We start from the raw sequence: 55,348 nt of genomic DNA, 5'->3' as shown, positions 1-55,348 counted from the left end.
ACACAACCTCCATTCCCTATGTGGTGACAATCGATGGGCAATCTTCGCAACTCAAAAAGGGTGCGATCTGGCGTGTTAACGGCCCGGCGGGTGAATCAAGCCGTCGGTTGAATGTCACGATCGGTGACACGGCAGACAAGCTGGCAGGTTTCTACAAGGACGTGATTACGGTTCATATCGCGTCTGATCTTTAGGTGTGTGTAGGAGGAGTGAAGTCATGCGTTTTTATCCTGGTACGTTTCTTGGCTGCGCCGCTATAATCGCTGCCGGCTATAATCTGCCGATCTATTACAAGGCCAATCCGAACCTCGTCCTGAGCGCGGCGAGCGTTTCAGAACTGCACGCTTTCGAGGGAGCGAAAATTCTGGAGAACAAGGTTTCAGTCAACCCGCGTGCGGAAAACGTCTCCTTCGTCACCCTTCAGTTGAGGCAGGCACAGGCTTCCTTTGAAGACGGCCTTCTCGCTAACACGGAGATTGGCTACAATCTGCACCTGACGACCAAGTCGCGCTGCTTCGAACTCGAACCCGGATGCCTTGAGATAACCGAGAAAAAAGTGCTGAAGGCCGTGTCCGTTGGCGTCGCTCTCTAGCTTAAATGGGGCAGGTATGAAGAGACGAAGCTGGTCGCAAGGCAACACCGCCGCCTGTCTGGAACATTTCGTCGCCTGTATCGATGAGGGATCGATGCAGGCGGCCGGAGTGAAACTCGGCCTGTCTACGCCCACGATTTCGAAGTCCATACTTCGGCTCGAACATCGTCTTCAGGCCCGCCTTCTGCATCGAACGACACGCCATACAAGTCCGACACTCGCCGGTCTCGAGTTTTACGAGCGAGCGCAGCGGATCGTTCAGGAGGTAAAGGAAGCGGAAGCCATAATGGCGTGGGCCGGGGCGACCGTGAAATGCGCTATTCGCATCGTGGGGTCCGAAGAACTCGCTGCCCGTGTCGTCGGTCCGTTGTTCGTTTCCTTGCGCCGCCAGCATCCGCGCATTGATCTGCATATCGAAGCCGATGATTTCGAGCAACCGCCTCAAACGTGCGCCGCCACCGAAGTCTGGCTGTGGACGGGCCGTTCTCGTGAGGACGGCCAGACAAGAAAGCTTGCGGCCACGCCGCAAGTCTTCCTGGCCTCGACGCGTTACCTGGGAGCGAACGGCTGTCCCGTCGAAATTGCGGATCTTCGCCAACATTTGCTTATAGTTGGAAAGGATCCCATCTGGACCGTGACGGGGTCGGCTGGAACAGAGGAGTATCACCCGGTCGCCAGCCTGAAGACGAATTCGACCCAGGTCGCCCAGCAGGCAATTCTCGCTGACATCGGTATCGGACTTGTCGATCCCCTCGGCCTGGAAGAGGAACTCGGCTCAGGAAAGGTGCAGCGCGTTCTGGCTGATTATCAGACGCCCCCGGATCATGGGCTATGGGCAAGATTCTCGGACGCGTGCCATCCTGCAGTGCGCATCGTTCTTGAACATTTGCAGGACATGCTGAATGAAACAACCCGCACCGGGCAAGGTACGAAATGTGCCGCTTGCGATGCGGGTGATCGACATTCAACTCACTCCCGTAGCGCTTTTGGGCCTGTATTGCATGCGGCGGAAGTGGGAGGCCACTGATGCTTGACCCGCGCCGCGCTTCGCGGGAAAAGCGAGATAAACCCGTCCAGCGGAGGAACCGGCATGAGCGCGTCTGCCTACGATCCGAACAACGTCTTCGCGAAAATTCTTCGCCGCGAACTGCCCTGCCATCTCGTCTATGAAGACGCCGACAGCTTCGCGTTTCTCGACATTATGCCGCGCGTTGACGGGCACACGCTCATCATCCCGAAAGCGCCGGTGCGCAACATCATCGATGCTTCGCCCGCGGTGCTCGCGCCGGTCATCGCCACGGCGCAGCGCATCGCCGTCGCGGCCAAGAGAGCGTTCGACGCGGACGGGGTGTCGCTCTGGCAATTTTCGGAACCGGCAGGCGGCCAGGTGGTGTTCCACCTCCACTTCCACATTCTGCCGCGCAAGACAGGCGACGAGCTTCGCCCGGTCGGCATCATGGCTGATAACGACCTGCTCTCAAGGCACGCTGAGAAACTGAAAGCCGCTCTCGCCTGACGATCTGCTGGTGCATGCAGTTTTAGCGGAGACGGTCAAACAGATCCCGGCGGAACGAAGCCCTCGTGATCGTGTCTCGCGAGGGTGCCGCGAGGGACTGCAAATGTCTGGACGGGACGTTTGTGGCGCTTTTTGATAGCGCCCAAAGTCGTTAGAGTGTTTCTCGAAAACGACCGAAGCGGGAAGGGGGGCGAGGTTCTGAGAAATCCGGAAGGCTCCAGGGCTTGCGGCACTCGGCTTCCTTCGGACGATTTGTCGAATTGAAAAGTCTCCGTTCGCCGTTCATTGGCGTTTTCGCGTGATTTGCCCGATTGCGCGTGCCTCCCATGATACCTTCGCGACCAAAGAAAGATTTCGAAAGGTCGCGTCATGAACATCTTCGAAGCCATCACCGCCGCTCTCAATCAGGCTGGCCAGCAGGGACAACAGCCCCCGGTACAACGTCCGTCCGCGCCGCAGGCAAATCAGGCGGGTTCGGGCCCGGCCATTCCGACGTCCTTGCAGGACATTCTTAACCAGGCGGGCTTCGGCAATCTCACCGTGATCGTCGACAAGCTCAGCAAGGGCGGCCTTGAGGAGCATGTGAAGTCATGGCTCGGTCAGGGCGAAAATCTCCCGGTCGAGAAGGAAGACCTGCGTCACGCTCTCGGCGATCAGGATTTGCAGCGCTTCGCCCAGAAGATCGGCATTCCGCCTGAAAAGATCCTGGACATCTTGCAGAAGTATCTCCCGGAGACCGTGGACAAGGCAAGCCCGAGCGGCCAGATCGTTCACCCTTACGGGCAGACGCACTGACAACGTTCCGAGCGAACGCCCCCATGCAGAGCGGGTTACGCACTTCTTGAGAGGAAGATGAAAGAAGCCTGCCCCCGGCTGGGGCAGGCTTTTTGGCATTCCCTGAAAAGCTGCCGAGTGCCGCTCCGAGAGCATGCGCAAAGAAGATGGAGTCGAAGCCGTGGCGTCTCAGGAATTGAACGTGCGCAGGATGGACGAAAGCGGTATCGCCCTCGCTCTCGAATGGGCGGACGCCGAAGGGTGGAATCCCGGCCGTCACGATGCGTCGTGTTTTTATGCCGCCGATCCTCGCGGCTTTTTCCTTGGGGAATTGGACGGCGAACCGGTCGGTTGCATCTCCGCGGTGGCGTATGACGGCACCTTCGGCTTTCTCGGCCTTTATATCGTCAAGCCGCCCTATCGGGGCCGAGGTTTCGGTTTGAAGCTCTGGCATACGGCGATGGACTACATGGGCGCGCGCAACGTCGGTCTCGACGGCGTCGTTGCGCAACAGGACAATTACAGGAAGTCCGGCTTCAAGCTCGCCTACCGCAACATGCGGTATCAGGGCACGGGAGGCGGCACCGAACCTGCCGGTCTGGTCCAGCTGTCCTCCATCGGGTTCGACGAAATTTGCCGCTATGACGCAACCGTGTTTCCCGCTCCGCGCGCCCGCCTCCTGCGCCGGTGGATCGATCAGCCGCAAGCGGTCGCGCTCGGCGTTCTGAGCGGGAATCGTCTCGCCGGTTATGGCGTCGCGCGCGCGAGCCGCTCGGGCTTCAGGATCGGGCCGCTGTTCGCCGACGCCGCGCATGTGGCGGGCGCGCTATTCGAAGGGCTGTCGTCGAAACTTCGAGGCGAGCCGATCTTCCTCGATACGACCGAGGCCAATCCGCGTAGCGCCGAGCTTGCGCAGCGCTACGGCATGGAGCCGATGTTCGAAACGGCGCGCATGTATACCGGCGGCATCCCGAATGTCCAAAGCGAGCGCTGCTTCGGCCTCACCAGCCTGGAGATCGGTTGATTTCCCGCTAAGGTGTCTTATCGCAATACCGGCGTCCGCCTTGCGGATCAGGCTCTAAAGAAAGCTGTGCGGATCGACATCGATGTGTAGCGTGACGCCACCGCGCGGCGCGTCCGCGTTGCTGAGCCACGCCCGCAAATAGGCCTGAAGATCGGCCTCGCGCGCGGCCTTCACGAGGAGCCGCTGGCGGTGCAGGCCGCGAATGATCGCGAGCGGCGCTTCCACGGGCCCCAGCACCTGAATGCGTGATGCCTCCGGCGCGGCAACCGCGAGCGCGCGCGCGTAGCCCTCCGCGTCGTAGCGCGTCTTGCCGGATACGATCAGCGCGGCGAGCCGTCCGAACGGCGGATAGCCCGCCTCCTCGCGCAAGCCGATTTCTGCCTCATAGAACGCCTCTCGGTCGCCGGAGACGAGCGCGCGCATCACGGGGTGGTCAGGGAAATGCGTCTGGATCAGCCCTCGTCCCGGCGCGCCGAAGCGGCCGGCTCGGCCCGTCACCTGATGCAAGAGCTGGAACGTGCGCTCACCCGCGCGCGGGTCGGCGGTGGCAAGGCTCAGATCGCCGTCCACCACGCCGACGAAGGACAGCTTCGGGAAGTTGTGGCCTTTCGAGACGAGTTGCGTGCCGACGACGATATCGACATCGCCTTCCGTGATGCGGGTCAGGATTTCGCGCAGCGCCGCCGTCGACGGCACGAGATCGCTCGACAGCACCGCGAGCCTCGCCTCGGGCCAGCGGTTCTGCGCCTCCTCCGTCACGCGCTCGATGCCGGGACCGGATGCGGCGAGCGTCCCCTCGCCGTGGCAGGACGGGCAGGACTTCGGAAATGGCAGCGAGAAGCCGCAATGGTGGCAGATCAGCCGCCCGCGCAGGCGATGCTCCACGAGATAGGCCGTGCATTGCGGGCAGGTGAAGCGATGGCCGCACGCGCGGCAGAGCGTCAGCGGCGCATAGCCTCGCCGGTTCAGGAACAGGAGTGCCTGTTCGCCCTTCGCGAGCGCCTCGTTCACCGCGCCGATGAGCGGATCGCTGATCCACGTGCCGCGCTCCGGCGGCGTCGCGCGCAAGTCCACCGCCTCGACATCTGGCAGGGCATTGCCCGAGAAACGGCCCGGCAGAATGGCGTGCCGGTAGCGGCCGCGCTGGACATTCACGACGCTTTCGACGGACGGCGTCGCCGAGGCGAGCACGATGGGGATTTTGCCGAGCGAGGCGCGCACCACGGCCATGTCGCGGGCCTGATAGGTCACGCGGTCGTCCTGCTTGAAGGACGGGTCGTGCTCTTCGTCCACCACGATGAGGCCGAGATCCGCGAAGGGCAGAAACAGAGCAGAGCGCGCGCCGCACAGCACCCGCACCTCGCCGAGCGCCACCCCGCGCCAGACGCGCGCGCGCTCCTTCGGTGAAACGGCGGAATGCCACTCGCACGGTCGGCAGCCGAAGCGGCGCTCGAAGCGTTCGAGGAACTGGTTCGTCAACGCGATTTCGGGCAGCAGAATGAGCACCTGACGCTCGCCACGCCGCAGCGCTTCCGCCACGGCCTCGAAATAGACTTCCGTCTTGCCGGAGCCGGTCACGCCGTCGAGGAGCGTTGCGGAGAAGCCGCCATCCGCGATGGTTTCCCGCAGCGCGTCCGCCGCAGTGAGCTGCGCATCCGTGAGACTGGCGAAGGCGAAATCCGGCTTCGGAGCGAGGGTGCGCGCGCGTGGAAGCTCGGCGCGGACGAGCGCGCCCGCCCCCGCAAGGCCGTCGATCACCGCAGCGCTGACGCCCGCCGCATCCATGAGCTTCTTCTTCGGCCATACCGCGCCATCGGCCACGGCGGCCATGACGCGCTGGCGGGCTTCCGTCATCCGCGACGGCACGCCGCTGCTAGCGCGAAAGCCGAAGCGGGGTTCCTCCGCCTCGAAGACGAGCCTGGCGCTCATCATCATTTGCAGCACCATGCCCCTCGGTGCGAGCGTGTATTGCGCGACCCAGTCCGCGAAGGCGAGATTGAGCGGCGGCAGCGGCGGCACCTCGTCGAGGCGCGCGAGCACGGGCTTGAGCTTCCTGGGATCGACCGGACGGGCGGTCGCCTCGCGCCACACGACGCCGATGCGCTTCATGGGGCCTAGGGGGACCACCACGAAATCGCCGGGCGCCAGCGTTTCACCGTCCGGCACTTCATAAGTGTAAGGCTCGTCGAGCGCGAGCGGTAGCAGCACCGGCACCGTCGCACGCGCCTTAGCTCCGCGAGCGGGGGGCTCGGACAAATCCGCATCGAAAAGGGGCAGGTCTGAAGGCGCCATCGCGCGCGAGCTTCGCCGATGCGCGGGCTGATTTCAACCTTCGCTGCGGTCAAGATCGCAAGCGCATATGCCGCCGCAAGCTTCGGGAAATATTCTCGGGTTGAAAAGTCGTTCAACAGAAATATTTCGCCACTTGCCTTGTTTCGGACACCGGACGCGGCTATATAAACATCATCGATCTTGATTGCTGAGCTTGTTTCCCGCGCCTGAGCGCGTCCTGACGATCTTTCTGCCAAAATCGATCCTGAACAATCGCTGGTCCACGCAGGAACAGCGAGGAAAAACTTATGACCGATTGAAAGGAAATCGTCATGAATACTGGCACAGTGAAATTTTTTAACGTGAACAAGGGCTATGGCTTCATCCAACCCGACAGCGGTTCGGCTGACGTCTTCGTTCACATCTCCGCAGTTGAGCGCGCCGGCATGCGCACGATTACCGAAGGCCAGAAGCTTTCGTTCGAAATCGTGCGTGACAATCGCTCGGGCAAAAGCTCCGCGGAAAATCTTCAGGCCGCGTAATGCGCGCCGACAGTTTTCCTTTGGGAAAGCATCAGAAATAGCGGAAGGCTGGGCTCTCGCCCGGCCTTTTGCACACTTAAGGAAAGAAAAACCCATGATTACGAAAGACACATTGTTCGCTTCGCCGCGCAAGCCGCAGTCAAAGGCAGACATGACCGACACCGCCGCTCGCGCCATCATCGATTCCGAAAGTGCGCTCCGCGTCGCCAAGATCGAGAAGCTTCGTCAGGCGCGGCTCGAAATGGAAGCGCAGCAGCCGGTCGTTGCGAAAAAGGCTCGGGCAGCGAAAGCGGCGACCCGGCAAATCCGGTTCTGACCTGCCGCCCGGCGGCTTTCGCCCATCGCTTTTCATCTCAAGATATAACGCAAATCCGGCATCCACTTTTGCGGGGCATCCTCTAGCGCCGGTGGCTCGACAGAAGCAGGCTCGTTTCGGAACTCGATATTCCCTTCAACTCGCGGATGCGGCGCAGCACGCGGTCGAAGGCTTCGAGATCGGGCGTTCGCAACTCCACAACGAAATCCCAGCGCCCGTTGGTCGTGTGTATCGCGACCGCTTCGGGAAAGCCGCGCAGCGCCTTATAGATGGGCTCGGTTCGCTCGCCCTCCACCTGTATCATCATGATGGCGCAGACAGCGTCGGGCTCCGCTTCGCGGCGCAACGTCACCGTGAAACCGGTGATCACTCCGTCATGCACGAGACGGTCGATTCGGTTCTGAACCGTGGCGCGGCTCAGGCCGAGTATTGCCGCGAGCGTCGCCACGGGCATCCGCGCGTTCTCACGCAGCAGAGCAATCAGTCGTCGGTTGGTCTCGTCGAGAGGCATGATTTGGCACTTTGCTAAGCCGCGCCCGCATTTTGTCAGCTTTTTGCAACGTTTCGCGCAACTTGCATCCTTTAGACTGATGAGGTCAACGCCGATAATTTGCATGGAAATTGCATGCGAATCGTCGCGAGAGGCAGGATGCCAAAAACGCCAACCTTTTTAATGACCGACGACAGCCACTTCGAGGTGTCGTACAAGATCAATCCCTGGATGACGCCAGAGGAATGGCGCAGGGACGAGGTCAGAAATCGGGCAGAAGCGCGGCACGCTGCCGCATCTTTGGCCGAAGCGTTAAGGCAGGCGGGCGCGCGAGTTCTTCATATCGACGGCGCGCCGGGCCTGCCGGACATGGTCTTCCCGGCGAATGCCGCCGTCGTCCTCGACCGCCGCGTAATGGCCGCCCGCTTCCGCTACCCCGAGCGGCAGGGTGAGGAGCGGCACTTCCTCGAAGCATTCGCGCGACTGAAAGACGAAGGCACCTTCGATGACGTCGGCCAGATGCCGAAGGGTTATTGGCAGGAAGGCGCTGGCGACGCGATTTTCGACGCAAATCGGCAGTTTTTCTGGACCGGTTTCGGTCCGCGTTCCTCTTTTGATGCGGCGGATGTGCTTCGCGATTTCTTCGATGTTCCGGTCAAGCCGCTCGAACTCGTCTCCGGCCGCTTTTACCATCTCGACACTTGTTTCGTGCCTTTGAGCGGCGGAGAGGTTCTATATTACCCGCAAGCGTTCTCGAAGGCTTCGCTGTCGGTCATCCGCGATCACGTGGCCGCCGACAAGCGCATCGAGGCGAGCGACGAGGACGCGGCGCGTTTCGCCGTCAACGCCGTCAATATCGGGCGCGACATCGTCATGGCGGAGCCGACGCAGCGCCTCGCCGACGAGCTGCGCGAGCGCGGCTATGCCGTGACCTCGCTCCATCTGCGCCCCTTCATCATGTCCGGCGGCGGCGCTTACTGCATGACGCTCCGGCTCGATCTCAAATCCGATTCGGCAACCAAAAGAGGTGAAACCCATGACGTTTGACACCGCATTCGCTCCGGCGCGCAGCTTCTCCTCGGCCCATGATTTCATCGCGACCGAAAACGAATTCGGCGCGACCAATTACAAGCCGCTCGACGTCGTGTTGAGCCGGGGCGAAGGCGTCTGGGTCTGGGATGTCGATGGCAACCGATATCTCGATTGTCTTGCCGGTTATTCCGCAGTCAATCAGGGGCATTGCCATCCGAAAATCCGCGAGGCGCTGGTCGAGCAGGCGGGCAAGCTCACGCTCACGTCGCGCGCCTTCCGCAACGATCAGCTCGCGCCGTTCTTCGAAGAGCTTTGCAAGCTGACGCGGTCGCATCGGGTGCTGCCGATGAACACCGGCGCGGAAGCCGTCGAGACGGCCATCAAGATCGTCCGCAAGTGGGGCTACACGGTCAAGGGCGTGCCGCAGGACAAGGCCGAGATCATCGTCTTCGACAAGAACTTCCACGGCCGCACGACGACCGTCGTCAGCTTCTCGACCGATCCGACGGCGCGCGAAGGATTCGGCCCGTTCACGCCGGGGTTCAAAATCATTCCCTTCGGCGATATCGCGGCGCTTGAAAACGCCGTCACGCCGAACACCGTGGCCGTGCTGATGGAGCCGATTCAGGGCGAGGCCGGCGTGATCATCCCGCCGCCCGGCTACGTGAAGGCCGCGCGCGAACTTTGCACACGCGAAAAGATCGTCTTCATCCTCGACGAGATTCAGACGGGTCTCGGGCGCACGGGCAAGCTGCTCGCGGAAGAGCATGAGGGCGTCGAAAGCGACATGACGCTGCTCGGCAAGGGCCTTTCCGGCGGATTCTATCCCGTATCGGCGGTGCTCTCCACCTCGCGGATCATGGGCGTACTGAAGCCCGGCGAGCATGGCAGCACCTTCGGCGGCAACCCGCTTGCCTGCGCGGTGGCCCGCGCGGCGCTGAAAGTCGTGACCGACGAAGGCATGGTCGAGAATTCAGCCGCGATGGGCGCCTATTTCCGCGAGGGACTGAAGGCGATCAACAGCCACGTGGTGAAAGAAGTGCGCGGACGCGGCCTGATGATGGCCATCGAGTTGCACCCGGACGCCGGCGGCGCGCGCCGCTATTGCGCGGCGCTCAAGCATCGCGGCATCCTCTGCAAGGACACGAAAGAACACACGATTCGCGTTTCGCCGCCGCTCATCATCAAGCGCGAAGAGGTCGATCAGGCGCTTGTGAAGTTCGCCGCCGTTCTGGCGTGACCATGTCTTCGCGGCTCGTGCCGTGTGATGTCGATCAAGTGGCCGGGTTCTCCGGCCACTTGTTTTTTTGACGTTCAACAAGGTGTGATTTCGTCTGAGGATTTTCGATCACAACTTCACAGCGATCCGTCGGTTGCATCGAAAGTAGCGTAGCAAATCGTCCACGACTTCGCGCTATAGTCTTGAAAAGACACGCTCCCGCGAAGGAACGTGCGCCTCAAGGAAGAACAACAAGGGAGGCATCCATGACGAGAGACGATACCATCTTGCGCGAGCGGCTGGCTCGCGCGGAGGAGGAAATTTCCAACCTCCAGAACGCCGCGGCAAAGGCTGCCGACCGACTGGCGAAGCTTTACGAAGAATTTCAGATCCGCGAAAGCTATCACGACTGGCAGTATGTGCTGAGCGCCAAGGTTGGCCAGGTCCGCACCATGCGGCAGATCGCGAAAGATCTTTCGCGCGTGACCGAGAGCAAGGCCATCGCCGTCGGGCGTGCACAAGGCTGAACTGGCGGACTGGCTGGCTCGCTCTGTCACTCGCTCCTTGGTGGCGCAACCTTGGCCGCTTATTGCCGGCCTTCCTGAAGCGATGCGGCTCTGGAGCACGCGCCTTAGCTGGCTGTCATTCTGCGGTGACGTCGGTTTCGGGGCGGTCTGTGCCCGGCTCGAATTCGCGATGCCATCGGCCGGACGCATCCTCGAACTCGATATCCTGCGACGTGCCTGAAACGCGCTGTTCGCCTGCCGCCAGTTCGGCCGCAGCCAAGGCGGCCTGTTTCGTGGGAAATGGCTCGGAAAAAACGCCTTCCGCCTTGTAGGCCCAGCCGCCGTCGTGCTCCACAATCTCGTAATGGACTTTGGTCATCTGGACCTCGCGTTTCCACATGTGCTCGCGACAAGAACACGCGAGCTTCGATAACGCTCCCTTGACCCTTATACAGGCGGAACCTCTTTTCGCAGTGTGTGCGCATCCTGATTTTGACCGCGATGCTGGACGATCGTAGAAGAACGTTCGGCGGAGGAATCGGAGGGGTGCCCGTGTGGGAAATCGATAGCGCGGAAGCATTGAAGGCGCTGGCAAGCCGTCTCTCGGCCTTCGTCTCGGAGCGCGATATCATCACGCTGTCCGGCGATCTCGGCGCAGGCAAGACCACCTTTGCGCAGGGGCTGCTTGCGGCACTCGGCGTGACCGATGAGGCGACGAGCCCCACTTACCAGATCGTCCACGCCTACGAAACGCCGCGCCGCACCGTCTATCATTGCGACCTGTATCGGCTCAGTCCGGGCGACGAAGAAGAAATCGGCTTTGCGGAGATGTGCCAGACGGCAGCGGTGCTGGTCGAATGGCCCGACATTGTGGCTGGCGCGCTGCCACACGATCGGCTCGACGTTCGCATAGAGGGCGAAGGTACGACACGCCGCGTCACGCTCACAGGTCTCGGCGCGTGGGAAAGGAAGCTCGCGCGCTTCCGCCAGATCGAAGCGTTTCTTGCACGGTGCGGCTGGACGGGCGCGCGCTGCCTCGGTTTGCGCGGCGACGCCTCGGCGCGGCAATTCCTGCGTCTCGCTCGGGCGGGAGAGACCGTGATGCTCATGGATTGGCCACCGAAAAGTGACGGGCCGCCGATCCGTGGCGGCCGCCCTTATTGCGCCATCGCCCATCTCGCGCGTGAGGGCACCCCGTTCATTGCGGTTTCAAATTGGTTGCGGGATCGCGCCGGGCTATCCGCGCCCGCCGTTACGGCTTCGGACACCGACGCCGGACTTTATCTGATCGAAGATCTCGGCGATGCGGTGTTCGGCGATCTGATCACCGAGGGTGAAGCGCTGGAACCCCTTTATGCGCTGGCGGCGGACGGCCTGTGGGCGATCCACGCATCCGGCGTGCCGCGCTCGCTTCCCCTGCCGTGCGGCGGTGTCTATGAGGTTCCCGCCTTCGACCGCGAGGCGATGGACGTCGAACTCGACCTTCTGCTGCAATGGTATTTCCGGCTTGAGCCAACGGCCGCCGACCCGGTCGAGACAGCCCGCTCCTTCGTTGCTGCATGGGCGCCGCATCTCGATTGGCTCGAAAATCAGCCGAAGACCGTCGCGCTGCGCGATTACCACTCACCGAACCTGCTGATCTGTCGCGAGCGCGACGGGCTCAAGCGCCTCGGTGTCATCGATTTCCAGGACGCGGTGTGGGCGCATCCAGCCTACGATCTCGTTTCGTTGTTGCAGGACGCGCGGCTGGACGTGCCGGAAGCCGTCGAACGCACGCTTTATGCGCGCTATTGCGAGAGTGCCTCCGCTGCCGATCCGGCTTTCGATGCCGACGCATTCGCCCGCGCCTACGCCATCCTCGGCGCCGAGCGCAACACGAAGATCCTCGGCATCTTCGTTCGCCTGTCGATGCGCGACGGCAAGCACGCTTATCTCCGCCATCTGCCGCGCATCCGCCGTTATCTCTGGCGGAACCTCGCGTATCCGGCCCTCGGCGACCTCAAGGCGTGGTACGAGGCGCATCTCGGCACGGCTTGATCATCGATCACACAGCCGACGCGACGGATGGCGAAAGAGGGCGCAATTCGACGCCCACCTGTTCGAGCGCGCGGCGAACCGCTTTCGCGACGGCGACCGCGGCGGGTTCGTCGCCATGGATGCACAGCGTATCGACTTCGAGCTTCACCTTGCCGCCGCCCGCCGTGTAGGCCACGCCTTCCGTCGCGAGCCGGAGCGCCTGCAACGCGGCGGCGTCGGCGTTCGCGATGACCGAGCCCGGTTCGTCGCGCGGCACGAGCGAGCCGTCCTCGCGATAGAGCCTGTCGCAGAAGCCTTCCCGCGCGAAAGCAAGGCCCGCGAGATTGGCAGCCCTTTCAAGCTCGGATCCAGGCGGCCCAACAAGGATCAGCCGCTCGTCTACCGTGCGCACGGCCCCGGCGATCGCGCCCGCGCAGGCCGCGTCCTCCGCGGCGATGGTGTAAAGCGCACCATGCGGTTTCACATGGCGTAGCGGTGCCGCAGCATAGGCCGCGAGCGCCTGAAGAGCGCCGATCTGATACGCCACCATATATTCGAGTTCGCGCGCGGCCATCGGGATCGCGCGACGGCCGAAACCCCAAAGGTCGTTGAAGCCGGGGTGCGCGCCGAGCGCCACGCCGCGCGCCGCCGCCTGAACCGCGAGGCCATGCATGATGGTGGGGTCGCCGCCGTGGAAGCCGCAAGCGACGTTCGCGGACGTGACGATGTCGACAAGCTCCTCGTCATGCCCGATGCGATACGCGCCAAAACCTTCGCCCATATCCGCATTGAGATCGATGTGCATCGCACTCTACTCCCGATAGATCATCTTCCGGGTCATCCCGCCGTCGACGATAAGCTCCGAGCCTGTCATGAAGCCGGACTCGCGTGAAAGTAGAAATGCCACCGCAGCCGCGATATCGGCTGGCACGCCGACGCGCCCGGCGGGATGTTGCGCGTGATCTTCCGCCGAAAGCACCGCGCTTTCGTCGACGTTGATCCATCCCGGCGAAATGCAATTCACGCGCACGTCCGGCCCGAGCGTGACCGCCAGCGAATGCGTCAGCGCGACGAGGCCGCCCTTGCTGGCGGAGTAAGCGAAGGTGTCAGGCTCCGACATATGCGCGCGCGTTGATGCGATCAGCACCATGCCGCCTTTCGCGGACCGCAGATGCGCTTCCCCATGCTTCGCGAGCAGGAATGCCGCCGTGAGATTCGTGGCGAGGACGCGGTTCCAGTCTTCGAGCGAGGTTTCGGCGAGCGGGGTACGCTGCATGATCCCCGCGTTCGACACGATGGCGTCGATACCGCCGAAGCGCGTGGCGGCCTCCGAAACGAGCCGGCTTACATCCGCCTCGCTTGATACGTCGCAGGCGACGGCGCAGCCCGCGACCTGTCCGGCGACCTCGGCGGCGCGCCCCTTGTCTTTGTCGGCGCAGACGCAGACATAGCCTTGTGCCGCAAGTTCGCGCGCCACGCCCGCACCGATGCCGTTGCCCGCACCGGTAATCACCGCGACCCTTGCACTTTTCGACATCTGATTTCCTTTCCGTGCATTCGGCTTGTGACAACGCCCTCGGGGGTTTAAACCCCGTTGCCAAAAGAGGTTACGCACATGAACCAGAATTCGAGCGCTGCCGCCCCGTCGTCCAACGAACTCGACATGTCGGCCTACTGGATGCCGTTCACGGCGAACCGCCAGTTCAAGGCCAGCCCCCGCGTGCTCGTCGAGGCGCAAGGTATGCATTATACCGCGATCGATGGCCATAAGGTTCTCGATGGCGTGGCGGGGCTCTGGTGTGTGAACGCGGGCCACGCGCGGCCGCAAATCGCGGAAGCCGTGGAGCGTCAGCTTCTGAAGATGGACTATGCGACCGCGTTCCAGATCGGGCACCCGGGCGCATTTGAACTGGCGGCGCGGCTCGCGCGCATCGCGCCGAAGGGCCTCGACCGGGTCTTCTTCGCGAATTCCGGTTCCGAGGCGGTCGAATCGGCTCTCAAGATCGCGCTTGCCTACCATCATGCGCGAGGGCAGGGCCAGCGCACGCGATTCGTCGGTCGCGAAAAGGGCTATCACGGGGCCAATTTCGGCGGCATGTCGGTCGGCGGACTCGTTAACAACCGCCGCGCCTTCGGAGCGCTCCTTCCCTATGTCGACTATCTGCCGCATACGCTCGACATCAGGCGCAACGCCTTCACAAAGGGCCAGCCGGAGCACGGCGCGGAACTTGCCGAGGCGCTCGAAGGCATCATCGCCCTGCATGGCGCCGACACCATCGCGGGCGTGATCGTGGAGCCCATGTCCGGCTCGGCAGGCGCGATCCTGCCGCCGAAGGGCTATCTCGAACGGCTCCGAGCGATCTGCGACCGACACGGGCTGCTCCTCATCTTCGACGAGGTCATCACGGGCTTCGGGCGCATGGGCGCCGCCTTCGCTTCGCAGGCGTTCGGCGTCGTGCCCGACATTTTCACCGTGGCGAAAGGCATCACCAACGGCGCGATCCCCATGGGCGCCGCCATCGCGAAGCGCGAGATTCACGACGCCATCATGCAGGGGCCGGAACACGTCATCGAGCTGTTCCACGGCTACACCTATTCCGGCCACCCCGTGGCCTGCGCGGCGGGGCTCGCAACGCTCGACATCTATGAAGGCGAAGGGCTTTTCGAGCGCGCTGCCACACTCGCGCCGGTCTGGGAAGAAGCCGTGCATTCGCTCAGGGGCGAGCCGCACGTCGTCGACATCCGCAATCAGGGACTCGTTGCGGGCATCGAGCTTGAGCCGCGCGTCGACGGGGCGGGCAAGCGCGCCTTCGAGGTCTATCAGGACTGTTTCGCGAACGGTGTGCTCGTGCGACAGGGCGGCGAAATCATCGCGCTGTCGCCCCCGCTGATCGTGACCGAGAACCAGATCGGCGAGATCGTGCATGCGCTGCGCAACGCGCTCCGACGCGTCGCCTAGGGTTGGTACTGCCTGATGGATGTATCCGCTTTTGAACTCTGAAGAGACGATTTTACCGATCTGATGGCGATCGATCAGATCGGAACGGGCTCCGGCTCAGCGTTCGCCCTTCAACGCCCACCTTGCGGCGCGAGCGTATCGCGGATGCGCTTGTCGAAGTCCGCCGACGACGGATCGGATGGCAGGCGCGCCGGTGCCGCGCCGGGCTGCTTCGCCGAAGACGAGTTCGGACTGCGGCGGGGGCGCGGCGCGGGCTCCTGCGCCGTCGTCCATGATGACGCCTGGGCGGGCATGGCAGGGGGCTGCGGCAGAGCCATCGGGGCGGGCTGCGACGTTTGAACGGACGGAGACGGCTGCGGCCTGTTCAGGCTTTCAAGCCGTGCAATGTCGTTTTCCATCTTGCGCACCGTCACGGCGCGAACAAACGCCTCGGCCGACAGCGAGCGCCGCGCGGTGCCCAACTCGCGCAGCGGCCCCGCGAGGATGAGCTTGACCGGTGGCCATTTGCGTCGGTCCGAACTGACGCCGACCTGCCACGTTGTGTCCGCTTGCATGGTTGCGAGGTCGAGGTCGGCCTGCATGCGAATGGTGCCGTCGCGAAGATGGCGGAAAGACGCGCGCGGAATTTCCAACGTGCCGTCGCGGATGACGAGCGGAAACCGCAGCTTGCGGAATTTGAAGTCCCCCGATTGCAGCGCGTCCTGTGCCTTGCGTGCGATGACATCTTCCGCGAGGGGCGCGCTGGCCGACTGCAAATCGTCTCCACTTTTCTGAAGCGCCGCCGGGGAAAGCCTCGCGAGTTGGCCTTCCGAAAGCGCAATCGCCCCCTTGCCGCCGAGAACAGCGATAAGCCCGCGCGGACTGAGCCCCTGACCGGACGCCTTGACGATGAGAGAAACGCGGCCCTGCATGAGCGGTGGTGAATTTTGCGCCGGCAGAAGCGAAAGATCCGCATTCGCAAGGGAGATGTTCGCGGTTGCCTTGACGGTGGGGCCTTTCGCGTCGAGCACGAGCGACCCCGACAGCGTGCCGCCGAGCGCCTTGCCTTCGAGTTTGCGAATGTCGAGGCGGCCCTTGTCGAGCACGGCGGAAACTTGCGAATCGGAAAGCGCAAAGCCGTCGCCAATCTTGAGCGTCCGCACGCCAAGCGCGATGCGGGCGGTGGTTTCCTCGAACGCGATCTTGTTGAACGGGCGCTCGCTCCAGAGCGGAGACGCGTCGCTCGGAGCGGTTTCGTTGGCGGGCGGAGCGAGGAACTGACCAAGCAACGACGGGAGCGACAACTGGTCGGCGCTCAGAGAGGCTTCGATGCCCAATTGTTCCGCGAGGATGGCGGCGAGCGTGCCATTGATGGCATTGCGCCCGGACTCGGCCTTGAGCTTCGTCGCTTCGATGCGTTCGGGCGTCGCCGTGACCGTAGCCTCGATACGGATCGGCGCTTTGGTGTCCGCGCCGAGCAGCGCCAGAAGCGGCGCCGACAGAAATTGCTCAGGCGATGGTGCCGTTGCGGAAACCTTGCCTGAGAACGACGGCTTCTGTTCCTTCATCTCGGTGGCGCCGTCGACCTGCGCCTGCAAGGCTTGCGTCTTGAGGGTGCCCGACGTATCGAACCGCTGCGATGTGCCCGAAAGGCGAAGGTTGAGCGTGCCTGGGGAAGGAGTCGAGGACGCGGGGGCGGCTTTCGGGTAAAGAAGCGCAAGGAGCTTGTTGCCATCGGCCGAGGATGCGCCGATCTGTGCCGTGAACGGCGTCGTCCGCCAGTCTGCGAGATTGCCCCTGATCTGCGCGCGGCCATCGACACGGACATCGCCGAGCGAGCCGGAAATCAGCGCCGCGCCGCCTTGTCCTCTCGTCTCCGCTCCGTAGTTGATCGCGAGCAGGGCCGGAGCCATCATCCGGGTCCGCGCGCCAAGTTGATCCGGCGCGACGCCGAGAAGGGCGGCGGCTTGAGCGACAGCTTCCGGCGTGCGCGCTTCGACGCGTCCCTCGAACCTTCCCTGGGCGGCGGTCTTCAGCGCCACGGCGCCTTCGCCCTGCACCGAGAGGCCGTCCAGCGTCTCGGCGCTGAGCTTCGTGATGGTCACAACATCCGGATTGAACCTGATTTGCGCGGCGAGACTCTTCGCGTGAATGAGACTTGTGTGAAGTTCGCCGGCGGAAAGGCTGATCTCGCCGGTCTGGATGTCGGAAACGTCTTCGCCGAAGAACGGCGCCAACTGCGAGAGTGTCCCTTGCCACACCGACTTCAGCGCGTCGGTTGAAAAGGCATCAGCGTCTTTTCCCGCATCCGCCCCGGCGAGGACAAACCGGTCGCCTGACAGCGTGAGCGAAAGCCGACGAACCGGCTGGCTGTCCAGTCTGACGCCACCGGTAAAGGGTGCGCCGTCAATCGTTCCGGAAAGGCTTTCGAGCGCCGCGATGGTCTCGGAGAGTTTGAGCCCTCCCGTGAACGCGATGGATCGCGCGAGCGAATTCTTGCCGTCCGCTTCCGGTGCCATCCAGCGGGTGAGTCGCGGAAGGTGCCGTGCATCGATGGAAAGCTTGCCCGCCAGTTCGGGTTTGCCGCTGTCGCGAGCGAGCGAGCCGGTAAAGCCGAGCGTCGTGTCGCCGGGAAGGGTGGCCGCGACGCTTGAGAACGCCCAGCCGTCGCCGTTGCGCGCGCCTTCGAGCTTCAGATTGTCGATGAAGTCATCCTTCAACTGCACATGCTCTGCCGCGAGATCGATCCGCACAGGCGTTTCTGGATAAAGCCAGAGCAGGCGGTCGGTTGCGGCGCGTGCTTCGTCCCATCGCCTCGCGGCTGTCACAGCCCATCCAGCCGCAGGGTTCGCCTTCGCCAGCAAGGCGTCCGCGTCGAGCGATTTCGCGCGAAGAGAGACTTCGGCCGGGGCGCTTCCGGCGAATGGAATCTTCGCGCGCCCAGCCAGGATCTGAGGGCGGTTCGCGCCGTCGAGGGTCAGCACGAGGTCGGAAAGCGCCGCGCTGGCGAGATCGACTTTTGCCCGCGCGCTCGCCTGCACGTCCAAAGGCGCGCCGAGCACCGCCGTCTTCGGTGCGTTCAGCGTCAGCGCGCCTTCAAAGGTCGGAGCCAAGCCCGGGCGAAGGACGCCGTCCGCATGGAGAACCGTCTTGCTGGCAAGCTCCGTTGCGCTGCCTGCGAGCTTGATGCCTGAGCCCTGCGCGATCTGGGCGATGATTTTCAGGTCGAACCGGCGGTTGTCGAAGGTGGCCTTCACGTTTGTGCGGTAGGGCGCCCCGCGTGAAGCGGCCGTGACCTTTCCATCGATGCCGGAAATCGTCAGCGGCGCGCCATGTCCGGAGACGAAGGTGAAGCGACCGCCCTCCACCTCCAGCGAGCGGACGTCCGCCGCAAACGGGAGCGCGGGTTCTGCCGTGCTCACGCTCGCGCCGCCGCGCGACGCTCCCTGAACGATGACCACGGGTCGAACCAGCTTCAGACGGCTTGCCTCCACGTGCCCGCCGATGAGCCCTTGCAGGGAAAGCGACAGATCGAGCGCTTCCGCGCTCAGAGCGAGCTTGTCGCCCGGAGCGGGATCGGTCGCGATCTTCGAGGCGCGCACATGCGGCTCTGGCAGGAGCGCGATGTCGATATCACCGACGATGCGAATCTTCTGGCCGAAAAGGGTGGATGCCGCCTCTTCGATATCGGGCCGAAATGCGTTCCAGTCCAGAAAGGCGGGCACGGTGAAGGCCGCGCCGATGAGGAGCACCAGAAGCGTCGCGAATGTTGCCAGGAGGCGGCCCAAAACGATTCCTCTTTGATCAGGGGTACGAAGAACGCGTGCCGTGCTTCGAGCATGACGTATCGATCTGAAAGAAGGCTTGCAAGGGGCAGGGGCGAAATCTCACTTTACACAGGCGTCGACCCCGATTCGGATTGTGCCAGATTTTGCCCGCTCCCGCGCGCCCTTCCACATCGGCGTATCGAAGACTTCCACAGTTGCGTTGCGCCGGCAAAGCCTGTCGCCGGTCGGCGTTGAAATCGAGCGGCGTCAAATGGTAAGAGCGCCTCGTCTCGCGGCCTCGTAGCGCTCGGCGATCTTGTTCCAATCGACCACCGACCACCAGGCGCGGAGATAGTCGGCGCGGCGATCGTTGTATTTCAAATAATAGGCGTGCTCCCAGACATCATTGCCGAACAGAACGCGCTCGCCATCCATCAGGGGTGTGTCCTGATTCGGCCTCGTCGCGATGCCGAGCTTGCCATCCCGGTCGACGGTGACGAAAACCCAGCCGGAGCCGGTGAGCCCCGCGCCCGCATTATTGAAGGCGGTCCGCAGATTTTCAAAGCTGCCGAAGTCGCGCGCGATGGCTGCCGCAAGATCGCCGGATGGATCCCCGCCGTCGCCGCCCATGATCTGCCAGAACATGCTGTGATTGGCGTGGCCGCCCGCGTTGGTCCGCACGACCGCCCTTACGGATTCGGGCACCGAGGAAAGCGAGGCCAATATCTCGTGCAGCGGTTTCTTCGTCCACCCACCGCCTTTCGACGCCGCCGCCTTCAGCTTCTGCACGTAAGACGCATGATGTCGGTCGTGATGAAGCCGCATGGTTTCGGAGTCGATGGCTGGCTCGTTCCTGTTATAGGCGTAAGGCAGGGCGGGAAGGGAGTAGGTGCCCCCCGCGCCTTCGCGATGAAAGCCGAGCATGGCCGCGCCCGCCTTCAGCATGTTTCCCGTTATGTCTGATGGCATCGAAATCTCCCTGAATGAGAAAGCCGCAGGATTTTCCGCCCGCGGCTTCGTTTCAGGCTGCTGATGAAAGCCCGCCGCCGCCTCGCTCAGGCGGCGCAATCATGAACACTTCAATGGGCTTTGTGATCCCCGGACGGCCCGCGCTGCACCCTCACGTCGAGGGCCAGCTTCCCGGCCTTCTCGAAAACGAGCGTGAGCGGGAAGGAAGTGCCCTCCTCAAGTCGTTGTTTGAGACCGAAAAGCATGATGTGAAGGCCGCCCGGCTTGAACTCGGCGGAAGTGCCCGGCGCGAGTTTCAACCCGCCCTGCACGGCCCGCATCCTGAAGACGCCGTTTTCTTCGACGTGCTCGTGGATCTCGGCCTTGTCCGCTACCGGCGTCGAGGCGGAGACAATCGTGTCCGCGGTCTCGCCCCGGTTGCTGACCGAAAGGTAGACCGCGCCGGTTTTCGCAGCTTCGGCGGTTGGTCGCGCCCATGGGTGCAGGATCGAGATGTCCTTCTGAAGGTAGGAGTGCGCGGAGGCTGCGGCGATGCCCGAAAGCGCGAGCGCGCCCGCTGCGAGCAGATATCTTTTCATGGTATCAATCCGTTTCGTTCTGTGTGTTTCGAGGAAGAGAAGCCGCGAGCCATCGCCACCGAGCGGCGGGCATCGGGCATTTGCTTACGAAGGGATCGATACGGCCGGGGGCGCGCGTGGCCGGAACGTGGAGAGGACGACTGCGCGAGCCAGATCGTTCGGAACGGGCGTAGTCGTCCGCTCTGCAATCCATCGCGGCTTCGGCGGGTGGAACTGTGGGACTGCCGCCGAGCTGACGCCATTGAACGCGAAGGGGCAGGGATGGTGCGCGCGGTCGGCGGGGGCGTCGTTTCCCGAATCGGGCGCCGTTTGAGCCAGCCCCCGGCAAACGACGAGCGCGAAACCGTTTTCCGACAGGACGGGCATCAACCCGCCCGCGAGCACGATGCGCGTCAGAGCTGCCGCTAACGCGAACCACAGCGCAACCGCGCGGTATTGGCCAAACGGTTTACCCATCACACCGCTGAACCGGTTGATTTGCCCGAACCTTACGCCAAGGGCCCTTTTTTTACCAAGCACACATTTGCGATGGGAGGTAACAGCAGGACTGTAAGGCGGCTGGCGTCCGACCGACGCGATACCGATGCTGCAAGCCGCGCGGCTATTGGGACAGCTCGCGCGAGCGCCGCGCGGCAGCAGCGATGGCTTCGCGCATCAGCGCCTTGAGCCCTTCGTCTTTCGCAAGGACTGCGAGGGCGGCGGCGGTGGTGCCGCCGGGAGAGGTAACGTTCTCGCGCAGTTTCGCGGCTTCGAGCGGCGAGCGATGCATGAGTTCGCCAGCACCTTCCACTGTGGCCCGCGCGAGCTTCATCGCGAGGTCGGGCGGAAGCCCCGCCTCCTCGGCGGCATGCGCCAGACATTCGGCGAGATAGAACACATAGGCCGGCCCCGACCCGGAGACGGCCGTCACGGCGTCGAGTTGCGCCTCGTCGTCCACCCAGACCACCTCGCCGACGGCGTGCAAAAGCTTGTCGCACAACGCGCGCTGGGCATCGGTTACATTGGCGTTTGGGAAAGCCCCGGTCACGCCGCGCCCGATCTCGGCGGGAAGGTTCGGCATCGCGCGCACGATGGCCGTGCCTTCGCGGAACTGGCCCGCGATGCCTGACACTGTCCGGCCCGCCGCGATGGACAGCACCACCGTGTGAGGCCCGGCATGATGGGCGACCTCGGCCAGCACCTCGGGGAGCACCTGCGGCTTCACCGCGAGCACCATGACATCCGGCTCGTCCTCGGGGAGCATCGGGATGCCCTTGTCCTGAAGGAGCGCGGTCATTTGCGCCGAGGGCTGTGGCTCGCGCACGGCGATGGCGGAGGGCGGAAATCCTGCACGAAGCCAGCCGCGAAGAAGCGCGCCGCCCATACGGCCCGCTCCGACGAGAAAGATCGATGAAGTCCGCCCGGTTTCGGTCACGCCTGCCCCTCGGTTTCAAAGATGGTGCTTGCCAATGCGTCTTCGGCGCGCTTTCCCGCCCACACGACGAACTGGAACGCCTGATAATAGCGCTCGCACGTGTCGATTGCAGCCTGCAAAAGCGCTTCGCACTGCTTTGCGGTCGGTTCGGCCCAGTTCAGCATCAAACCCTGCCTGTAGAGCAGAAGGCCCTCGGAAGACCAGATGTCGAAATGTCCGAGCCAAAGCTGCTCATTGATCAGCACCAGAAGCCGATAGATCTCGGATATGCGGTTGCGCGGCACCTTGAAATCGAACGCGCACGCCATGTGCAGGCTTTCAAGGTCGTCCCGCCAGTTGAACGAGATATGATAATCGCACCACTCGCCCGCCACGGATACAGTCAACTCATCTTCGCTCGAACGCTCGAAGGTCCAATCCTGCACGCACGCAATCTGTTCCACGAGGTCCACGGGGTGTGAAAGTCGGTTGTAGTCCTGCCCGGCAGTGGTCATCCCAATTCCCTTCTGAGCTGCGGCGAGAGTGTTCCGGACATGCCCCACTACGACAACCGCCGTATTCGCCCGGTCTCACCGCATATGCTTGTCAGCCTATGGGGTGATCCGCCTGTCACGCGCAATCGCGTCGACACTTTCTCCACGGGGAAAACATCGTGGAGGGGGCGTTAGCTCGATAGTGTTGCCGATGTGTCGACCGCAGGCGAAAAGCGGAGGAGGATAAGCCGCAATGGGCAAGGCCCGAACCGCGCCAGGCGCGCCGGAATGACGCCGCCCGTGACGGGCGATTTTATCCGGAGGCGCGGGCGAAAATTCCTGTTGCGGCCCATGCTAATAGGCGAGCGTCCGAGGCCCCGCTCACGTCACCCCGGGTCGATCACGGAACGCAAGCGAGGGAGCCGCCGCGCCGCCGCCGGTCAGACGGTTCCGCCATGAGTCGGCGCCGTGCCCTGCAGACGGGCAACCGCTGCCTCAAGCTCGTCAACGCGCTTGGCGAGGCGCTCGTTTTCTTCGCGTGCTTTCAACGCGATGGCCTTCACCGCCTCGAACTCTTCGCGCTGCGGAAGGTCCATGCTGCGAAAGAAACGTTCCGCCTGGCTGCGCGCGGCGGTCTCGAATTCCTGCCGCGCGCCCTGAGCCGCGCCGGCCGCGTCCGTCATGAACTTGGCGATATCGTCGAAAAGCCGGCCCGTAGTCTGCGTCATGATCGATCCCCATGGAAATGTGGTTTGGGGCAACCTAATCACTGCGCGGTGCGGCTTCAAGCGCGCGCGGGCTCCATGAACCGATGAACTCGTTCGCGGTCGACCGGTTTTGTTTGATAGTGACACGATAACAAGGGCTTAGGGCGCACGACGCGTGCCCAAGGACCGGGCGCGCGCTCCTTTATGACGCAAGCAAGGCGCGCGCCCAGGTAACGAAACACTCAGGACTCGCGGCAGCGATGCTAAGGCGTCGTGCCTTGAAATCAGAAGCGGCGAGCGCTTTCGGGGTGCCGATAAGCCTGCGTCGACTCGGCCCCGATCCGAACAGGCTTATCTGTCTCTGTCGCGCGCGGTCACGATGCTGGCGGGAGCACGAGGCGCCCGCCAAGGTCGTCTCAGCTGACCACATCCGCGTAGATGCGGTCGACAAATCTGGAGATGTCCGTCGAAGGCTTCAGCACGTTCACGAGTTTCAGTTCTTCGGCGTAAAGCGCCAGCTCCTTCTTGAGTTCGGCGCCGTTCGGGTGATGGCCGTGCGTGTGGTATTTCGCCAGATTCGTCACATCTTCGACCGTGGTCTTGCCGGCAGTATAAGGCACATAGGTCGCGGCGGCCTCTTCCGGATTTTGATGTGCATAGGATGCCCCTTCCACGAGCGCACGAACGATGGCCGCAGCGGTGGATTTGTCCTCGCGCAGCGTTGTGCCACGCACGCCGATGAGGCAGCAGACGCGGCTCGCATATTCGTCGGTGAGGTTCGACGAAATTTCCACGAACTGACCGTCCTTCAGCCAGATATACGGCATCGGGTCGTTTTCGGCGAGCGCGTGCGCCTCCCCTTTCTCCACGGCGGTGCGAAGGAGCGGCAGCGGGAACGGGCGGAAATCGACATCCTTCTCCGGATCGAGCCCGGCTTTCTTGAGCCGCACGGAGAAGAAATTCTTCGACGGTGAATTCATGTCGCTCACGGCCACCGTCTTGCCCTTGAGATCTTCGAGTTTCTTGATGTCGCTCGTCGCGGGCACGAGGAGGCGCAAGCAGCCGCCATGGGTGCTGCCCACGATCTTCACGTCGAAACCGCCTTCGAGCGGCTTCAGCCAGCGAAGCGCCATGCCGACGGCGGCGTCGGCCTTGCCGGTGGCGATGGTTTCAAGAAGCTGGTCCGTCGAGCCCGAAAAGTTGACGAGTTCCACGTCGAGCCCGTGCTTGGCGAAGATGCCCTTCTCTTTCGTGGTCGTTATGCCGACGAGGCAGGCGGCCCCCGCATTCCAGGCGAGGCTCACTTTCTTAAGCGGTCCCGTGGCGGCTACGCTGTCCGCAACGCGGCATACGGCCGAATCGGGCAGGCCGGTCGGGAATGGCGGAATGGGCCCGGCAACGCTTCCTCGTGCCGAGAGCACAAACGGCGCCGCGAGGGCGACGGCGCCCGCGCCTGTCAGGATCGCGCGGCGGCTGATGACCGGCTGCGTTTCCGCAGGCGCCTTTTCATCTGCGTCGTCCGAATTCTGTGTGCCGTGGGTCATGATCATGTCCTCCGAAATTCCAGGCTCGGATTGCGCCCGGAAAAGCCGTCAAATTTCAACCGATATCCTGACGAGGGCGATGGTTTTGGTCAAATTTAAACAAAAGGAAGGCCCGTCAAAAATGAAGTATTCGCGGTGCAATCGGAGGCAATTATCGCCGATTTGCGGCTGGCTGCGGTCAGGTTTGCCAAAAGATCAAGTCAGGACGCAATCCCATCCCGTCCACCCGCTGAATGCGACTGCTTTTTGGCTTTTTCGCTGATGCGAAGGCGACGTCGTTGAACGCCGCAAGGGTGATGCGATCCGCAGTCCATATTTCCCGACAGAATGGAGCAAATTCTTCGTGCAACACCGTTTTTCGATAAATATATCTCACAAAGTGCAGATTTGTTGAAATTCAATGTCCTAAAGGGAGGAGAGTAAGCGTCAAAACGAAAAATATCGGTTGATGCGCGGGGCGCGCTACCCCTAAAATTGTCTCGTTCGCCGGCCTCGCCGCTGCGAACCGGATGTGTTTGTGCCGCGCTGGACGCAGGCCGCTTCTTGGGAGTTTCATGACCCTCATCACGACAACGCTGGAACAGGGAAGCGAAGCATCAAACCTTCCCCGGTCCCGTCCGGCGATCAAGACGTTCGCGCTGCTGCTCGCGTTCGCGGCGAGCGCGTCGTGGCTTGCGACGGCAAGCGTAACCTATCATATGCCCGACATCATCGATTTCGGACGCGTGACAGAATTCGCGGCGCTGAGCGTCTTCATTGCCGCCGCTCTTCTTGTCGGCGTCGTCGCGGGCATCTGGCAGCCCGCGCTTGGCGAGAAGGTGCGCCGCCTGCTGCCATGGTCGCTTGCACTCGGCGTTTTCACGCTGATCTGGCAGTTGCTCGCGGGCAAGCTCGGCCTTCTGCCGCAGCCTTTCTTTCCGCCGCCGCACGGGCTGCTGGAAGTCTTCACCGACGATTACCCGAAACTCATCGAAGGCGTGATCGCTTCGCTCAGGCTGGAATTCTTCGGCTTTGCACTTGGCGCCATCATCGGCTTCTGGGTGGGCGTCGCGCTCGGCTGGTCGCGCACATTCGGCTATTGGGTGCATCCTATCATGCGGTTCATCGGCCCCGTGCCGTCCATCGCGTGGCTCCCCATCGCCTTTTTCGCCTTCCCGTCGAGCTTCAGCGCCAGCGTTTTCCTCATCGCATTGACAACCGGTTTTCCGGTGGCCGTGCTGACGTGGTCCGGCGTCGCGAGCGTCAACCCGGCTTACTACGACGTGGCGCGGACGCTTGGCGCGAACGAACGCTTCCTCATCTTCAAGGTGGCAATCCCGGCTGCGCTGCCGCATGTCTTCGTCGGGCTGTTCATGGGGCTCGGTGCGTCCTTCGCCGTGCTTGTCACGGCCGAGATGATGGGCGTGAAGGCTGGCCTCGGTTTCTATCTTCAGTGGGCGCAGGGCTGGGCGGCTTACGCGAACATGTACGCGGCTTTGATCGTGATGGCGGTCATGTGCACGGGCCTCGTTTCCCTGCTGTTCAAGATCCGCGACCGTGTTCTCTCCTATCAGAAAGGCGATGTGAAATGGTGAGCGCTGTTGCTTATGCCGATGAGCCGGTTGCCGCCGCTGCACGGCCGCTCGACGTCCATGGCGTAACCCATTCGTTCACGCTCGAAGGCAAGCCGCTGCCGGTGCTGGCGGATGTCAATTTTCGTGTGACGCCGGGCGAATTCGTGGCGCTGCTCGGGCCGTCCGGCTGCGGAAAGTCGACGCTGCTGCGCCTCGTGGCCGGTCTCGACCAGCCCGTGCGCGGCGAGATCCGTGTCGACGACAAGGCGATAACCGGGCCCGACCCCTCGCGCGTCGTCGTGTTTCAGGATCCGACGCTCTATCCGTGGCGCAGCGTCTATGACAATGTGGCGCTCGGCCTCGAAGCCCAGGGATTGCTGAAGACGCGCCGCCATCGCGTGGATGAAGCGTTGGCGCTCGTGGGCCTCACGCCCTTCAAGAAAGCCTATCCCCATCAGCTTTCAGGCGGCATGGCGCAGCGCGTGGCGCTGGCTCGCGCGCTCGTCAACGACCCGGAATTCCTCATCCTCGACGAGCCGCTCGGCAAGCTCGACTCGCTGACGCGCATCTCGATGCAGGGCGAAATCGTGCGGCTCTGGCACCAGAAGGGCTTCACGGCGTTGCTCGTCACCCACGACGTCGAGGAAGCGCTCGTGATGGCGACGCGGATCATCGTGTTCAGCGACCGCCCCGCCACCATCAAGGCGGATATCTCTGTCGATCGCGACTACCCGCGCCACCGCGACGATGCCCGTCTCGTGGAGCTTCGCCGTGAAATCCTCGGTCTTCTCGGCCTTGAAGCGACGTGGTGAGGCAGCGATGACCTACGAAGATCCGACATGCGCGCTGTGTCCCTCCACGGTGCAGGCGTGCAAGCAGGGTGAGGCGGAGGCGCGCGGGCCGGGCTTCTGCCCGAGCAAGGTCGATCCCGCGACCATCCTCGACGGCTGGTCCCTCTACGACGACGCGGAGACGCTGAAGGTTGCGCAGGTATCGGCGCGCGTCGAGGCGGAAGGCTACTGCAAGTGGACGCGCGTCGAGGAAATCGTCGAGTTTTCGAAGCGCATGGGCTTCAAGAAGCTCGGCATCGCGAACTGTATCGGCCTGATCGAGCAGGCGAACGTGCTGTCCCGCATCCTCGAAAGCCACGGGTTCGATGTGGTTTCAGTGTCGTGCAAGGCGGGGAACATCCCGAAGGAAGACATCGGCCTCAAGGACGGCGAGAAGATCAAGCCGGGCGGCTTCGAGCCGATGTGCAATCCCGTCACGCAGGCCGAGATGCTGAACCGCCACGGTTCCGAGTTCAATATCGTGCTCGGGCTCTGCCTCGGCCACGACAGCCTGTTTTTCAAATATGCCAACGGGCTTTCGACAGTGCTCGTCGCAAAGGATCGCGTGCTCGGTCATAACCCGATCGCCGCGCTGCAACTCGCCGATACGTATTACAGCCGCGTCTGGGGACCGAACAAGCCCGACGCGAAGGCGAAGAAGGCCGGCAGGGCCAAGAAAAAATAGGGGGCGGTTTTTCGCCGCCTCCCCACAAGGTGAGCGCTCAGGCGTGTTCCAGCGCCTGCCGCAGGTCGGCGATCAGGTCGCCCGCGTCCTCGATGCCCGCCGACAGCCGCACCAGTCCCCAGCCGATGCCGAGGGCCTCGCGCCGCTCCGGCGGCAGCGAACCGTGGCTCATGGTGTAGGGATGCCCCGCGAGGCTTTCCACGCCGCCGAGGCTCTCCGCGAGTGTGAACAGGCTCAGATTTTCCAGCACGCGCCGCACGCCGGCTTCATCGGTATCGATGTCGATCGTCAGCATGCCGCCGAAGCCGTTCATCTGCCTCGCGGCAACCTCGTGCTGCGGATGGCTCTCAAGGCCGGGGTAGATCACGCGCTTGAGCTTCGGGTGTCCTTCGAGCGATTGCGCGATGGCGAGCGCGTTGGCGCTGTGCCGCTCGATCCGAAGCGCCAGCGTCTTGAGGCCGCGAAGTGCGAGGAAGGCCGGGAAAGGATCGAGCACCCCACCCGTCGCATTCTGCAGGAAGCGCAGCGCGTCCGCGAGCGCGGGTTCCTTGACCGCCACGACGCCCGCGATGATATCGGAATGGCCGGACAGGTATTTTGTCGCCGAGTGCAGAACGATGTCGAAGCCGAGATCGAGCGGTTTCTGGATGATCGGCGAGGCAAAGGTCGAGTCCGCGACCGTCAGCGCGCCCGCGGCCTTGCCGATGGCGGCGATGGCGGCGAGGTCCGGCACCTTGAGAAGCGGATTCGTCGGCGACTCGATCCAGATGACGCGCGTCTTGCCCTTCTGCACCGCAGCCTTCACGGCGTCGAGGTCGGTTACGTCGACGAAGGTCACGGAATGGCCCGCCGTGCGTTTGCGGACGCGTTCGAGAAGCCGCCAGGTGCCGCCGTAAAGGTCGTCGCTCGCCACGATATGGCTGCCGTGGTCGATGAGTTCGAGAACCGTCGCCTCGGCTGCCATGCCCGACGCGAACGCAAAACCCGCAACGCCGCCTTCGAGGTCGGCCACGGCCTTTTCGAACGCCGCGCGCGTCGGATTGCCAGAGCGCGCATATTCCCAGCCCGTGTGCTTGCCGGGCGAGCTTTGCGCGAAGGTGGAGGAGGCATAGATTGGCGTCATGACGGCGCCGGTAGCATCGTGCTCAACGCCCGCATGCACAACCTTGGTCGCCGTTTTCGTGTGTCGATGATGTTTGGCCACGTCAGTCCATCTTTCTGCGTAGGTGGTTGAGGAGGTCGATGCGGGTGATGAGGCCGAGGAAGCGCTCGCCGTCGACGACGACGGCCACGAGGCCGCGGTCGAACAAAGGCAGAAGGCTCTCGGGCGGCCGGCTGGCCTGGACGGTCTCGACCTTGGCGGCCATCGCGGCTTTCACCGGACGATGAAAATCGAGCGTGCCGGAGGTGAGCGCGACGAGGAGGTCGCTTTCATCCAGAAGTCCGACGCAGCGGTCGCCATCGAGCACCGGCACCTGCGACACGTCGTAGAGCTTCATGCGGCTGTACGCCGTTTGCAGCGTATCGTCCGGTCCGACCGTCACGGTTGCGTGTTCATCGTGACGGCGGGCGATGAGATCGCGCAGGTCGCCGAAGCGCGGCCGCTCAAGCAGGCCCTGATCGGTCAGCCAACGATCATCGTACATCTTGGACAGATACTTGTTGCCGGAGTCGCAGATGAGCGTGACGACGCGCTTCGGCTCGGTCTGTTCGGTGCAATAGCGAAGCGCGGCGGCGAGCAGCGTGCCGGACGACGATCCCGCGAGGATGCCTTCCTTCAGAAGCAGTTCGCGCGCCGCCGCGAAGCTTTCTCCGTCGGTGATCGTGTAGGCGTGGGTGACGCGCGAAAGATCGCTGACGGGCGGGATGAAATCCTCGCCGATGCCTTCCACGAGCCAGCTTCCCGCCTCGCCGACCACACCCGACTTGATATATTCGGCAAGGATAGACCCTTTCGGATCGGCGAGCACGATATCCGTCGAGGGCGATACGCGCGCGAAGTAACGAGAGATGCCGGTGATCGTGCCGCCCGAACCGACGCCCGCCACGATGGCGTCCACCTTGCCGTCGAGCTGCTTGTAGATTTCGGGTCCGGTGCTGCGTTCATGCGCGGCGGGATTGTTGGGGTTGTTGAACTGGTCCACGAAGAACGCGCCCGTTTCCTTCGCGATGCGCTCTGCCACGTCCTGATAATATTCGGGGTGGCCCTTCGGTACGTCGGAGCGCGTGAGAACGACTTCCGCCCCCAGTGCGCGGACATGGGCAATCTTCTCGCGGCTCATCTTGTCGGGGATGACGAGCGTCAGCGTGTAGCCGCGCAGCGTGGCGACGAGCGCCAGCGCGAGCCCGGTGTTCCCGGCGGTCGCCTCGACGATGCGGCCGCCCGGCTTCAGCGTGCCGGACTTCTCGGCGGCATCGATCATCGAAACAGCGATGCGGTCCTTGATGGAACCGCCTGGGTTCTGGCTTTCAAGCTTGGCGAACAGGCGGCAAGGGCCGGTGTCGAGATGCGACAGTTCGACGATGGGAGTATCGCCGACGAGTGCCAAGGGGCCTTTGTGGTTTGTCATGATCGACCCTTCCTGCGTTTCGAGTGCCGCGTTTCAACGCACGCAGCACGCGTCTCAAGTATGTCGGAAACCGATCGGCCGCCCACGAGGGGAAAACAGCCCCGACGCAGGCGATCGGGACAATCGCGCCCCGCCCGCAACCGGAATGTCTCCTTGCTGTGCAAGGTCAACGCACGGAAATCCAGCGAAATTTTTTCGTAATTGCTGAGCTTCGGCCAGGCTTTTGGAGGTATCGCCCGCAAAATTACGCCTTGTTGGGATAACGTTCTATGAAATTATCATTCTCGGCATTTCCTTCCCGCGCCTGCCGCGAACTTTGCAGCCGCTTTGCTTTCTGCCGAGATGCAAATCGCCGAGGCGCGCATACCGGAGCGTTTGAAAAGAGGCGAGTTCGCGCATAAGTAGCGAAAAAATTAGATAGGCTTGTGTCTTTTCGCATTTCATCCAGGGAAAAAAGGTCTAGCGCTTAAGGTGACCACGTTAGTTGATTAACATTCTGGACTTTTGCCTCAAGAAATGATTTTTCTCTGGTCGTCGTCCCGTTCGAAGCCTGGGCTTGCGAAGGGGTGATCTGAGGAAAGGAGAAACCCTTGCTGACCGCGAAAGGGAAATACGGCCTCAAGGCCATGGTGCATCTGGCACGCCTTGTGCCCGGCGATATCGCGCAGGTGTCCGAGATTGCGGAAGCAAACTCGATCCCCAAGAAGTTCCTTGACCAGATTTTCGCCGAGCTTCGCAAGGGCGGGCTCGTCTATTCCAAGAAGGGCAAGGCAGGGGGATACGCGCTCGCGAAACCGGCTGCGGAAATCAGCGTCGGCAACATCGTGCGCGTGCTCGACGGTCCGCTGGCGCCGATCCCGTGCGCGAGCGTCACCGCTTACCGTCCTTGCGACGATTGCGATTGCGAAGAGGCTTGCGAAGTCCGCGCCATCATGGTGGAGGTGCGCAATGCCATCTCGGTCGTGCTCGACAATCGCTCGCTTGCCGACATGGCATCGCCAAAGCGGCGGAAAAAGCGTGCTGCGGTCAGCGATCAGGCGGCTGTGGCTGCCTGAGGCGCGCATCGGCGTTCCAATCGGGACTTGCGGCGTGCCGTTATTGCCCCGAAACCGGCGCCATGCCATGTAGGCGGCGGCCAAGAGAAAGGGGGCATGACGTGATCAGGTGCATCCTCGCGGCGGTTCTGCTTTCATTTTCGGTCCCGGCGGGGCACGCAGCGCAGTGCGGCGGCGACTTTTCGGGCTTCATTTCGCAGGTTTCGCGCGACGCGGCGGCAGCGGGCATTTCGCGGTCCGTCGTCGACAGCGCGCTCGCAGGCGCGGGCCTCGATCAGGCGGTGCTGGCCTTCGACCGCAAGCAGCGCAGTTCCTTCAGCAGCCCGAACTTCGAGGCTTTCGCCGCAAAGCGCGTGCATCCGGCGCGCATCAAGCGGGGCAAAGAGATGCTGCAGCGGCATGCCGCGCTGTTGTCTCGCATCCAGCAGCGATTCGGCGTTCCGCCGCAGCTTGTCGTCGCCATCTGGGGGCTCGAAACCGATTACGGTTCGGGCGACATGGGGAAACTTCCGGTGATCCGCACGCTTGCGACGCTCGCATGGGATTGCCGCCGCACGGAGTTGTTTCAGCGCGAGTTGATCGCGGCGCTCAAGATCGTGCAGCGCGGCGATCTTCCGCTTTCGGACTTGAAGGGCGCTTACGCGGGCGAGATTGGCCAGACACAGTTCCTGCCTTCGTCCTATATCAAATACGGGGTGGACTTCGACGGAAACGGCCATGTCGACCTTCGGCACAGCGTGCCCGACGTGCTCGCTTCCACCGCCAACCTTCTCAAGGTCAATGGCTGGCGTGCGGGTGCGTCCTACGAAGAGGGAAGCGAGAACTTCCAGGTTCTGCGCGAATGGAATCGTTCCGAAGTGTATCGCAAGACGATCGTCTATTTCGCCCGACGATTGACGGAAGGCCGGTGACGCACTTCCAGATCAGCCTGCGTTAAATCCTTCGATCAGACGTGACAAGCTGATCGATACCATAAATGCCAGCGCCGTGCGCCGCTCGATTAACGGCTGCCGCTGCAAACGCCGGGGTCGGCGAAAAAGCGCCTGGTGCTCGATCCCCGATATTGAAAAGGAATGATGCTGGCGCCGCACCCGGCGATAGCGCTTCCCTGAAAAGGCAGGCCGCCGCAAAATCGGAGCGCTGTAGGCTCGTCACGTCCGAGCGGTGGGCGGTTTGGGCGGCGATCATCTCCCGCGCCCCCCTCTCATGCCCCCGGATTCACACCGTCCGGCAATTCGAGGCTGAGCTGAACGGCGGCTGCTTCCCGTCTCGGTTCCAGTGACGATAGCGTCACGCCGAGGAGGCGTATGCCTTTTCCGACCGGAAACAGCGGCTCAAGCAGCGAGCCGGAAATCGCGGCCAGTTCGTCCGCTTCGCGCAAGGCCCGCTCGAAGGTTCGGCTGCGTGTGATCTGCTGGAAGTCGGCGTATTTGACCTTGAGCGTCACCGTGCGGCCGGTCAACGCCTTCGCCAGGCAACTCCGCCAAACCTTGTCCGCCAGCGCGGCGGTCTCGCGCCTCGCCGGACCGAGGTCGAAGATGTCCTCGGAGAAGGTATCCTCGGCCCCCACCGACTTTCGTTCGCGATGCGGCTCGACCGGTCGATGGTCGATCCCGCGCGAGATGCGGTAATACCAGCTGCCCGACTTCCCGAAATGGTCGTGCAGGAACTCGACGGATTTCTCTCGCAGATCAGCGCCGGTCAGGATGCCGAGGCGCTCCATCTTCGCTGCCGTCGCAGGGCCGACCCCATGGAATTTCTTCACGGGCAGCGCCGCTACGAACTCCGGGCCGCGCAACGGCGTGATGACCGCTTGCCCGTTGGGCTTATTCAGATCGCTCGCCATCTTGGCAAGAAACTTACAGTACGAGATCCCTGCCGAGGCGTTGAGGCCCGTTACCTCCTTGATCCGATCCCGGATCATCTTCGCCACGGTGGAGGCGACGGCGATGCCCTGCTTGTTCTCGGTTACGTCCAGATAGGCTTCATCGAGCGATAGCGGCTCGATGAGGTCGGTATGTTCTGCGAAAACGTCCCGAATCTGCGCTGAAACGGCGCGATAGACCTCGAACCGCGGTTTCACGAAGATCAGATCGGGGCAGCGCCGCTTCGCCGTGACCGAGGGCATCGCCGATCGCACGCCGAAAACCCGGGCCTCGTAACTGGCGGCGGCCACCACGCCACGCGCGGCCGATCCGCCGACAGCCACCGGCTTGCCGCGCAGTTCAGGATTGTCGCGCTGCTCCACGGAGGCAAAGAAGGCATCCATATCGACATGGATGATCTTGCGGATCTTGCCGAACGGCTCGCTTGCCTCCCGTATCCGATCTCCCGGCTCCGACATGGCTGGCTTCTCCCCGATCTTTACAGCGTCATACCGCGAATCTGACGCGCACGACGCTGGAGAGATTGTGGAGCCAGGACAACAGGCTTCTCGATTTACGTCCACGCCGTTAAAGCCAGTCGTTCTTCAAGCCGGCGGCCGCCTCGCAAGGCGCGAGGACACTTCCGTAAAGCACGGAATCTACGGCGAAAAAGGAGGGAGGCAATGGTGCCCAGGGCCGGAGACGGCTTCCCCGACTAAAGTTACTTGATTTTCATAGAAAAAAATAGGCCAAGACGCAAGCCTGTGGAGGAGTTTGTGTAGCAGTGAGCGGGCGAACCCGAGTCCATAATCGCTACGGTGGCGATGGTTCATCACGAAGGCTGAGCAAGCGGGCATCCCGGAGGGAACCATAGCGGTCGTGGTCGGGCACAAGCGACCCGGAATGACCTTCGGCGTCTACTCGGCAGGCCCTGCGATGGAGCAATTGCGGACCTGGGAAAAAGAGCGGCCACAAAGATTGTCCCTGAATAGTCTGATGAAGAGGCCGGAGTTGTTCCAGCCGCGAGCATTCGGAGCGCGGGACGGGCTTGATGAATACCACGTTACGAACCTCAGGAAGGCACTCAGGGCGAAAGGTCGTGGGGGTGATCTTGATCCTGTGCTGGTGCTAGCCACGAAGAGCGGCGCGGTCGTGCTCGACGGCCATCATAGGGTGATAGCTTACGAGCGCGAAGGGCGTCCCGACGTGCCCGTGGAATGGTTTGATGGCAGCCTCAAAGACGCCATCGCAGTTGCTGGCCAGGCTAACAGCAAGACCAAGCTGGCTTTAACGTGCCGCCAGCGGCGCGACGGCTCAGCATCGGGCGAAGCAGCGTGTATCGCATTGCCACCGACAAAGGCATCAAGGCCACCCCACGTATTCTGTAAAAAATAGGCACTTATTGGGGAGGTATACCGCACCGATATTATTGATTAAATCCCGTCGCTATCAGCGCAGCTTTACTCAGTCCCGAAATCTTTTCGTCTTTCATAATACCCCGGGATGCCTCTGTTTTCATATCGGCTACCACAGATAAGACGATGAACCCGCCCTTCTTTCTTGGAACAACAAAATATTGCGCAGATCTGCCGCCATCAGTATCTTCGCAGATTGCAAACCCTCGAAATACTACATCGCTATCGACCAACTCGGCGGCTCGACCTGTCATGAATTTACCCTTACACTCTTTCGAGTCCGCCGCTGCGATCGCGCTAGCTATATCAACTCCTTTTGCTCCCTCTTCGTGAACAATCTTGACTGAGCCAAACGCTTCTTCTGATTTCCAGGAAGCCCCATTAGCAACCAAAGCTGCGGGAAGCTCTGAGCGGGTTAGTATTCTAGGGTTTTGCAGCGTACTTTTTAAAATGAAATTTGTGGCAATCTCCATTGCCTCAACCTTATAGTCATCCGGAGCATTAGGCTTGAGACTACTCGCTATTGTGACTGAGGCAGGTTCTGGAGGCTGAACGGGCGATGGTGATGTGTTAACAGAAAAGTCTCCTGCGGCTTTCAAGCCGCCTCGGTTCATTCGGTCCACGCAGTTTGATAGTACGGCCATGAGTTGTGATGTCGATGTTAGTGCAAACTTAAATGAATTACCCTTTGCAAATGCAACCATCCCGTGCGATTTGCGGAACAAGCTTAATAGCGACGAATTCTGCGGCATCGGGACAATGACGAAGATTGGCGACTGAACGACTCCGAAGACGTTAAATTGCTCTTGTCCATCGAAGGTAAGGCTGATCGGAAAGCTCTCACCTACAGTGAGCTTCCATTCTGGATGAATGAAGGCAAGTGTCCAATCGCGGCTTTTTCCAAGCCCGACTAACAGCGCGATGCCGCTTTGATAGGGGACTGCTGCAGCACAATGAGAAAAAGTCCCATCCGCCTCGTTCGTATAAGCTCCTCCCGACCATTGTCCGACGCGGATTGTGCCAAGCGGTCCTGCGGCGTTAGCTGAGCAAAATGAGAACACAAACGCCAAGACCGGCATAATAAGCTTCGAAAACACAGCGAGCACCTTAAGTAAGCAAATATCACTCAACACCTAATCGGTTCGGCCTGCCCTGTAAAGTTCTTGCGAAGCGGCGAGCATATTGCCGCGCCGTCTTCCACAATAAACACAGGAGGGCGCCATCAACCGGGTTGCAATTCTCGATCGCTAGATCTGTAGTTTTCAACTTTTAATGGCGCAGGCACCTTGATACTCCCCTTTCGCCGCGGAAAAGGAGCGCGGGCACCGCGTTAGCTTGCTCGTCGGCACGTAGCTTCGTCAGCGTCGCGACCGGATATGTCCGGAAATAGGCTTCTGCAAGCGCACCTATCTGTGCAAGCTTGTTCGTCATATGCGGCGATGAACGCGAAGTTGCTTGTGACCGCCACTGCCTGTCTCCCCCGAAGCTAGGCAGTTATATCCGAGAGTGCTCTTCCAGCCTCCTGGATCGCACCCCGGCGGCTTTCGGGGTCCAGGACGAGGCCCTTTGCCAGGGCGAGTTGGTCCACGTAGGGGCCGAACCAAGCTTCCGAGCGCTCTGAAGACGACAAGGCGCTCTCATGAGCCTCCCTGGCCAGTTCCCATATTTCTGGTTCGCCGGGGAAGTCCTCGAAGCTCTTCACGAACTCGTCGTAAGCGAGCCCTCCAAGTGCCACCCGCTCCTTATGGCTTAGCCATCGGGGACCATTGCGGAGGGCCTGAAAGTGCTGCTCAAGCTGGACGGACGCGGCGGCATGACGGAGTTTCGCCAACGCAGGCTCGCGGGTTCGCAATGAGAATGTCACCTCGGACCCAAGCGTGGCCGAGACCAGGAGATCATCCTTGCCGGGATCAGGGAGCTTGAAGACCACGGATTGCCTCTTCGCCAGCCGCTGAATGTCGGCAGGAACCCGCTTGCGGAATTGCTGAACAGTGGAGCCGGGACGTGATGTCGGTCGAGCCATTGCGAGGACCATGTGGGCTTCCCTGTGTAGCAGTGGGAAGCCGGAAAGCCCAACAACATCAAATCTCTTTGGAAAAACAATGGCAGAAAGAGACGATGGTGCCCAGGGCCGGAATCGAACCAGCGACACGCGGATTTTCAGTCCGCTGCTCTACCAACTGAGCTACCTGGGCATATGCGCTTTCGCGCTTTGGAGACGGCCTTATACGGGGTTTGTGCTGCGATGTCGAGGGGGTGCGACGCGCAAAAAGCGAACTTTTCGCCCGCTCCAGGCCATCCACCCCACGCTCGTTGTCGCTGACGCCGACCGCCTATGTTAAAGTGCACCGGAGGTTATCGCCATGCTTCAACGCCCCGACCCCCAACCGCCTGACGCCAAAGCGGAAAATGAAACGCCGCGCAGCGGTTTTTTTGCGCCGACGCGCGAGCGGCTTGCCCTTGCCGCCGGATGCGCGCTCGCTGTCGCGGCCGCGACATTCGCTTCTTCCGGCGCAAGCGGCGCGGTCGACCGCTCGGCGGAGTTCGCGCTTCTTATAGGCGCCCTCGCGCTGTTCAAGACTGTCATTCTGATCGCGGCCTGCACGATCCTCTGGTGGAGATTCGGCGAGACGGTCTCGCCCGCGCTGGCTGCGGGCTACGTGCTCGCGGCGGCCGCTTCGGTGGCGGGCGCGACGCTCGTATGGAACATGGCGCATCTTGGCGCGGCGCCATTCCTTTTCGATGGCGGCTTGCTCGTTTTTCTGCTTCTGGTTCTGCGCGACAATGGCGGGCCGTGGACGGCCGCTTCCCGGTCGCGCGGTCGCGCCTGACTCTTCAAAAGAATGATCCCATGCTGAAAAATCGCATCATTCCCTGCCTCGACGTGAAGGATGGCCGCGTCGTCAAGGGTATCAATTTCGTCGACCTGCGCGACGCGGGCGATCCCGTCGAGGCTGCCGCCGCTTATGACGAAGCGGGCGCCGACGAGCTTTGCTTCCTCGATATCACGGCAAGCCACGAGAAGCGCGGCACCATTCTCGACGTGGTCGCGCGGACGGCGGAACGCTGCTTCATGCCGTTGACGGTGGGCGGCGGGGTGCGCACGCTCGACGACGTCCGCACGTTGCTCCGGGCTGGCGCGGACAAGGTATCCATCAACACGGCGGCGGTCACGAACCGCGCTTTCGTGGGCGAGGCGGCGGAGAAGTTCGGTAATCAGTGCATCGTCGTCGCCATCGACGCCAAGCGCGTCGATGATGAGGGCGACGGGCGCGGCGCTCATTGGGAAATCTTCACGCATGGCGGACGCAACCGCACCGGCATCGACGCGATTGAGTATGCGAAGGAGGTCGTCGCTCTTGGCGCAGGCGAAATCCTGCTGACTTCGATGGATCGCGACGGCACGCGCAGCGGGTTCGATCTGGGGCTGACGCGCGCGATTTCTGACGCGGTGCAGGTGCCGGTGATCGCATCCGGCGGCGTAGGCAATCTCGATCATCTCGTGGAGGGCATCCGCGATGGCGGCGCGACGGCGGTGCTCGCGGCCTCGATCTTCCATTTCGGCGATTACACCATCGGCGAAGCCAAGCGTTACATGGCGGCGGCTGGGCTGCCTGTGCGGCTTGACGCCGTTTCTGCGCTTTCTTGCTGAAACGCGCGTTTCAGCTTCGTCCTGGAATTGCCGCTCTATGATCGCCGTGCAGCAGCCTAAATCACCCGCCGCACCACGGTGAGCGGTGCGGCGTGGTGGGTCCATCTGGGGCGGCTTTATCGAGCGCGCGTCAACGCCATAGACGCCCTCGCATTCAAGACGACGCGACGATAAAGCTAGGCCAGTGCCTTTTCGGGAGCGGCGATCATGGGTCGCAGACCCGTAATTTCAGGCGTAGCCTCGCGTTTGATCAGCCTGTCTCTGTGATGAAGAACGACCATTATTTCGAGAACCTGAGACACGAATTCCTGATAATTCCAGCCGAGTTGCTCCGACTTGAGCCACATGTTTTCAAGGTTTTTTTCGATGGAAACCCTGGTCTTGAAGTGTCTCGGCTCATTACGGCCATCGCCTGCTTCGGTCGCCACCGAAAACGCAAGTCCCCGGAGCATTTCTTTCCTCGTCGCGGCTGCGCTCATAAAAATTCCCCTAACTCAAACCAATCGATGTGAATGTCAGATAATCCAACGGCCCTCTGGGCCTTTGAGTGCGGGTAAACATCGCGTTAAAACATTTGTTCCAAAGTAAGCAAATTTTACAAGCGATCCGCAAAATGAGTGGCAGAAACAGCACACATCGATGTCGGAAGACGCCGGGTTGAACGAAGCACCTGATCTGGATAAGCGCGAGCCACCCGATCGGAGGCTGCGCTTCTCGGCAAAAACAGCCTGTCGCGTCTTCGGCCTCAGTCAGCGGGCGTGATTCCGAGAGGTTCCACATCGTCAGCCAGTGAAACAGGGCTGACCGGTTTGTCTTTGTCGAAAGCGGGAAAACGCGCGATGAGCCCGCGGTTCCGTGCCTATCGGCGGAACAGCGCCGTCCTGCGCCTCGGCAGGTTTCAGACGGGAAAGATCGGATCGTCACGGCCTGACAAACGGCGGGCCGCCAGCAGCGCAAAATGAAGCGTGAGTGATTTGCGGCGGCTCGCCGCAATCGGCGAGGCTTCCGGCTCCCGCACCATCACGGCTTCATACTCATCCGAGACGAGGAGGCCCGCTTCCGGTGGCAGGATCTCCTGCGGAAAGGCTGGGCCGACGGCGAAGAAGAACCGGTCGCACCATTCGCGATAATCGCGCCATTTGTGATCCGAGCGGAAATCAGGGACGCCAGACTTCACCTCGACGATCCAGATTTCACCCTTCGTGCCGATGGAAAGAATGTCGGCGCGTCGTCCGCTTTTCAGAGGGAATTCGGTAAGCGCGCCGTGTCCGAGCGTTTCGAGCAGTCGCATCGCGCCGCGCAACGGTCTGGGCGCCGGCCTGGCGCGGGAGGGCGAAACGAGGATTGGGGTGGCGGCCGCGCCGCGATCTGATGCCACGATGGACCCACTTCGGAGATGAATTGTTGCTCAGGTCTCCGGTCGACGGAGAACGACCCTCCAAGGAAACCAAGGAAGGCGCACGGCAATGCCCCTCGATTATCCTCCTCCGATCACCGCCAGCGACCGTCAGCAGCTTAAGCTCTCCGAAAGGCTGTTTGCAACCCGCAGACTTTCGCTGGAAATCGCCCGCCCGCTTTCCGCCGAAGATCAGACGGTTCAGGCGATGGAGGACGCCAGCCCGACGAAATGGCATCTCGCGCATACGACGTGGTTCTTCGAGGAACTGCTGCTGAAGCCGTTTCTTCCTGGATACCGCATCTTTGACGATCGCTTCGCCTATTGCTTCAACTCATACTACAACAGTCTCGGAGAGCGGCACCCCCGCCCGAAGCGCGGGGTGCTGACACGGCCCCGAGCTGACGAGGTGATCGCCTATCGCGCCCATGTGGACGAACATCTGCGACGTCTCTTCGATGCGCCGATGGCCGAGGGCGCGCTCTCGCTTGTCGAGATCGGCATCAATCACGAGCAGCAACATCAGGAATTGATGCTGACGGATATCCTCGCCTTGTTCGCCGCAAATCCGCTTCGGCCCGCCTGCCGCGCCGAAGCCCCACAACCGGCGGCGCTCGAAGGCGGCACGGGTGAGTGGCGGGCCGTGAAGGGCGGCATTCATGAGGCCGGCCATCGCGGCGGCGGCTTCGCCTACGACAATGAAAGTCCGGCGCACGAGGTTCTGCTGCGCGATTTCCGCATCTTCAGCCGTGCGGTGACGAACGGCGAATGGCTCGCTTTCATGGAAGCAGGCGGCTATCAGACGCCGTCGCTCTGGCTCGCCGACGGTTGGGCGGCGGTGGAAAGCGAGGGGTGGCGGGCGCCGCTTTACTGGGAGCGCATCGGCGATCTCTGGCACCAGATGACCCTCTACGGACTTCGTCCTGTGGAAGCCGCCCGCCCTGTCATTCACGTCAGCTATTACGAGGCGGACGCATTCGCACGCTGGGCAGGCGCCAGGCTGCCGACCGAATTCGAATGGGAAGTCGCCGCGTTCGGCGAACCGGAACCCGCGCCGTTCGACTTCGGGCGGCTGCTGCCGTCGCCAGCCGAAGACGGTGTGTCGCCCATGTTCGGGGGCGTGTGGGAATGGACAGCAAGCGCGTACCTTCCCTATCCCGGCTTCAAGTCGCTCGAAGGGCCTCTCGGCGAATACAACGGCAAGTTCATGTGTAATCAGATGGTGTTGCGCGGCGGCTCCGCCTTGACGCCGGACGGCCACATCCGGCCGAGCTACCGCAACTTCTTTTATCCGCACCAGCGCTGGCAGATGACCGGCCTCAGGCTTGCGAGCGACGCATGATGCTGGAACCGTTTCACGCGCACGAACCCCACCAGGCGCCCGACGACGATTTTCTCGACGCCGTGCTTCACGGGCTTTCGCTTCCGACGAAATCGATACCGAGCCGCTTCCTTTACGACGCGCGCGGCTCCGATCTTTTCGAGCGCATCACCCGGGTGCCGGAATATTATCCAACGCGCACCGAAATCGGTTTGCTGACAGCGCGAGCGGCCGAGATTGGAGCCGCGCTGCCGAGCGGCGCGGTCGTGGTGGAATTCGGCTCGGGATCCAGCCGCAAGACCGAACTGCTGCTTGCCGCGCTCGACCGGCCCTGCGCCTATGTTCCCATAGACATTTCGGCCGCCGCGCTCTATCCCGCAGCGCGCCGCATCGAGCAAGGCTTTCCCGATGTGGGTGTCTACCCGGTTCTCGGCGGCTTCCACGATCTCGCGCGCATGCGGCTCCCGCTCGGCGACTCGCCGCTCATCGGCTTCTTTCCCGGCTCCACGATCGGAAACTTCGCGCGACACGAGGCTGTCGACTTCCTTTTGTCGGCGCGGCGCCTCCTCGGTCCCGGTGCGGCCTTTCTTCTCGGCGCCGACCTTCAGAAACCCCTGAACATCCTGCTGCCTGCCTATAACGACGCCGATGGCGTGACGGCCGCCTTCAACCTCAACCTCCTCGCGCGCATCAACCGCGATCTCGAAGGCACCTTCGACCTCGACGCTTTCGAACACGCGGCGATTTACAACGAGCGTTATCACCGGATCGAGATGCATCTGCGCTCGCTGGCGCGGCAAAGCGCGAGCGTTGCGGGGCGAAGTTTCTTCTTCGCGGCTGGTGAAACGATCCACACGGAGAATTCGCACAAATATACCCCCGAACGCTTCGGACGGCTGGCGCAAGACGGCGGCTGGGAGGTGTCGCGCGCTTTCTACGACGAGAACCGCCTTTTTTCCGTGAACCTTCTCGCATAAAGATCAGGCCGGGCTCAAACTTGACCGGCTGATCCGATGCTTCTTACTGACGATTCCCGCGTACCTCATGGAGGAGCGCAAGAAGAAACGCGCGAATCCCTGGCTTCTCTTGTTTCCGTTGGCGTGCTCAGCTTTCGGGCGCCGGAGACAATCAGAACCGCGCTGGCCCGCCATCGCGAGAGCGGCCTGATCGACGCTGCCGGCGAGTTCTTCGTCTGGTTCAACGAGCTGTCCGACACCGACCGCGCCATCGCGGCGGAAGCGGGCGTCGATTTCGCGGGATCGGCCGAGAACGGCGGCATCTACGGCGGCTTCCGCGCAATCGCCGAGCGTGCGACGAAGCCTTATGTGCTGATCCTCGAAAACGACATCACCCCGCTCCCCGGTGCGGATGTTCGCGGCTGTATCGAAGCCTGCGTTGCGGATATGATGGGGAACGATATCAGAACGTTTTCGCTGCGCTCCCTGCGAGAGCCGGGAGAGGGTGTGATTTACCGAAAATATCTCAGTTTTTTCGGCGCGGTCGATCCATTCGTGCCCGGCATTGGTCCACGGCGTTCTTCCCTGTGGACACGCCTTAGAATGCTGGCCGAATACGGCAACCCGGACAAATTTCGTTCCGCCTCGACATTCCTCGAACGCGAGCCTGACAAAGTGCAGCCGAAGGCGGTGCTGAAGCTGCCGAGCGGAAACTTCGTCACCGATTCGCGCTACCGAAACTGGACCAATCAGTCTTTGCTGGTGGAACGTCGCTTCTTTCTGGACGTCATCTGCGCACGCGTCGAGAGCCATCCCGACCCACGCCTTGTCAATGGCCATCAGGATATCGAGCGTGCCCTCAACAGTTGGTGGTGGCGGAGACAGCGGGAGCGGCTGGGAATCGCGTGCGACGGCGTGTTCACGCATCGCCGCCTCGACCGTTAGACATCCGCCTGATGACGTATTAAAGCCACCCTGCTTGCTCCCGGTTGCAAGATGTAACGCTTTGTCAAAGGTTTCGTGCCCGCGTTGCTTGCTCTCGTGTCAATTTTCTCACAGCGCCCGGCAAACCGGATTCTGAAGCTCTCGCCCGGTTTGACAAAGAAGGGCGGTCGGCCTCAAAAAAAGAATACGGACCACGGGGAAAGAAAATGGGCGGGCACACATTCAGCATCGGGCGCATGCTCGCAGCATCGGCTGTGATATGTGCGGGGTTGTCGGCACCGGCAGCCGCCCTTGAAGCTTTCACGGAAGCCAATCATCCGTTCTGGGCGATCGATGAAGTGCGCGCAGGCGTCTTCAAGCAAGCGATCGACGATGCGCCCGGCGAAGGCGGCCCCGCCATCAATCTTGAGGTTCTGAGCGGTCGGATCCCGGGCGCCTACGAGAACAGTATCCTGAATATCTTCCTGACGCCCCGCCTCCACATCGGCGGCACATATGCTTTCGACAAGACCAGTCAGATTTACTGGGGTGCCACCTGGGACGTGAAGCTGACGGACCGCGTGTTTTTCGAAACGTCCTTCGGCGGCGCGGCGCATGACGGCCCGCTCAGTTCCAAAACCGAAGCCTCTTACGGATGCGACGTGAACTTCCGCGAATCGGCGTCGCTTGGCATCGCGCTGTCTGCCGACTGGAAGATCATGGCCACCATCGATCACATGTCGAACGCTGGCCTTTGCGACACCAATCGCGGCCTTACAAATGCTGGTGTGCGTCTAGGCTACAAGTTCTAAGTGTGCTATCCCTGAAGCCTTGCTCCAGCGGCAAAAGGTGATGGCATGACGGGCATTTCGACGAAAACAGGCGATGGCGGGAAGACCACTCTTGCAAACGGCGTCCGCCTCTCGAAATCGCATATCCGCATCGAAGCCTATGGCACTGTCGACGAGACGAACGCGGCAATCGGCGTGGCGCGCTTCAAGCTGCCGGCTGATCAGACCGCCGTCGCGGAGATGCTCGAACGCATCCAGAACGATCTCTTCGCCATCGGCGCGGATCTGGAAGCTGCCGATGCCGCCGCTCCCCAAAGACTGAAGGCGGAGCAGGTCGCCCGCCTCGAACGCGAAATCGAAGCCTTGTCCGCCGAATTGCCACCGCTCAACGCTTTCATATTGCCGGGCGGAACCGAAGGCGCGGCCGCGCTGCATCTGGCGCGGAGCATCTGCCGCCGTGCGGAGCGCCGCATTGTCGAACTGAAGGACGTACAGGGCGAACCGGTGAGCGACGCCATCCTCGCCTATATGAACCGGCTCTCGGATCATCTCTTCGTGGCCAGCCGTTTCGTGAACGGCAAAGGCGCAAACGACTTTCTATGGAAGCAACACTCCGCTTCCTGATTGCACTTCATTTGATTTTCGATCGGACCTGCCGATGTTTGTGCCGCTCTGGGACATGAACCAGCTTAAGAGGGTTAAATTCCAGTATGTCACCGTCGGCCTGATTATCTTGAATTGCCTCATCTATTTCGTCTTCGAAACGCACCTCTTGCTCTCGTCTCCCGCGAGCTTCGTCGATGCGCTCGCGCTCAAGCCGCGCGACGTGGAAACGGTGAGCGCCTTCATCGACCACATTCCCGACCAGTTCCGGCTTGTGACCTACATGTTCCTCCACGGGAGCGTCTTTCACCTTCTCGGCAACATGATCTTTCTCTACGTCTTCGGCGATAACGTCGAGGACGCGCTGGGGCATGTCCGCTTCTTCGCGTTCTACGTCGTTTGCGGGGTCGCGGCGGGAATCATTCACAGTGTCGTCACGACGACGCCGGACATCCCGCTGATCGGCGCGAGCGGTGCGATCGCCGGAGTCATCGGCGCCTATCTGATGCTGCATCCGAACATCAGGATCTGGGTTCTTTTCCAGAACCCCGTCATCCCGTTCCTGCCGCTTCGCTTCTCCGCTGGGGCCGTCATCGGGGTTTGGATCGTCTATCAGATCGTTTCCGCTCTTTATCTCACCAATCACGGAACGGCCTGGTGGGCCCATATCGGAGGGTTCTTTGCCGGCGCGCTGCTGATCGTCGTCCTGAAGCGGCGCGGGGTACCTCTGTTCGATTCGGCAACGGGAGTGTAGTCCTGCGACTTCATTTAACGGCGCGCTAATAATTGTTTAAGGTGCTGTCCATTGACACTTTCGCAAGTGCGAAATACCTTTGCCTGGGCTAACCTCAGCTACGTAAGTAGGATGCAACCGGAGTTGACCCCGCGCTGCGGTGCAGCATAATTGGCGGACAAGAAAAATCAGGGCATGGTTCCATATGAAGATAATTGTCCCCGTCAAGCGGGTGGTTGACTACAATGTCAAGATCCGCGTGAAGCCCGATGGGAGCGGCGTCGACACCATCAACGCAAAGATGTCGATGAATCCCTTCGACGAAATCGCGGTGGAGGAAGCGATCCGTCTGAAGGAGGCAGGGCACGCCGAAGAAGTGATTGCCGTGTCTATCGGTCCCGCCAAGGCTCAGGAAACGCTTCGCACCGCCCTTGCCATGGGCGCGGATCGCGCGATCCTTTACAAGACAGACCTTCCCGTCGAGCCGCTCGCCGTCGCAAAAATTCTGAAATCCGCCGCCGACAAGGAAAAGCCGGGCCTCGTGATCCTCGGCAAGCAGGCCATCGACGACGATTCCAACCAGACCGGGCAGATGCTCGCCGCGCTTTTGAACTGGCCGCAGGCCACATTCGCATTCAAGGTGACCCCGCAGGGCGAAACTGTCGAAGTCGTCCGTGAAGTGGACGGTGGTCTTCAGACGCTCGCGCTGCGCCTTCCCGCCATTGTCACTGTCGATCTTCGCATCAATCAGCCGCGTTACGCATCGCTGCCCAACATCATGAAGGCTAAGAAAAAGCCGCTCGAAGAGATCGACGCCGCATCTCTCGGCATCGACATCGAGCCCAAACTCAAAGTGCTCAAGACGGCTGAGCCGCCCACGCGCAAGGCTGGCGTCAAACTCAAGACTGCTGCCGAACTCGTGGACAAGCTGCGCACCGAAGCGGGAGTGTTGCAATAATGGCCGTTCTTCTCGTCGCTGAACACAACAACAAGGCGCTGAACGGCGCGACCGCAAAGGCGCTCACCGCCGCGAAGGCGCTCGGCGCGCCCGTCCATGTGCTTGTGGCGGGCGCCGGCGTCGATGCCGTTGCGCAGAAAGCCGCCGCGCTCGAAGGCGTTGAAAAGGTGCTCGTCGCCGACGCGCCTCACCTCGCCGCGCATCTTGCGGAGGATCTGACCGCGCTCATCGTGCCGCTGCTGGCGAATTACGATGCTCTCGTCGTTGTGGCGTCCACCACCGGCAAGAACTTCGCGCCGCGTGTCGCCGCCCTGCTGGACGTGCCGCAGATTTCTGAGGCGACCGCGATCTTGTCGCCGACGCAGTTCGAGCGGCCGATCTATGCCGGCAACGCGATCCAGACCGTCGAAGTCACCGCGCCGAAGAAGGTGCTGACGATCCGCACGACGGCGTTCGCCGCCGCGCCCGAGGGCGGTTCCGCCGCCATCGAGAAGATCGAGGCGCCAGCGCAGAGCGAGCTTTCGAAGTTCGTGAGCGAGGACATCTCTCAGTCCGCGCGCCCTGACCTTACTGCCGCAAAGGTAGTGGTTTCAGGTGGCCGCGGCCTTGGATCCGCCGACAATTTCAAGCTTATCGAGCGGATCGCCGACAAGCTGGGCGCCGCCGTCGGCGCAAGCCGCGCGGCCGTGGACGCAGGTTTCATCCCGGGCGACTTTCAGGTCGGGCAGACCGGCAAGGTCGTCGCCCCGGAACTTTATATCGCCGTCGGTATTTCGGGAGCGATCCAGCATCTGGCTGGCATGAAGGATTCCAAAGTGATCGTCGCCATCAACAAGGACGAGGAAGCGCCTATCTTTCAGGTTGCGGACTACGGACTTGTAGGCGATCTCTTCCAGATCCTGCCCGAGATCGAAGCGGCACTCGACAGCCGTAAATAACGCCAAACCAGAGTTGACGATGTCCCACACTGCAACGACTGCCTCTCGTGGAAATCCGTTCGTGAACCACGCGAAGGGGCGCGAGCCTGTCGCCATCAAGACGGTAGGTATTATCGGCGCGGGACAGATGGGCAACGGTATCGCCCATGTCGTCGCTCTGGCTGGTTACAACGTGCTGCTGCACGACATCAGCAAGGAGCGCGTCGAAGCCGCGCTCGCCACCATCAACGGCAATCTGAGCCGTCAGGTTCATCGCGGCAAGATCACGGAACAATGCCGCGATGGCGCGCTCTCGCGCATCGTTTACGCACCCGCCGTCGATGCGTTCCACGAGGCCGATCTCGTGATCGAGGCGGCCACCGAGGATGAGGACGTCAAGCGCAAGATCCTCATCGCGCTCTGTCCGCAATTGAAGCCGCATACGCTCATCGGCAGCAACACCTCTTCCATCTCCATCACGCGCCTTGCCGCCGTTACCGACAGGCCGGAACAATTCATCGGGCTTCACTTCATGAACCCGGTGCCGGTGATGGAACTCGTGGAGATGATCCGCGGCATCGCCACGGACGAGTCGACGTTCCACACCGCGCGGCATTTCGTTGAAACGCTCAACAAGACCGTCACCGTCGCGGAGGATTTCCCGGCCTTCATCGTGAACCGCATCCTTCTGCCGATGGTCAACGAGGCGGTCTACACGCTTTACGAAGGGGTCGGCTCCGTCGAGGCCATCGACCTTGCCATGCGCCTCGGCGCGCGCCACCCGATGGGGCCGCTTCAGCTCGCCGATTTCATCGGCCTCGACACATGCCTTTCGGTGATGCAAGTGTTGTACGAAGGTTTGGCGGACACCAAATATCGGCCGTGCCCGCTGCTCGTAAAATACGTTGAAGCCGGGTGGCTCGGGCGCAAAACCCAGCGCGGATTTTACGATTATCGGGGCGAAGTCCCGGTTCCGACGCGATAAGGCCGCGCGTCCAGCATACTTACGATCAATTTCGCGGTTGTAAGGCGGCGCGCGCCGCCTTAAACCTCGCGCGGAACAAGCAGGAACACGCCATGTCTCTTATCGACCCCGCCAGCAGCACTGCATGGGCGGAACGCCCCTACACAGCCGCCATCGTCCTGGCCAACGGAACGGTCATTCAAGGATATGGCGTCGGAGCGGAGGGGGAGGCAGAAGGCGAGGTCTGCTTCAATACCGCCATTTCCGGTTATCAGGAAATTCTCACCGACCCGTCCTACGCGGGCCAGATCATTACCTTCACCTTCCCGCATATCGGCAATGTCGGCACCAATCCGGACGACATCGAGACGACGAACCTTGCTGCGTCATCGGGCGTGCGCGGCTGCGTCCTTCAGGCCGGGATCACCACGCCATCGAATTATCGCGCGCGTCAGAGCCTCGACCAGTGGCTTCGCGCGCGCGGCATCGTCGGCATTTCGGGCGTCGACACGCGCGCGCTCACGATTCTGATCCGCGAGTCCGGCATGCCGAACGCGGTCATCGCCCATCATCCCGATGGTGTGTTCGATTTCGATGCTCTGAAAGCAAAAGCGCGTGCCTGCCCCTCCATGGAAGGTGCGGAACTCGCACGTGCCGTCACCACAACGCAAAGCTACCCGTGGACCGAACAGCGTTGGGTCTGGGACGAGGGCTTCGCGGAACAACAGAACCCGCAATTTCACGTCGTCGCGGTCGACTACGGGATCAAGCGCAACATCTTGCGCTGCCTCGCGTCCGCCGGTTGCCGTGTCACTGTTTTGCCCGCCTATGCGACGGCGCAGGAAATTCTGGACCGCAATCCCGATGGGGTCTTCCTGTCAAACGGCCCCGGCGATCCGGCGGCGACGGGCGAATATGCCATTCCGGTCATCCGCGAGGTGGTCGGTGCAGGGGTTCCGGTCTTTGGCATCTGCCTCGGCCATCAGTTGCTCGGTCTCGCGCTCGGCGCCCGCACCATAAAGATGCCGCATGGCCATCACGGCTCGAACCATCCCGTCATGGATTACACAACCGGCAAGGTTGAGATCACCTCCATGAACCACGGTTTCGCGGTCGACCGCACGAGCCTGCCGTCCGATGTCGAGGAAACGCACGTCTCATTGTTCGACGGAAGCAATTGCGGCATCCGCCTTCGCGGGCGCCCTGTTTTTTCCGTTCAATACCACCCCGAAGCGTCGCCGGGGCCACAGGATAGCCACTACCTGTTCAAGCGTTTTGTCGATCTGATGCGAGCGCATGCAGCTTCGCAACCCCCGGTGAACGCACGCGAGGGTTGATCATTTGGCGCCGCTTCCACTGTCAGGGTGCGTTGACAGACAACAATGTCATAAAAAATTGACGTGCGTCAGTTTGTAAGCCTTCTAAGTGGTAGACTTCTGCTTGCGTTCGCGCAATTATCTGCCCCAGCAGGGCGGAAATCCTGCCAGCGAACCCGACAGTTGGCCATTCCGCTCCAAGGCGCGCATCCGTGCGAGCGCCGATTCCCGCCAACGAGGAACGCTACATGGACTATCAGGGGAAGTTTGGCGAAGCTCTCGAAGCCTTGACCGCCGAGGGCCGATACCGTGTTTTTGCCGACATTCTAAGACGCCGTGGGGACTTCCCGTGTGCGGTCCATCATACTCCCGAAGGAACGAAGCCGATCACCGTCTGGTGCTCGAACGACTATCTCGGTATGGGGCAGCATGCGTCGGTGCTCGCCGCGATGCACGAAGCGATCGACACGGTCGGCGCGGGTTCGGGCGGCACGCGCAACATCTCCGGCACAACGCATTATCACGTTGAACTTGAGCGCGAACTGGCGAGCCTCCATGGCAAGGAAGCGGCGCTGCTCTTCACCTCGGGTTACGTGTCGAACGACGCCACGCTGTCGACCCTCGTTAAGATCCTGAAGGGTGCGGTCATCTTTTCGGACGAGAAGAACCACAACTCGATGATCGAGGGCATTCGCCACGGTGGCGGCCCGAAGCGCGTCTGGCGTCATAACGATCTGGAGCATCTCGAAACACTGCTTCAGGAATATGACAACGACACACCGAAGATCATCGCCTTTGAATCCGTCTATTCGATGGACGGCGATATCGCTCCGATCAACGACATCTGCGATCTGGCCGAAAAGTATAACGCCTTCACCTATATCGATGAAGTCCATGCGGTCGGCATGTACGGCGACCACGGCGCGGGCGTTTGCGAGCGCGACAACGCGATGCACCGTATCGATATCATCGAAGCTACGCTTGCCAAGGGCTTCGGCCTGATGGGCGGCTATATCGCTTCCACGGCGAAGGTCATCGACGCGATCCGCTCCTACGCACCGGGCTTCATCTTCTCGACATCGCTTGCCCCGGTGATCTGCGCGGGCGCCATCGCCAGCGTTCGTCATCTCAAGCAGAGCAACGTGGAGCGCGAGAAGCATCAGCTCAATGCGGCGCTTCTCAAGGAGCGTCTTGCGCTCGAAAATCTGCCCGTCATGCATACGCCGAGCCATATCGTGCCCGTGCTCGTCGGCGACCCGGTGCAGTGCAAGCAGCTCACCGACCAGCTCCTCGACCGCTTCGGCATCTATGTTCAGCCGATCAATTACCCGACCGTGTCGCGCGGCACCGAGCGCATCCGGCTCACACCTGGACCTCTGCACACCGAGGCCCAGATGGAGCACCTGGTGAAGTCCCTCCGCACCCTCTGGGACGAGATGGGCCTTCGCAACGGTTACGACTGGTGCCAGCTTTGGCGTGGCCGTATCGCGGTCGCCGGCCAGTTCGAACTGGGCGTCGCCGCTGGCGGCTGAGGCACAGCCGCTTCAAAGTAGTTTGAAAAGCGCCGTCCCGACGAGAGTTTGGGGCGGCCTCTTTTTATCCAGGGCAGCGCCGCTTCTTTGAAGAACAATGGTGGGAGCCCTTTTTCGGTGCCTGTCCGAAATGCCATGAACGCCTTCCTCTCTCTGCGTGCCCCTTCTTGAACACGTGCTGGCGGCTTGCAGTTCCGTCTAGGCTAAATTCGAAACCCTAACTTATCATCACCTCCTTTGGTTGCATCCGGAGCGACGGCCGTCCGCGGCTGGGCCCGCCGCACCGTGACAGGGGGCGACGTCCATCTTCCATCTGGGCTCAAGCCGCGAGCGCCGCGACGATTGCGTTCAGCGCTCTGGCTGCATCGCGCGGGGCAAGCCGCACCTGCAATCCGCGCTGGCCGCCGTTGACGAAGACAAGATCGTGCGTCATCGCCTGTTCTTCGATGGCGGCGGGAAGCTTCTTCATCTGACCGAACGGACTGATGCCGCCGATCTTGTAGCCGGAAATTCGTTCCGCATCCGCCGGCTTCATCATGTGCGCAGACTTCCCGCCGAACGCCGCCGCAAGCTTCTTCATCGACACCTCGCGGTCCGACGGGACGATAACGAGAACCGGCTTGGCGTCGACGAGCGCCATCAGCGTCTTGAGCACGCGCCCGGGCGCTTCGCCGAGAGCCTCCGCCGCCTGCATGCCGATCCGGTCGGCGTCGGGATCGTAGTCGTAGGTGTGCACCGTGAAGGCGATCCCGGCCTTCTCAAGCATCTTCGTCGCGCGCGTGGATTTCGACATCGCAGCCCCTCTCGTAACCGCCACCGGCGAGCGACTTGCTCAACCTTTTTTGAAAGGAACAGGCGGTAGCGGCTTCGCCGTTGCGCGTCAAAGGATAGCTTTGAACGCCTCTGCGGCCATGCTTGCCTGGAACGGTACGATTTCCACCGTGGCGAGGCCGAGGCGCTGGAACGGATCTTCGTTCAACCGCGCTTCAACCTCTTCGAGACTATCGCCCTTGGCGAGGATGACGCCGCCGGTGCGCGGTACGCGCCGCCCCGACGCTAGAAACGCGCCGTCCTCATAGCCTTTTCGTAACCATGCGACATGCGCCTGCATATGCGCGTCGATTTCCTCGACCGGCCGGACATAGGTCAGGATCGCTACATAGATCGTGGTCATTGCAGATGTCCTACTTCATGGCCAGAGCGTCGTTCTGGTCATTGCGATTTCAAACACGCATACTATCGAGGTATGGCGATGTTCTCTCCACATTCAAAGCGCTTGGTGTCCGCGACAGGGTGTTTTTGATCCCTCACGCGGGTGGTGTCTTCCGCCAACACGACACGTCGCCTATTTGCCGCCGGTAACGTCCAGGAATGTGCCGGTGATGAAAGAGGCCTCGTCGCTCGCCAACCACAGTATCGCGCGAGCGACTTCTTCCGGCTGCCCGCCTCTTCCCATGGGGATTGTGTCCTTGACCCGATCCACCCGTCCCGGCTCTCCGCCGCTGGCGTGCATCTCGGTATAGATGTGGCCGGGGCGAATGCAGCAGACGCGTATTCCCTCCCGGGCCACTTCCTTGGAAAAGCCAGTCGTGAATGTTTCAAGAGCGCCCTTTGAGGCGGCGTAATCGACATATTCGTTTGGGCTACCGAGCCGCGCCGATGCCGACGAGATATTGATTACGACGCCGCCTCGCCCGTTGTGGCGGGTGGACATCCGCCTGGCCGCCTGCTGGGCGCAGAGCATCGGGCCGATCGCGTTGACCGCGAATATCCGCTGCATGCGCTCGAAGCTGAGGTTCTCCAGCCGCGATTGCTGCGCAATCACCCCGGCGTTGTTCACCAGGACGTCGATCCGGCCAAACTCCTGGTCGATCGTGGAAAATAGCTTGCTGATTTGCTCGGGATCGGAACTGTCTGCCCGAATGGCCAAAGCCCTGCGCCCCGCTGCTTCCACATCGGCTGTGACCGCATGAGCAGCGGCCTCATTGGAAACGAAAGTGATGACGACATCATAGCCTTTGGCAGCGGCAAGCCGCGCTGTTGCAGCACCCACGCCACGGCTTCCTCCGGTTATCAACATCAGGGACGTCCGCGAAACCGCATTCATTTCCTGGCCTTTCTCAGGGAGTTGGACGAGACCGGTCAGGAGCAGGCCGGCCGGTTGTTGGGTTTCAGGTCGGTTATGCGACCGTTGTGGCCTTGGCTGTCGGGCTTCTCAGGTGGGGGCCTAACGCCAGCACAAGCGGAATGATCAGAATGGCGGTTGCCGCCGCGGCGAGAAGCCCGACCGTCCGACTGCTGTGATCGGCGATTGCTCCATAAAGGATCGGCGCGAGACCGCCGGAGCCGATAACGCTCGTGTAAAAGATCGCAAAAGCCCGACCTGTATCGCCGTCCGACAGTTCCGGCACGGTGCCGTAGAGCACCGACGATGTGCCATTGAGCACAACTCCGAGCAGAGGCAGCAGGATGAGCGTCATGGGCAGCGGCGTGAACAGCGTCGCTACGATCAGCGAGGCTGTTGTCGCCTCGGCCATCATCACGGTCCTGACAACGCCAAGCCGTTCGCCAAGGCTGCCGAAAACCGCTTTTCCGAACGCCCCGCCTGTAAAAAGCAGGGCAAGTGCGACACCGACGGTTGGCAAGCCGCCCCCCTGTCCCTGAACGAGAAAGGGAAGAAACAGCAGATACCCCATGCGGGTGGCGGTATCGAAGCCGCCGATCACCGTCAGAATATGAAAGCCGCCGCGTTGACGGCGGATCGTTGCCTGTCTCTTGTTTTCCGTGGCGGCGGAAACGGTGGGCACCAGTCGAACCAGAGTGAAGATCAAACCGATTCCGAGCATTGCCATCAGGCCAAGCACAGGTCGCCAGGCCATAACCGTCAGCAACACCGCGACAAGCGCTGGCAGCACGGCCTTTCCGAGATCGCCCGCGAAATTGTAGATGCCGAGAGGACGTCGCGCAGCGCCTCCATAGCTGTCGGTGACAAGCATGGAAGCGCGCGGGTGCTGGATGCTTGATCCAATGCCGGCCACGACGAGGCCGACGCAGAGCCCCGCCAGCCCCAATGGCAGTGCCATGATCATCAGGCCGGTTGCCGCGATAGCTGTCGAAAGTATCAGCGCGGCGCGCGGCGACCAGCTGCGAAGAAGCCGATCGGCAGGGAGCTGAAGGCCGCCCATGGTCGCATAATAGAGGGCACGTATAACGGCAAGCGCTGCGTAGGAAAGCCCGAACTGAGCTTGCCATACCGGCATGAAAGCATAGAGGGCGTCCGTGTAACCATCATGCAGGGCGTGGGTCAGACTGGCGCCAACAAGGCTGCGCCTTTGATTGGTCCATCGACTGCTATGGCTCATCTCTCACTGCTCTGCTCGGAAGACCGACGGTCTTGCCATGCCTGGCGATCTTTCATCAAAGAGTATACGTGTGAGATTTTGTCGACTAGCATGCATTTGCTCACGTATATCGTTCATTTTTCTCACGGATACAGGATGCGCCGCCTTCCCCCTTTGAATGCCCTGCGCATATTCGAGGTCGCCGCCCGGACCGGCAGCTATGCCGAGGCAGGGGTGGAACTTGGCCTCACCCATGGCGCGGTGAGCCGACAGCTCGCCGCGTTGGAAGGCTGGTTGGGTCAGAAGCTGTTCGTGCGGGATGGTCGGCGCATGGTCGCAACGCCAACGGCGAAAATCTTCGCTGCTGAGGTCGGCCTTTCCTTCGACCGTCTGGCAGTCGCAGCGGAAGCCTGCGGGCGCCCGAACGCGCGCCGCATCCTGCGGGTGAGCGCTCCGACCAGCCTGGCGATGCGCTGGCTCATCCCCCGGCTTGGTCGCTACCACACCGTTCACCCGCACGTCGAAGTCGTCGTTACGACCGTGTCCTGTGCTCAGGAAGAATTGCGCGGCGGCGTGGATCTCTCGATCCGGCGTGGTGTCGCGCGGGATGATGTCTGGCCCCAGCATCATGTCGTTCCGGTGCTGGATGACGTGGATACGTTGATCATGAGCCCTGCGTTGTTCGCTGAGCGCCCGATCCTCAAGCCCGCGGATATCGAGGGGCACAAGCTGCTTGCCAGCGAAACCCGTCCCGGCGATTGGGTGAATTGGCTTGAAGCCGCGGAACTCCAGCATCTGGCCGGGCTGCCCCGTCAGACATTCGATCACTTCTTCGTCGCGCGTCAGGCGGTGGAAGACGGGCTTGGCATCGGGATCGGCCCGCTTCCCATGCTAAATATCGACATTGCCAGCGGAAGACTCATGACGCCTTTGCCGGACATCCGGGTTCGGAGGACCGGCTATGTCGCGGTTATCCCCCGTCAGGCTCATCCCCGAAATCTGGTTCACGGTTTCGTCGATTGGCTCGTCGCAGAAGCACGCGGCACGTAAAAGGCCGTCTCAAGATAGTAATGCCGAAAAAACCGTCACAAGCTCTCTAAAGCCGCGACGGATATGCAATTTGCCGATGCGACAACCGTCTACCCCGAGGCAGGCCCCCGCGATAGACGGCGATAGGTGACAGCATAATTATTATTTGATTACAGTACTTATGTGAGGTTATGGCGTGCCATCGGCGGCGTACCGATAGCCCTGAATCATTCCCCCCCACTCTAATATTTTTC

Annotated in this window: 57 protein-coding genes and 1 tRNA gene (1 of these 58 cut by a window edge); 33 read left to right on the top strand and 25 right to left on the bottom strand. The window is 61.9% G+C overall.

Going from position 1 to position 55,348, the window contains the following annotated elements:
* From QM659_RS10545 to QM659_RS10520, 6 genes are all read left to right on the top strand, one after another.
* A protein-coding gene (locus QM659_RS10545; RefSeq protein WP_415188392.1) for a hypothetical protein crosses the window boundary here: on the top strand, positions 1 to 194 show its 3' portion. The gene continues 646 nt to the left of window position 1, outside the view; the window shows 194 of its 840 coding nt (coding positions 647–840); its start codon lies off the left edge, out of view; the stop codon is at positions 192 to 194.
* A 23-nt stretch (positions 195 to 217) separates the two neighbouring features.
* Positions 218 to 592 (top strand): hypothetical protein, encoded by a 375-nt coding sequence (locus QM659_RS10540; RefSeq protein WP_127078072.1) that lies wholly within the window; start codon positions 218 to 220, stop codon positions 590 to 592.
* Positions 593 to 608: 16 nt separating this feature from the next.
* A complete protein-coding gene (locus QM659_RS10535; RefSeq protein WP_415188391.1) occupies positions 609 to 1,619 on the top strand; it encodes a LysR family transcriptional regulator in 1,011 nt (336 codons plus the stop codon).
* Between the two features lie 63 nt (positions 1,620 to 1,682).
* Complete coding sequence (locus QM659_RS10530) at positions 1,683 to 2,108, top strand: HIT family protein (RefSeq protein WP_415188390.1); 426 nt, start codon at positions 1,683 to 1,685, stop codon at positions 2,106 to 2,108.
* 369 nt (positions 2,109 to 2,477) lie between these two features.
* On the top strand, positions 2,478 to 2,903 hold the full coding sequence (locus QM659_RS10525) for a YidB family protein (protein WP_127078066.1): 426 nt from the start codon (positions 2,478 to 2,480) through the stop codon (positions 2,901 to 2,903).
* A gap of 133 nt (positions 2,904 to 3,036) precedes the next feature.
* Positions 3,037 to 3,906: a GNAT family N-acetyltransferase gene (locus tag QM659_RS10520; RefSeq protein ID WP_415188389.1), complete on the top strand. Its 870-nt coding sequence runs from the start codon at positions 3,037 to 3,039 to the stop codon at positions 3,904 to 3,906.
* A gap of 54 nt (positions 3,907 to 3,960) precedes the next feature.
* Here the strand turns inward: QM659_RS10520 and QM659_RS10515 are convergent, their stop codons facing one another.
* Positions 3,961 to 6,198: a primosomal protein N' gene (locus QM659_RS10515; protein ID WP_415188388.1), complete on the bottom strand. Its 2,238-nt coding sequence runs from the start codon at positions 6,196 to 6,198 to the stop codon at positions 3,961 to 3,963.
* Between the two features lie 311 nt (positions 6,199 to 6,509).
* Between QM659_RS10515 and QM659_RS10510 the strand changes: the two genes are divergently transcribed.
* Both QM659_RS10510 and QM659_RS10505 read left to right on the top strand, forming a co-directional pair.
* Positions 6,510 to 6,719, top strand: a complete 210-nt coding sequence (locus QM659_RS10510; RefSeq protein WP_127078062.1) for a cold-shock protein — start codon at positions 6,510 to 6,512, stop codon at positions 6,717 to 6,719.
* 94 nt (positions 6,720 to 6,813) lie between these two features.
* The gene (locus tag QM659_RS10505; RefSeq protein ID WP_127078060.1) at positions 6,814 to 7,035 is read left to right on the top strand and encodes a hypothetical protein; all 222 of its coding nucleotides are present in this window, start codon (positions 6,814 to 6,816) and stop codon (positions 7,033 to 7,035) included.
* 82 nt (positions 7,036 to 7,117) lie between these two features.
* On the opposite strand, the gene QM659_RS10500 is transcribed toward QM659_RS10505, so the two are convergent.
* Complete coding sequence (locus tag QM659_RS10500; protein WP_415188387.1) at positions 7,118 to 7,546, bottom strand: Lrp/AsnC family transcriptional regulator; 429 nt, start codon at positions 7,544 to 7,546, stop codon at positions 7,118 to 7,120.
* 162 nt (positions 7,547 to 7,708) lie between these two features.
* Here QM659_RS10500 and QM659_RS10495 point away from each other — a divergent pair, with 162 nt between their 5' ends.
* The 3 genes from QM659_RS10495 to QM659_RS10485 all read left to right on the top strand — a co-directional run bounded on the left by QM659_RS10495 (position 7,709) and on the right by QM659_RS10485 (position 10,303).
* Entirely contained in the window at positions 7,709 to 8,572 is an 864-nt protein-coding gene (locus QM659_RS10495; protein WP_415188386.1) for a dimethylarginine dimethylaminohydrolase family protein, read from the top strand.
* Positions 8,562 to 9,797 carry an ornithine--oxo-acid transaminase gene (gene rocD, locus QM659_RS10490; RefSeq protein WP_127078054.1) on the top strand — a complete coding sequence of 412 codons (1,236 nt, stop codon included), beginning with the start codon at positions 8,562 to 8,564 and terminating at the stop codon, positions 9,795 to 9,797. The genes QM659_RS10495 and rocD overlap by 11 nt, the downstream gene beginning before the upstream one ends.
* A gap of 245 nt (positions 9,798 to 10,042) precedes the next feature.
* Positions 10,043 to 10,303 carry a hypothetical protein gene (locus QM659_RS10485; protein ID WP_303484448.1) on the top strand — a complete coding sequence of 87 codons (261 nt, stop codon included), beginning with the start codon at positions 10,043 to 10,045 and terminating at the stop codon, positions 10,301 to 10,303.
* A gap of 115 nt (positions 10,304 to 10,418) precedes the next feature.
* Here QM659_RS10485 and QM659_RS10480 read toward each other — a convergent pair whose 3' ends face one another.
* Complete coding sequence (locus tag QM659_RS10480) at positions 10,419 to 10,661, bottom strand: DUF2188 domain-containing protein (protein ID WP_415188385.1); 243 nt, start codon at positions 10,659 to 10,661, stop codon at positions 10,419 to 10,421.
* A 173-nt stretch (positions 10,662 to 10,834) separates the two neighbouring features.
* Between QM659_RS10480 and tsaE the strand changes: the two genes are divergently transcribed.
* On the top strand, positions 10,835 to 12,319 hold the full coding sequence (gene tsaE / locus QM659_RS10475; protein WP_415188384.1) for a tRNA (adenosine(37)-N6)-threonylcarbamoyltransferase complex ATPase subunit type 1 TsaE: 1,485 nt from the start codon (positions 10,835 to 10,837) through the stop codon (positions 12,317 to 12,319).
* A gap of 7 nt (positions 12,320 to 12,326) precedes the next feature.
* Here tsaE and QM659_RS10470 read toward each other — a convergent pair whose 3' ends face one another.
* The gene (locus QM659_RS10470; RefSeq protein WP_415188383.1) at positions 12,327 to 13,103 is read right to left on the bottom strand and encodes a LamB/YcsF family protein; all 777 of its coding nucleotides are present in this window, start codon (positions 13,101 to 13,103) and stop codon (positions 12,327 to 12,329) included.
* 6 nt (positions 13,104 to 13,109) lie between these two features.
* Positions 13,110 to 13,835: an SDR family oxidoreductase gene (locus tag QM659_RS10465; RefSeq protein WP_415188382.1), complete on the bottom strand. Its 726-nt coding sequence runs from the start codon at positions 13,833 to 13,835 to the stop codon at positions 13,110 to 13,112.
* A gap of 78 nt (positions 13,836 to 13,913) precedes the next feature.
* Between QM659_RS10465 and QM659_RS10460 the strand changes: the two genes are divergently transcribed.
* Positions 13,914 to 15,257: an aspartate aminotransferase family protein gene (locus tag QM659_RS10460; protein WP_415188381.1), complete on the top strand. Its 1,344-nt coding sequence runs from the start codon at positions 13,914 to 13,916 to the stop codon at positions 15,255 to 15,257.
* 110 nt (positions 15,258 to 15,367) lie between these two features.
* Here the strand turns inward: QM659_RS10460 and QM659_RS10455 are convergent, their stop codons facing one another.
* The 8 genes from QM659_RS10455 to QM659_RS10420 form a co-directional block, all read right to left on the bottom strand.
* Positions 15,368 to 19,024: an AsmA family protein gene (locus QM659_RS10455; RefSeq protein ID WP_415188380.1), complete on the bottom strand. Its 3,657-nt coding sequence runs from the start codon at positions 19,022 to 19,024 to the stop codon at positions 15,368 to 15,370.
* A gap of 246 nt (positions 19,025 to 19,270) precedes the next feature.
* Positions 19,271 to 19,972 carry a superoxide dismutase gene (locus QM659_RS10450; protein ID WP_415188379.1) on the bottom strand — a complete coding sequence of 234 codons (702 nt, stop codon included), beginning with the start codon at positions 19,970 to 19,972 and terminating at the stop codon, positions 19,271 to 19,273.
* Between the two features lie 110 nt (positions 19,973 to 20,082).
* Complete coding sequence (locus QM659_RS10445; RefSeq protein ID WP_415188378.1) at positions 20,083 to 20,550, bottom strand: copper chaperone PCu(A)C; 468 nt, start codon at positions 20,548 to 20,550, stop codon at positions 20,083 to 20,085.
* An 84-nt stretch (positions 20,551 to 20,634) separates the two neighbouring features.
* Positions 20,635 to 21,006 (bottom strand): hypothetical protein, encoded by a 372-nt coding sequence (locus QM659_RS10440; protein WP_415188377.1) that lies wholly within the window; start codon positions 21,004 to 21,006, stop codon positions 20,635 to 20,637.
* 145 nt (positions 21,007 to 21,151) lie between these two features.
* A complete protein-coding gene (gene proC, locus QM659_RS10435; protein WP_415188376.1) occupies positions 21,152 to 21,964 on the bottom strand; it encodes a pyrroline-5-carboxylate reductase in 813 nt (270 codons plus the stop codon).
* The gene (locus QM659_RS10430) at positions 21,961 to 22,458 is read right to left on the bottom strand and encodes a YbjN domain-containing protein (protein WP_415188375.1); all 498 of its coding nucleotides are present in this window, start codon (positions 22,456 to 22,458) and stop codon (positions 21,961 to 21,963) included. Before QM659_RS10430 ends, proC begins: the two co-directional genes overlap by 4 nt.
* Before the next feature lie 419 nt (positions 22,459 to 22,877).
* On the bottom strand, positions 22,878 to 23,165 hold the full coding sequence (locus tag QM659_RS10425; protein WP_127078028.1) for an accessory factor UbiK family protein: 288 nt from the start codon (positions 23,163 to 23,165) through the stop codon (positions 22,878 to 22,880).
* A 395-nt stretch (positions 23,166 to 23,560) separates the two neighbouring features.
* A complete protein-coding gene (locus QM659_RS10420) occupies positions 23,561 to 24,688 on the bottom strand; it encodes an ABC transporter substrate-binding protein (protein ID WP_127078026.1) in 1,128 nt (375 codons plus the stop codon).
* 554 nt (positions 24,689 to 25,242) lie between these two features.
* Here QM659_RS10420 and QM659_RS10415 point away from each other — a divergent pair.
* From QM659_RS10415 to QM659_RS10405, 3 genes are read left to right on the top strand one after another with little or no spacing between them, the layout of a single operon-like run.
* Entirely contained in the window at positions 25,243 to 26,262 is a 1,020-nt protein-coding gene (locus QM659_RS10415; RefSeq protein ID WP_415188374.1) for an ABC transporter permease, read from the top strand.
* Positions 26,256 to 27,053: an ABC transporter ATP-binding protein gene (locus QM659_RS10410; protein WP_127078022.1), complete on the top strand. Its 798-nt coding sequence runs from the start codon at positions 26,256 to 26,258 to the stop codon at positions 27,051 to 27,053. The genes QM659_RS10415 and QM659_RS10410 overlap by 7 nt, the downstream gene beginning before the upstream one ends.
* A gap of 7 nt (positions 27,054 to 27,060) precedes the next feature.
* Complete coding sequence (locus tag QM659_RS10405) at positions 27,061 to 27,756, top strand: DUF1847 domain-containing protein (protein WP_415188373.1); 696 nt, start codon at positions 27,061 to 27,063, stop codon at positions 27,754 to 27,756.
* A 37-nt stretch (positions 27,757 to 27,793) separates the two neighbouring features.
* Here QM659_RS10405 and QM659_RS10400 read toward each other — a convergent pair whose 3' ends face one another.
* Together QM659_RS10400 and QM659_RS10395 are read right to left on the bottom strand one after the other, a co-directional pair.
* The gene (locus QM659_RS10400) at positions 27,794 to 28,960 is read right to left on the bottom strand and encodes a trans-sulfuration enzyme family protein (protein ID WP_415188372.1); all 1,167 of its coding nucleotides are present in this window, start codon (positions 28,958 to 28,960) and stop codon (positions 27,794 to 27,796) included.
* A gap of 1 nt (position 28,961) precedes the next feature.
* The gene (locus QM659_RS10395) at positions 28,962 to 30,326 is read right to left on the bottom strand and encodes a pyridoxal-phosphate dependent enzyme (RefSeq protein ID WP_415188371.1); all 1,365 of its coding nucleotides are present in this window, start codon (positions 30,324 to 30,326) and stop codon (positions 28,962 to 28,964) included.
* 590 nt (positions 30,327 to 30,916) lie between these two features.
* On the opposite strand from QM659_RS10395, the gene QM659_RS10390 reads away from it, so the two are divergent.
* Together QM659_RS10390 and QM659_RS10385 are read left to right on the top strand one after the other, a co-directional pair.
* Positions 30,917 to 31,381, top strand: coding sequence for an RrF2 family transcriptional regulator (locus tag QM659_RS10390; protein WP_127078016.1), 465 nt, complete (start codon positions 30,917 to 30,919; stop codon positions 31,379 to 31,381).
* Positions 31,382 to 31,482: 101 nt separating this feature from the next.
* Entirely contained in the window at positions 31,483 to 32,292 is an 810-nt protein-coding gene (locus QM659_RS10385) for a lytic murein transglycosylase (protein WP_415188370.1), read from the top strand.
* Positions 32,293 to 32,585: 293 nt separating this feature from the next.
* Here the strand turns inward: QM659_RS10385 and dinB are convergent, their stop codons facing one another.
* Positions 32,586 to 33,725 carry a DNA polymerase IV gene (dinB, locus tag QM659_RS10380; RefSeq protein ID WP_415188369.1) on the bottom strand — a complete coding sequence of 380 codons (1,140 nt, stop codon included), beginning with the start codon at positions 33,723 to 33,725 and terminating at the stop codon, positions 32,586 to 32,588.
* A gap of 424 nt (positions 33,726 to 34,149) precedes the next feature.
* Here dinB and QM659_RS10375 point away from each other — a divergent pair, with 424 nt between their 5' ends.
* Complete coding sequence (locus QM659_RS10375; RefSeq protein ID WP_415188368.1) at positions 34,150 to 34,641, top strand: ParB/RepB/Spo0J family partition protein; 492 nt, start codon at positions 34,150 to 34,152, stop codon at positions 34,639 to 34,641.
* A 31-nt stretch (positions 34,642 to 34,672) separates the two neighbouring features.
* Here the strand turns inward: QM659_RS10375 and QM659_RS10370 are convergent, their stop codons facing one another.
* The 3 genes from QM659_RS10370 to QM659_RS10360 all read right to left on the bottom strand — a co-directional run bounded on the left by QM659_RS10370 (position 34,673) and on the right by QM659_RS10360 (position 36,856).
* Complete coding sequence (locus QM659_RS10370) at positions 34,673 to 35,758, bottom strand: hypothetical protein (RefSeq protein WP_415188367.1); 1,086 nt, start codon at positions 35,756 to 35,758, stop codon at positions 34,673 to 34,675.
* A gap of 389 nt (positions 35,759 to 36,147) precedes the next feature.
* The gene (locus QM659_RS10365; protein ID WP_415188366.1) at positions 36,148 to 36,696 is read right to left on the bottom strand and encodes a DUF6538 domain-containing protein; all 549 of its coding nucleotides are present in this window, start codon (positions 36,694 to 36,696) and stop codon (positions 36,148 to 36,150) included.
* 84 nt (positions 36,697 to 36,780) lie between these two features.
* A tRNA-Phe gene (locus QM659_RS10360) sits at positions 36,781 to 36,856 on the bottom strand.
* A 168-nt stretch (positions 36,857 to 37,024) separates the two neighbouring features.
* Here QM659_RS10360 and QM659_RS10355 point away from each other — a divergent pair.
* Complete coding sequence (locus QM659_RS10355; protein ID WP_415188365.1) at positions 37,025 to 37,492, top strand: hypothetical protein; 468 nt, start codon at positions 37,025 to 37,027, stop codon at positions 37,490 to 37,492.
* A 20-nt stretch (positions 37,493 to 37,512) separates the two neighbouring features.
* Positions 37,513 to 38,313 (top strand): imidazole glycerol phosphate synthase subunit HisF, encoded by an 801-nt coding sequence (gene hisF, locus QM659_RS10350; RefSeq protein ID WP_415188364.1) that lies wholly within the window; start codon positions 37,513 to 37,515, stop codon positions 38,311 to 38,313.
* A gap of 176 nt (positions 38,314 to 38,489) precedes the next feature.
* On the opposite strand, the gene QM659_RS10345 is transcribed toward hisF, so the two are convergent.
* Both QM659_RS10345 and QM659_RS10340 read right to left on the bottom strand, forming a co-directional pair.
* Positions 38,490 to 38,792 carry a hypothetical protein gene (locus QM659_RS10345; RefSeq protein ID WP_415188363.1) on the bottom strand — a complete coding sequence of 101 codons (303 nt, stop codon included), beginning with the start codon at positions 38,790 to 38,792 and terminating at the stop codon, positions 38,490 to 38,492.
* Positions 38,793 to 39,211: 419 nt separating this feature from the next.
* Positions 39,212 to 39,604 (bottom strand): MmcB family DNA repair protein, encoded by a 393-nt coding sequence (locus QM659_RS10340; protein ID WP_164730094.1) that lies wholly within the window; start codon positions 39,602 to 39,604, stop codon positions 39,212 to 39,214.
* Positions 39,605 to 39,779: 175 nt separating this feature from the next.
* Between QM659_RS10340 and egtB the strand changes: the two genes are divergently transcribed.
* The 11 genes from egtB to hemA all read left to right on the top strand — a co-directional run bounded on the left by egtB (position 39,780) and on the right by hemA (position 50,724).
* Complete coding sequence (gene egtB / locus QM659_RS10335) at positions 39,780 to 41,051, top strand: ergothioneine biosynthesis protein EgtB (RefSeq protein WP_415188362.1); 1,272 nt, start codon at positions 39,780 to 39,782, stop codon at positions 41,049 to 41,051.
* Entirely contained in the window at positions 41,048 to 42,007 is a 960-nt protein-coding gene (gene egtD, locus QM659_RS10330) for an L-histidine N(alpha)-methyltransferase (RefSeq protein ID WP_415188361.1), read from the top strand. The genes egtB and egtD overlap by 4 nt, the downstream gene beginning before the upstream one ends.
* 123 nt (positions 42,008 to 42,130) lie before the next feature.
* Positions 42,131 to 42,931, top strand: a complete 801-nt coding sequence (locus tag QM659_RS10325; protein WP_415188360.1) for a hypothetical protein — start codon at positions 42,131 to 42,133, stop codon at positions 42,929 to 42,931.
* A gap of 206 nt (positions 42,932 to 43,137) precedes the next feature.
* Positions 43,138 to 43,722, top strand: a complete 585-nt coding sequence (locus QM659_RS10320; protein ID WP_415188359.1) for an acyloxyacyl hydrolase — start codon at positions 43,138 to 43,140, stop codon at positions 43,720 to 43,722.
* Between the two features lie 45 nt (positions 43,723 to 43,767).
* Positions 43,768 to 44,325, top strand: a complete 558-nt coding sequence (locus QM659_RS10315) for a cob(I)yrinic acid a,c-diamide adenosyltransferase (RefSeq protein ID WP_415188358.1) — start codon at positions 43,768 to 43,770, stop codon at positions 44,323 to 44,325.
* A gap of 34 nt (positions 44,326 to 44,359) precedes the next feature.
* On the top strand, positions 44,360 to 45,058 hold the full coding sequence (locus QM659_RS10310; RefSeq protein ID WP_415188357.1) for a rhomboid family intramembrane serine protease: 699 nt from the start codon (positions 44,360 to 44,362) through the stop codon (positions 45,056 to 45,058).
* Positions 45,059 to 45,242: 184 nt separating this feature from the next.
* Positions 45,243 to 45,995 (top strand): electron transfer flavoprotein subunit beta/FixA family protein, encoded by a 753-nt coding sequence (locus tag QM659_RS10305; RefSeq protein WP_127077991.1) that lies wholly within the window; start codon positions 45,243 to 45,245, stop codon positions 45,993 to 45,995.
* Positions 45,995 to 46,933, top strand: coding sequence for an electron transfer flavoprotein subunit alpha/FixB family protein (locus tag QM659_RS10300; protein ID WP_415188356.1), 939 nt, complete (start codon positions 45,995 to 45,997; stop codon positions 46,931 to 46,933). The genes QM659_RS10305 and QM659_RS10300 overlap by 1 nt, the downstream gene beginning before the upstream one ends.
* A 19-nt stretch (positions 46,934 to 46,952) precedes the next feature.
* The gene (locus tag QM659_RS10295; RefSeq protein WP_127077987.1) at positions 46,953 to 47,897 is read left to right on the top strand and encodes a 3-hydroxybutyryl-CoA dehydrogenase; all 945 of its coding nucleotides are present in this window, start codon (positions 46,953 to 46,955) and stop codon (positions 47,895 to 47,897) included.
* Positions 47,898 to 47,989: 92 nt separating this feature from the next.
* Positions 47,990 to 49,213: a glutamine-hydrolyzing carbamoyl-phosphate synthase small subunit gene (gene carA, locus QM659_RS10290; protein WP_415188355.1), complete on the top strand. Its 1,224-nt coding sequence runs from the start codon at positions 47,990 to 47,992 to the stop codon at positions 49,211 to 49,213.
* A gap of 227 nt (positions 49,214 to 49,440) precedes the next feature.
* The gene (gene hemA, locus QM659_RS10285; RefSeq protein WP_127079760.1) at positions 49,441 to 50,724 is read left to right on the top strand and encodes a 5-aminolevulinate synthase; all 1,284 of its coding nucleotides are present in this window, start codon (positions 49,441 to 49,443) and stop codon (positions 50,722 to 50,724) included.
* A 319-nt stretch (positions 50,725 to 51,043) separates the two neighbouring features.
* On the opposite strand, the gene ybaK is transcribed toward hemA, so the two are convergent.
* From ybaK to QM659_RS10265, 4 genes are all read right to left on the bottom strand, one after another.
* Entirely contained in the window at positions 51,044 to 51,517 is a 474-nt protein-coding gene (gene ybaK, locus QM659_RS10280; RefSeq protein WP_415188354.1) for a Cys-tRNA(Pro) deacylase, read from the bottom strand.
* An 87-nt stretch (positions 51,518 to 51,604) separates the two neighbouring features.
* Positions 51,605 to 51,898, bottom strand: a complete 294-nt coding sequence (locus QM659_RS10275) for a YciI family protein (protein WP_415188353.1) — start codon at positions 51,896 to 51,898, stop codon at positions 51,605 to 51,607.
* Positions 51,899 to 52,069: 171 nt separating this feature from the next.
* Positions 52,070 to 52,831 (bottom strand): glucose 1-dehydrogenase, encoded by a 762-nt coding sequence (locus QM659_RS10270; protein WP_415188352.1) that lies wholly within the window; start codon positions 52,829 to 52,831, stop codon positions 52,070 to 52,072.
* 73 nt (positions 52,832 to 52,904) lie between these two features.
* Complete coding sequence (locus tag QM659_RS10265) at positions 52,905 to 54,086, bottom strand: MFS transporter (protein WP_415188351.1); 1,182 nt, start codon at positions 54,084 to 54,086, stop codon at positions 52,905 to 52,907.
* Here QM659_RS10265 and QM659_RS10260 point away from each other — a divergent pair.
* Complete coding sequence (locus QM659_RS10260; RefSeq protein WP_415188350.1) at positions 54,015 to 55,115, top strand: LysR substrate-binding domain-containing protein; 1,101 nt, start codon at positions 54,015 to 54,017, stop codon at positions 55,113 to 55,115. The two genes, QM659_RS10265 and QM659_RS10260, sit on opposite strands and share 72 nt — an antisense overlap.
* Positions 55,116 to 55,348 lie beyond the last annotated feature (233 nt).

This window comes from Rhodomicrobium sp. (genome assembly GCF_047605405.1).
GTDB lineage: Bacteria > Pseudomonadota > Alphaproteobacteria > Rhizobiales > Rhodomicrobiaceae > Rhodomicrobium > Rhodomicrobium lacus.
This window is presented reverse-complemented; position numbering and strand designations above follow the sequence as displayed.

Coding starts and splice junctions, on each gene's coding strand:
- QM659_RS10540 (WP_127078072.1), top strand. CDS start 218: ATGCGTTTTTATCCTGGTACGTTTCTTGGCTGCGCCGCTATAATCGCT.
- QM659_RS10535 (WP_415188391.1), top strand. CDS start 609: ATGAAGAGACGAAGCTGGTCGCAAGGCAACACCGCCGCCTGTCTGGAA.
- QM659_RS10530 (WP_415188390.1), top strand. CDS start 1,683: ATGAGCGCGTCTGCCTACGATCCGAACAACGTCTTCGCGAAAATTCTT.
- QM659_RS10525 (WP_127078066.1), top strand. CDS start 2,478: ATGAACATCTTCGAAGCCATCACCGCCGCTCTCAATCAGGCTGGCCAG.
- QM659_RS10520 (WP_415188389.1), top strand. CDS start 3,037: ATGCGCAAAGAAGATGGAGTCGAAGCCGTGGCGTCTCAGGAATTGAAC.
- QM659_RS10515 (WP_415188388.1), bottom strand. CDS start 6,198: ATGGCGCCTTCAGACCTGCCCCTTTTCGATGCGGATTTGTCCGAGCCC.
- QM659_RS10510 (WP_127078062.1), top strand. CDS start 6,510: ATGAATACTGGCACAGTGAAATTTTTTAACGTGAACAAGGGCTATGGC.
- QM659_RS10505 (WP_127078060.1), top strand. CDS start 6,814: ATGATTACGAAAGACACATTGTTCGCTTCGCCGCGCAAGCCGCAGTCA.
- QM659_RS10500 (WP_415188387.1), bottom strand. CDS start 7,546: ATGCCTCTCGACGAGACCAACCGACGACTGATTGCTCTGCTGCGTGAG.
- QM659_RS10495 (WP_415188386.1), top strand. CDS start 7,709: ATGACCGACGACAGCCACTTCGAGGTGTCGTACAAGATCAATCCCTGG.
- rocD (WP_127078054.1), top strand. CDS start 8,562: ATGACGTTTGACACCGCATTCGCTCCGGCGCGCAGCTTCTCCTCGGCC.
- QM659_RS10485 (WP_303484448.1), top strand. CDS start 10,043: ATGACGAGAGACGATACCATCTTGCGCGAGCGGCTGGCTCGCGCGGAG.
- QM659_RS10480 (WP_415188385.1), bottom strand. CDS start 10,661: ATGACCAAAGTCCATTACGAGATTGTGGAGCACGACGGCGGCTGGGCC.
- QM659_RS10470 (WP_415188383.1), bottom strand. CDS start 13,103: ATGCACATCGATCTCAATGCGGATATGGGCGAAGGTTTTGGCGCGTAT.
- QM659_RS10465 (WP_415188382.1), bottom strand. CDS start 13,835: ATGTCGAAAAGTGCAAGGGTCGCGGTGATTACCGGTGCGGGCAACGGC.
- QM659_RS10460 (WP_415188381.1), top strand. CDS start 13,914: ATGAACCAGAATTCGAGCGCTGCCGCCCCGTCGTCCAACGAACTCGAC.
- QM659_RS10450 (WP_415188379.1), bottom strand. CDS start 19,972: ATGCCATCAGACATAACGGGAAACATGCTGAAGGCGGGCGCGGCCATG.
- QM659_RS10445 (WP_415188378.1), bottom strand. CDS start 20,550: ATGAAAAGATATCTGCTCGCAGCGGGCGCGCTCGCGCTTTCGGGCATC.
- QM659_RS10440 (WP_415188377.1), bottom strand. CDS start 21,006: ATGGGTAAACCGTTTGGCCAATACCGCGCGGTTGCGCTGTGGTTCGCG.
- QM659_RS10430 (WP_415188375.1), bottom strand. CDS start 22,458: ATGACCACTGCCGGGCAGGACTACAACCGACTTTCACACCCCGTGGAC.
- QM659_RS10425 (WP_127078028.1), bottom strand. CDS start 23,165: ATGACGCAGACTACGGGCCGGCTTTTCGACGATATCGCCAAGTTCATG.
- QM659_RS10420 (WP_127078026.1), bottom strand. CDS start 24,688: ATGACCCACGGCACACAGAATTCGGACGACGCAGATGAAAAGGCGCCT.
- QM659_RS10415 (WP_415188374.1), top strand. CDS start 25,243: ATGACCCTCATCACGACAACGCTGGAACAGGGAAGCGAAGCATCAAAC.
- QM659_RS10410 (WP_127078022.1), top strand. CDS start 26,256: ATGGTGAGCGCTGTTGCTTATGCCGATGAGCCGGTTGCCGCCGCTGCA.
- QM659_RS10405 (WP_415188373.1), top strand. CDS start 27,061: ATGACCTACGAAGATCCGACATGCGCGCTGTGTCCCTCCACGGTGCAG.
- QM659_RS10395 (WP_415188371.1), bottom strand. CDS start 30,326: ATGACAAACCACAAAGGCCCCTTGGCACTCGTCGGCGATACTCCCATC.
- dinB (WP_415188369.1), bottom strand. CDS start 33,725: ATGTCGGAGCCGGGAGATCGGATACGGGAGGCAAGCGAGCCGTTCGGC.
- QM659_RS10375 (WP_415188368.1), top strand. CDS start 34,150: ATGACCTTCGGCGTCTACTCGGCAGGCCCTGCGATGGAGCAATTGCGG.
- QM659_RS10365 (WP_415188366.1), bottom strand. CDS start 36,696: ATGGTCCTCGCAATGGCTCGACCGACATCACGTCCCGGCTCCACTGTT.
- QM659_RS10355 (WP_415188365.1), top strand. CDS start 37,025: ATGCTTCAACGCCCCGACCCCCAACCGCCTGACGCCAAAGCGGAAAAT.
- hisF (WP_415188364.1), top strand. CDS start 37,513: ATGCTGAAAAATCGCATCATTCCCTGCCTCGACGTGAAGGATGGCCGC.
- QM659_RS10345 (WP_415188363.1), bottom strand. CDS start 38,792: ATGAGCGCAGCCGCGACGAGGAAAGAAATGCTCCGGGGACTTGCGTTT.
- QM659_RS10340 (WP_164730094.1), bottom strand. CDS start 39,604: ATGCGACTGCTCGAAACGCTCGGACACGGCGCGCTTACCGAATTCCCT.
- egtB (WP_415188362.1), top strand. CDS start 39,780: ATGCCCCTCGATTATCCTCCTCCGATCACCGCCAGCGACCGTCAGCAG.
- egtD (WP_415188361.1), top strand. CDS start 41,048: ATGATGCTGGAACCGTTTCACGCGCACGAACCCCACCAGGCGCCCGAC.
- QM659_RS10320 (WP_415188359.1), top strand. CDS start 43,138: ATGGGCGGGCACACATTCAGCATCGGGCGCATGCTCGCAGCATCGGCT.
- QM659_RS10315 (WP_415188358.1), top strand. CDS start 43,768: ATGACGGGCATTTCGACGAAAACAGGCGATGGCGGGAAGACCACTCTT.
- QM659_RS10310 (WP_415188357.1), top strand. CDS start 44,360: ATGTTTGTGCCGCTCTGGGACATGAACCAGCTTAAGAGGGTTAAATTC.
- QM659_RS10305 (WP_127077991.1), top strand. CDS start 45,243: ATGAAGATAATTGTCCCCGTCAAGCGGGTGGTTGACTACAATGTCAAG.
- QM659_RS10300 (WP_415188356.1), top strand. CDS start 45,995: ATGGCCGTTCTTCTCGTCGCTGAACACAACAACAAGGCGCTGAACGGC.
- QM659_RS10295 (WP_127077987.1), top strand. CDS start 46,953: ATGTCCCACACTGCAACGACTGCCTCTCGTGGAAATCCGTTCGTGAAC.
- carA (WP_415188355.1), top strand. CDS start 47,990: ATGTCTCTTATCGACCCCGCCAGCAGCACTGCATGGGCGGAACGCCCC.
- hemA (WP_127079760.1), top strand. CDS start 49,441: ATGGACTATCAGGGGAAGTTTGGCGAAGCTCTCGAAGCCTTGACCGCC.
- ybaK (WP_415188354.1), bottom strand. CDS start 51,517: ATGTCGAAATCCACGCGCGCGACGAAGATGCTTGAGAAGGCCGGGATC.
- QM659_RS10275 (WP_415188353.1), bottom strand. CDS start 51,898: ATGACCACGATCTATGTAGCGATCCTGACCTATGTCCGGCCGGTCGAG.
- QM659_RS10270 (WP_415188352.1), bottom strand. CDS start 52,831: ATGAATGCGGTTTCGCGGACGTCCCTGATGTTGATAACCGGAGGAAGC.
- QM659_RS10260 (WP_415188350.1), top strand. CDS start 54,015: ATGCAGGGCGTGGGTCAGACTGGCGCCAACAAGGCTGCGCCTTTGATT.
- QM659_RS10265 (WP_415188351.1), bottom strand. CDS start 54,086: ATGAGCCATAGCAGTCGATGGACCAATCAAAGGCGCAGCCTTGTTGGC.